The 50,999-nt window shown below is 68.2% G+C and carries 49 protein-coding genes, 1 tRNA gene and 2 pseudogenes; 41 read left to right on the top strand and 11 right to left on the bottom strand.

The window, feature by feature from the left end; translation table 11 throughout:
• Positions 1-91: 91 nt before the first annotated feature.
• The 5 genes from Q1B08_RS16635 to ahcY form a co-directional block, all read right to left on the bottom strand.
• The gene (locus tag Q1B08_RS16635; RefSeq protein WP_299821401.1) at positions 92-706 is read right to left on the bottom strand and encodes a protein-methionine-sulfoxide reductase heme-binding subunit MsrQ; all 615 of its coding nucleotides are present in this window, start codon (positions 704-706) and stop codon (positions 92-94) included.
• Positions 707-710: 4 nt separating this feature from the next.
• Positions 711-1,607, bottom strand: a complete 897-nt coding sequence (gene msrP / locus Q1B08_RS16630; RefSeq protein WP_299821399.1) for a protein-methionine-sulfoxide reductase catalytic subunit MsrP — start codon at positions 1,605-1,607, stop codon at positions 711-713.
• Between the two features lie 266 nt (positions 1,608-1,873).
• Positions 1,874-4,489, bottom strand: a complete 2,616-nt coding sequence (clpB, locus tag Q1B08_RS16625; RefSeq protein WP_299821397.1) for an ATP-dependent chaperone ClpB — start codon at positions 4,487-4,489, stop codon at positions 1,874-1,876.
• 163 nt (positions 4,490-4,652) lie between these two features.
• Complete coding sequence (locus tag Q1B08_RS16620) at positions 4,653-4,994, bottom strand: DUF2853 family protein (RefSeq protein ID WP_299821395.1); 342 nt, start codon at positions 4,992-4,994, stop codon at positions 4,653-4,655.
• An 87-nt stretch (positions 4,995-5,081) separates the two neighbouring features.
• Positions 5,082-6,479, bottom strand: a complete 1,398-nt coding sequence (gene ahcY, locus Q1B08_RS16615) for an adenosylhomocysteinase (protein ID WP_299821393.1) — start codon at positions 6,477-6,479, stop codon at positions 5,082-5,084.
• Positions 6,480-6,606: 127 nt separating this feature from the next.
• Between ahcY and Q1B08_RS16610 the strand changes: the two genes are divergently transcribed.
• Both Q1B08_RS16610 and Q1B08_RS16605 read left to right on the top strand, forming a co-directional pair.
• On the top strand, positions 6,607-7,203 hold the full coding sequence (locus Q1B08_RS16610) for an HD domain-containing protein (RefSeq protein ID WP_299821391.1): 597 nt from the start codon (positions 6,607-6,609) through the stop codon (positions 7,201-7,203).
• Between the two features lie 6 nt (positions 7,204-7,209).
• Entirely contained in the window at positions 7,210-7,647 is a 438-nt protein-coding gene (locus Q1B08_RS16605) for a GNAT family N-acetyltransferase (RefSeq protein ID WP_299821389.1), read from the top strand.
• Positions 7,648-7,649: 2 nt separating this feature from the next.
• Here Q1B08_RS16605 and Q1B08_RS16600 read toward each other — a convergent pair whose 3' ends face one another.
• Both Q1B08_RS16600 and Q1B08_RS16595 read right to left on the bottom strand, forming a co-directional pair.
• A complete protein-coding gene (locus Q1B08_RS16600; RefSeq protein WP_299821387.1) occupies positions 7,650-7,982 on the bottom strand; it encodes a hypothetical protein in 333 nt (110 codons plus the stop codon).
• Positions 7,979-8,530, bottom strand: coding sequence for an ActR/PrrA/RegA family redox response regulator transcription factor (locus Q1B08_RS16595; RefSeq protein ID WP_299821386.1), 552 nt, complete (start codon positions 8,528-8,530; stop codon positions 7,979-7,981). The genes Q1B08_RS16600 and Q1B08_RS16595 overlap by 4 nt, the downstream gene beginning before the upstream one ends.
• Before the next feature lie 79 nt (positions 8,531-8,609).
• Here Q1B08_RS16595 and regB point away from each other — a divergent pair, with 79 nt between their 5' ends.
• The 8 genes from regB (at position 8,610) to trxA (ending at position 20,521) form a co-directional block, all read left to right on the top strand.
• Entirely contained in the window at positions 8,610-9,974 is a 1,365-nt protein-coding gene (gene regB, locus Q1B08_RS16590; protein ID WP_299821383.1) for a sensor histidine kinase RegB, read from the top strand.
• Positions 9,975-10,053: 79 nt separating this feature from the next.
• Positions 10,054-11,634 (top strand): PAS domain-containing protein, encoded by a 1,581-nt coding sequence (locus tag Q1B08_RS16585; protein ID WP_299821381.1) that lies wholly within the window; start codon positions 10,054-10,056, stop codon positions 11,632-11,634.
• A 44-nt stretch (positions 11,635-11,678) separates the two neighbouring features.
• Positions 11,679-12,167, top strand: coding sequence for a tRNA (adenosine(37)-N6)-threonylcarbamoyltransferase complex ATPase subunit type 1 TsaE (tsaE, locus tag Q1B08_RS16580; protein ID WP_299821379.1), 489 nt, complete (start codon positions 11,679-11,681; stop codon positions 12,165-12,167).
• Entirely contained in the window at positions 12,164-13,186 is a 1,023-nt protein-coding gene (locus Q1B08_RS16575) for a phosphotransferase (RefSeq protein WP_299821377.1), read from the top strand. Before tsaE ends, Q1B08_RS16575 begins: the two co-directional genes overlap by 4 nt.
• A complete protein-coding gene (locus Q1B08_RS16570; RefSeq protein WP_299821375.1) occupies positions 13,183-13,854 on the top strand; it encodes a nucleotidyltransferase family protein in 672 nt (223 codons plus the stop codon). The genes Q1B08_RS16575 and Q1B08_RS16570 overlap by 4 nt, the downstream gene beginning before the upstream one ends.
• On the top strand, positions 13,854-16,796 hold the full coding sequence (addB, locus tag Q1B08_RS16565; protein ID WP_299821373.1) for a double-strand break repair protein AddB: 2,943 nt from the start codon (positions 13,854-13,856) through the stop codon (positions 16,794-16,796). Before Q1B08_RS16570 ends, addB begins: the two co-directional genes overlap by 1 nt.
• On the top strand, positions 16,793-20,158 hold the full coding sequence (gene addA / locus Q1B08_RS16560) for a double-strand break repair helicase AddA (RefSeq protein ID WP_366140039.1): 3,366 nt from the start codon (positions 16,793-16,795) through the stop codon (positions 20,156-20,158). The genes addB and addA overlap by 4 nt, the downstream gene beginning before the upstream one ends.
• A gap of 42 nt (positions 20,159-20,200) precedes the next feature.
• A complete protein-coding gene (trxA, locus tag Q1B08_RS16555) occupies positions 20,201-20,521 on the top strand; it encodes a thioredoxin (RefSeq protein WP_299821371.1) in 321 nt (106 codons plus the stop codon).
• A 573-nt stretch (positions 20,522-21,094) separates the two neighbouring features.
• Here the strand turns inward: trxA and Q1B08_RS16550 are convergent.
• Entirely contained in the window at positions 21,095-21,433 is a 339-nt protein-coding gene (locus Q1B08_RS16550) for a P-II family nitrogen regulator (RefSeq protein WP_299821369.1), read from the bottom strand.
• Between the two features lie 265 nt (positions 21,434-21,698).
• Between Q1B08_RS16550 and Q1B08_RS16545 the strand changes: the two genes are divergently transcribed.
• The 8 genes from Q1B08_RS16545 to Q1B08_RS16510 all read left to right on the top strand — a co-directional run bounded on the left by Q1B08_RS16545 (position 21,699) and on the right by Q1B08_RS16510 (position 30,656).
• Positions 21,699-23,846 carry a PBP1A family penicillin-binding protein gene (locus tag Q1B08_RS16545; RefSeq protein ID WP_299821367.1) on the top strand — a complete coding sequence of 716 codons (2,148 nt, stop codon included), beginning with the start codon at positions 21,699-21,701 and terminating at the stop codon, positions 23,844-23,846.
• Between the two features lie 145 nt (positions 23,847-23,991).
• Positions 23,992-25,671 carry a type I secretion system permease/ATPase gene (locus Q1B08_RS16540; RefSeq protein ID WP_299821404.1) on the top strand — a complete coding sequence of 560 codons (1,680 nt, stop codon included), beginning with the start codon at positions 23,992-23,994 and terminating at the stop codon, positions 25,669-25,671.
• Complete coding sequence (locus tag Q1B08_RS16535) at positions 25,668-27,044, top strand: HlyD family type I secretion periplasmic adaptor subunit (protein WP_299821365.1); 1,377 nt, start codon at positions 25,668-25,670, stop codon at positions 27,042-27,044. The genes Q1B08_RS16540 and Q1B08_RS16535 overlap by 4 nt, the downstream gene beginning before the upstream one ends.
• Before the next feature lie 75 nt (positions 27,045-27,119).
• Positions 27,120-27,575, top strand: coding sequence for a RidA family protein (locus tag Q1B08_RS16530; RefSeq protein ID WP_299821363.1), 456 nt, complete (start codon positions 27,120-27,122; stop codon positions 27,573-27,575).
• On the top strand, positions 27,572-28,357 hold the full coding sequence (locus Q1B08_RS16525; protein ID WP_299821361.1) for a glycerophosphodiester phosphodiesterase family protein: 786 nt from the start codon (positions 27,572-27,574) through the stop codon (positions 28,355-28,357). Before Q1B08_RS16530 ends, Q1B08_RS16525 begins: the two co-directional genes overlap by 4 nt.
• Positions 28,350-29,561, top strand: coding sequence for a GNAT family N-acetyltransferase (locus Q1B08_RS16520; protein WP_299821359.1), 1,212 nt, complete (start codon positions 28,350-28,352; stop codon positions 29,559-29,561). Before Q1B08_RS16525 ends, Q1B08_RS16520 begins: the two co-directional genes overlap by 8 nt.
• Positions 29,558-29,800: a 4a-hydroxytetrahydrobiopterin dehydratase gene (locus Q1B08_RS16515; RefSeq protein ID WP_299821357.1), complete on the top strand. Its 243-nt coding sequence runs from the start codon at positions 29,558-29,560 to the stop codon at positions 29,798-29,800. The genes Q1B08_RS16520 and Q1B08_RS16515 overlap by 4 nt, the downstream gene beginning before the upstream one ends.
• Before the next feature lie 7 nt (positions 29,801-29,807).
• Positions 29,808-30,656: a mechanosensitive ion channel domain-containing protein gene (locus Q1B08_RS16510; RefSeq protein ID WP_299821355.1), complete on the top strand. Its 849-nt coding sequence runs from the start codon at positions 29,808-29,810 to the stop codon at positions 30,654-30,656.
• A gap of 113 nt (positions 30,657-30,769) precedes the next feature.
• Here Q1B08_RS16510 and Q1B08_RS16505 read toward each other — a convergent pair.
• Positions 30,770-30,883 (bottom strand): annotated as a pseudogene (locus Q1B08_RS16505) (IS5/IS1182 family transposase); the annotation flags it as partial.
• A gap of 796 nt (positions 30,884-31,679) precedes the next feature.
• Between Q1B08_RS16505 and Q1B08_RS16500 the strand changes: the two are divergent.
• The 5 genes from Q1B08_RS16500 (at position 31,680) to Q1B08_RS16480 (ending at position 35,977) form a co-directional block, all read left to right on the top strand.
• Positions 31,680-32,696, top strand: coding sequence for a fatty acid desaturase (locus Q1B08_RS16500; RefSeq protein WP_299821353.1), 1,017 nt, complete (start codon positions 31,680-31,682; stop codon positions 32,694-32,696).
• A 312-nt stretch (positions 32,697-33,008) separates the two neighbouring features.
• Entirely contained in the window at positions 33,009-33,758 is a 750-nt protein-coding gene (locus tag Q1B08_RS16495) for a hypothetical protein (protein ID WP_299821351.1), read from the top strand.
• On the top strand, positions 33,745-33,915 hold the full coding sequence (locus Q1B08_RS16490) for a hypothetical protein (RefSeq protein ID WP_299821349.1): 171 nt from the start codon (positions 33,745-33,747) through the stop codon (positions 33,913-33,915). The genes Q1B08_RS16495 and Q1B08_RS16490 overlap by 14 nt, the downstream gene beginning before the upstream one ends.
• Positions 33,915-34,238 carry an HNH endonuclease signature motif containing protein gene (locus Q1B08_RS16485; protein WP_299821346.1) on the top strand — a complete coding sequence of 108 codons (324 nt, stop codon included), beginning with the start codon at positions 33,915-33,917 and terminating at the stop codon, positions 34,236-34,238. The genes Q1B08_RS16490 and Q1B08_RS16485 overlap by 1 nt, the downstream gene beginning before the upstream one ends.
• A gap of 71 nt (positions 34,239-34,309) precedes the next feature.
• Entirely contained in the window at positions 34,310-35,977 is a 1,668-nt protein-coding gene (locus Q1B08_RS16480; protein ID WP_299821344.1) for a terminase TerL endonuclease subunit, read from the top strand.
• Positions 35,978-36,036: 59 nt separating this feature from the next.
• On the opposite strand, the gene Q1B08_RS16475 is transcribed toward Q1B08_RS16480, so the two are convergent.
• Positions 36,037-36,240, bottom strand: coding sequence for a hypothetical protein (locus Q1B08_RS16475; RefSeq protein WP_299821342.1), 204 nt, complete (start codon positions 36,238-36,240; stop codon positions 36,037-36,039).
• Positions 36,241-36,804: 564 nt separating this feature from the next.
• Between Q1B08_RS16475 and Q1B08_RS16470 the strand changes: the two genes are divergently transcribed.
• From Q1B08_RS16470 to Q1B08_RS16440, 7 genes are all read left to right on the top strand, one after another.
• Complete coding sequence (locus tag Q1B08_RS16470; protein WP_299821340.1) at positions 36,805-37,227, top strand: hypothetical protein; 423 nt, start codon at positions 36,805-36,807, stop codon at positions 37,225-37,227.
• 67 nt (positions 37,228-37,294) lie between these two features.
• A complete protein-coding gene (locus Q1B08_RS16465) occupies positions 37,295-37,948 on the top strand; it encodes a hypothetical protein (RefSeq protein ID WP_299821338.1) in 654 nt (217 codons plus the stop codon).
• A gap of 354 nt (positions 37,949-38,302) precedes the next feature.
• Positions 38,303-39,550, top strand: a complete 1,248-nt coding sequence (locus Q1B08_RS16460) for a phage major capsid protein (protein WP_299821336.1) — start codon at positions 38,303-38,305, stop codon at positions 39,548-39,550.
• Positions 39,550-40,086, top strand: a complete 537-nt coding sequence (locus tag Q1B08_RS16455; protein ID WP_299821334.1) for an HK97 family phage prohead protease — start codon at positions 39,550-39,552, stop codon at positions 40,084-40,086. The genes Q1B08_RS16460 and Q1B08_RS16455 overlap by 1 nt, the downstream gene beginning before the upstream one ends.
• Entirely contained in the window at positions 40,083-41,312 is a 1,230-nt protein-coding gene (locus tag Q1B08_RS16450; protein WP_299821332.1) for a phage portal protein, read from the top strand. Before Q1B08_RS16455 ends, Q1B08_RS16450 begins: the two co-directional genes overlap by 4 nt.
• Positions 41,299-41,469 (top strand): hypothetical protein, encoded by a 171-nt coding sequence (locus Q1B08_RS16445; protein ID WP_299821330.1) that lies wholly within the window; start codon positions 41,299-41,301, stop codon positions 41,467-41,469. Before Q1B08_RS16450 ends, Q1B08_RS16445 begins: the two co-directional genes overlap by 14 nt.
• A gap of 2 nt (positions 41,470-41,471) precedes the next feature.
• A complete protein-coding gene (locus tag Q1B08_RS16440) occupies positions 41,472-42,575 on the top strand; it encodes a tyrosine-type recombinase/integrase (RefSeq protein ID WP_299821328.1) in 1,104 nt (367 codons plus the stop codon).
• Positions 42,576-42,597: 22 nt separating this feature from the next.
• Here the strand turns inward: Q1B08_RS16440 and Q1B08_RS16435 are convergent.
• A tRNA-Arg gene (locus Q1B08_RS16435) sits at positions 42,598-42,671 on the bottom strand.
• Positions 42,672-42,772: 101 nt separating this feature from the next.
• Between Q1B08_RS16435 and Q1B08_RS16430 the strand changes: the two genes are divergently transcribed.
• The 11 genes and pseudogenes from Q1B08_RS16430 to Q1B08_RS16380 all read left to right on the top strand — a co-directional run.
• Positions 42,773-43,207 (top strand): YeeE/YedE thiosulfate transporter family protein, encoded by a 435-nt coding sequence (locus Q1B08_RS16430; protein ID WP_299821326.1) that lies wholly within the window; start codon positions 42,773-42,775, stop codon positions 43,205-43,207.
• Entirely contained in the window at positions 43,207-43,635 is a 429-nt protein-coding gene (locus tag Q1B08_RS16425; protein WP_299821324.1) for a DUF6691 family protein, read from the top strand. The genes Q1B08_RS16430 and Q1B08_RS16425 overlap by 1 nt, the downstream gene beginning before the upstream one ends.
• Before the next feature lie 3 nt (positions 43,636-43,638).
• Positions 43,639-44,541, top strand: a complete 903-nt coding sequence (locus tag Q1B08_RS16420; protein WP_299821322.1) for an MBL fold metallo-hydrolase — start codon at positions 43,639-43,641, stop codon at positions 44,539-44,541.
• Positions 44,542-44,575: 34 nt separating this feature from the next.
• Positions 44,576-45,634, top strand: a complete 1,059-nt coding sequence (locus Q1B08_RS16415) for an endonuclease/exonuclease/phosphatase family protein (RefSeq protein WP_299821320.1) — start codon at positions 44,576-44,578, stop codon at positions 45,632-45,634.
• A 159-nt stretch (positions 45,635-45,793) separates the two neighbouring features.
• Entirely contained in the window at positions 45,794-45,889 is a 96-nt protein-coding gene (gene pqqA, locus Q1B08_RS16410) for a pyrroloquinoline quinone precursor peptide PqqA (RefSeq protein WP_299821318.1), read from the top strand.
• A 21-nt stretch (positions 45,890-45,910) separates the two neighbouring features.
• A complete protein-coding gene (pqqB, locus tag Q1B08_RS16405; protein WP_299821316.1) occupies positions 45,911-46,807 on the top strand; it encodes a pyrroloquinoline quinone biosynthesis protein PqqB in 897 nt (298 codons plus the stop codon).
• On the top strand, positions 46,804-47,553 hold the full coding sequence (pqqC, locus tag Q1B08_RS16400; RefSeq protein WP_299821314.1) for a pyrroloquinoline-quinone synthase PqqC: 750 nt from the start codon (positions 46,804-46,806) through the stop codon (positions 47,551-47,553). The genes pqqB and pqqC overlap by 4 nt, the downstream gene beginning before the upstream one ends.
• Positions 47,553-47,828: a pyrroloquinoline quinone biosynthesis peptide chaperone PqqD gene (pqqD, locus tag Q1B08_RS16395; protein WP_299821312.1), complete on the top strand. Its 276-nt coding sequence runs from the start codon at positions 47,553-47,555 to the stop codon at positions 47,826-47,828. The genes pqqC and pqqD overlap by 1 nt, the downstream gene beginning before the upstream one ends.
• On the top strand, positions 47,825-48,946 hold the full coding sequence (gene pqqE, locus Q1B08_RS16390) for a pyrroloquinoline quinone biosynthesis protein PqqE (RefSeq protein ID WP_299821310.1): 1,122 nt from the start codon (positions 47,825-47,827) through the stop codon (positions 48,944-48,946). Before pqqD ends, pqqE begins: the two co-directional genes overlap by 4 nt.
• 127 nt (positions 48,947-49,073) lie before the next feature.
• On the top strand, positions 49,074-50,168 hold the full coding sequence (locus Q1B08_RS16385) for a YihY/virulence factor BrkB family protein (RefSeq protein WP_299821308.1): 1,095 nt from the start codon (positions 49,074-49,076) through the stop codon (positions 50,166-50,168).
• A gap of 274 nt (positions 50,169-50,442) precedes the next feature.
• Positions 50,443-50,931 (top strand): annotated as a pseudogene (locus Q1B08_RS16380) (transposase); the annotation flags it as partial.
• Positions 50,932-50,999 lie beyond the last annotated feature (68 nt).

Genomic DNA, 50,999 nt, shown 5'->3' with positions numbered 1-50,999 from the left:
CCACAGACCGAACCTCCCGCGCAAGTTTGTACCGGAACAGGACGCGCGATCGTGGCAAACATTTCGTGGAACCGACGAACGCCTGATCAGGCTACCAGGCGCGAAGCCAGAACGCCCTGATTCCCACGAGCAAGATCGCCGCGCCGAGGTAGATGAGCGGCTCGGTCGCCCATACCTTCTCCTGCATGATGTAATGCACTCCCCCGAGGATGGTCGCGATGTAGACCGACCTGTGCAGCCGCACCCAATTCTTCGCCCCCATGCGGCGGACCGCGCCCGACCATGACGTCACCGCCAGCGGAACGAGCAACAGGAAAGCCAGCAGCCCGATGATGAGATAGCGTCGCTTCGAAAGCTCCTCCGCAATCAGTTCCAGCCTCAACTGCTGATCCAGAAGCAACCAGACCAGCAGATGCAGCACGAGATATCCGAACGACAGCAATCCAAGAGCCCGCCGGAACTTCAGCAGGTTGATCCTGGCAAACCGGAGAATCGGAGTGATCGTCAGGGATCCGAGAAGGAACTGGAACGCCAGCATACCGAACTCGTGCTCGAGCGTTTCGACCGGGTCGATCCCGAGCTGTCCCGCCATGCCCCTTTGCAGGAGCAGCAGGCCCGGGATGCAACCGAGCGCATAGACGATCCAGGAAGGAACCCGCCGCGCCAACCCCGAAATGCGGGGACCGTATGCGGTAATCGCGTTCAAAGCGTCAGAAGTTCTCCCGGAGGTCCAAGCCCTCGTAAAGCGAAGCGACCTCGTCCGCATAGCCGTTGAACGGGAGAGTATCGACGCGGCCACCGAAGAATCCCGCGCCGATCACGCGTTCCGTCGCCTGCGACCATCGCGGGTGATCGACCTCCGGATTCACGTTGGCATAGAACCCGTATTCGCTCGGCGCCGATTTCTGCCACGTGTTGACCGGCTGTTCCGCGACGAGGCTGATCCGCACAATCGACTTGATGCTCTTGAAGCCGTATTTCCACGGCACCACCAGACGCATGGGCGCGCCATTCTGGTTCGGGATCTGCCGCCCGTAGATCCCGGTCGCCATGATCGTGAGGGGATGCATGGCTTCGTCCAATCGCAGCCCTTCGGTATAGGGCCAGTCGAGGACCGGGAACTGCACGCCTTCCATGACGTCGGGCAGCACGGCCGTCTCGAAAGCGATGTATTTCGCGTCCGGCCGAACGCCGACCTTCGCAAGTAGCCTGTTCAACTCGAATCCGTTCCACGGAATGACCATCGACCAGCCTTCGACGCAGCGGAACCGGTAGATCCGCTCCTCCGACGGGATGTCGCCGATCAGCTCCTCGAGCGCATAATCGCCCGGATTATCGACCAGGCCGTCCACGGTCACGCGCCAGGGATCGACGGACATGTCGCCGGCATTTTGCGCCGGATCCTCCTTGTCGAGGCCGAACTCGTAGAAGTTGTTGTAATTGGTGATCTGCTCCCAGCTGTTCGGCTCCAGCGCCTCCTGTGCGGCGGCCTGAAACCCGAGCCCCCCGGCGATCGATCCCGCGCCGAGCGCAGCGATCAGCTTCCTGCGGTTCAGCCAGACACCTTCCGGTGTTACGTCGGCACGGGTCAGGTCGGGCTTGAACATCTCGGTTCCTCGTCTGGTTCATCGGATTGAGGCGCGCCCCGTTCCGCTTCAGCTCGGTCACGAAACAGACGCGCATCACCCGGCGTCCGGTTCCACTCCATACGGCGCCACTCAACCTTCCGCGTTCGTCACCGCCTACGCCACCAGCACCGTGCCCGGCCTCCTCCCGCATCGCAAGCGTCCCTCACCGGAACGTCAATGGCGACGAATTCGTCCCTAGCGAAAAGGGGCGGCCGGCCGGCCGCCCCCCGCAAGGCGAGACGTGATCAGTGCACCACGGCATGCTCCGGTGGCCGTCGCTCGGACGTGGCTACCCGGTCCCCGATCACGAGACCGTCCGTTCCGGCGGTCACCGGCAGGACGCTGTCATCCCCGATCTCGCCGGCCAGCAGCATCTCCGCCAGCGGGTTCTGAAGCGCGCGCTGTATCACGCGCTTGAGCGGACGGGCGCCGAAGACCGGGTCGTAGCCTTCCTCCGCCAGCCACCTCCGCGCCCCCTCGTCGAGCTCCAGCCGGATTTTCCGTCCGACCAGACGATTGGCCAACCGCGCGATCTGGATGTCGACGATCCCGTCCATATCGCGGCGGGCGAGCCGGTCGAAGATGATCGTCTCATCCAACCGGTTCAGGAATTCCGGCCGGAAATGCGCCCGGACCGCGTCCATGACGTCGCGCTTGGCCGCGCTCGCATCCGCCCCGTGCGGCAGTTGGCTCAACGCCTGCGCGCCGAGGTTCGACGTGAGGATGATGAGCGTCTGCTTGAAATCGACCCGGCGCCCCTGCCCGTCGGTGAGGACACCGTCGTCCAGAACCTGGAGTAGCACGTTGAACACGTCCGGATGCGCCTTCTCGACCTCGTCGAACAGCACGACCTGATAAGGCCTGCGCCGAACCGCCTCGGTCAGGACGCCCCCCTCGTCGTAGCCGACATAACCCGGGGGCGCGCCGATCAGGCGAGCCACGGAATGCTTTTCCATGAACTCGCTCATGTCGATCCGCACCATCGCCCCGTCGTCGTCGAACAGGAACTCCGCCAGCGTTTTGGTCAGCTCCGTCTTGCCGACGCCAGTCGGGCCGAGGAACAGGAAGCTTCCGAGCGGCCGCGCCTCGTCGTTCAAGCCGGCCCGGGCCCGGCGGACGGCGTTCGACACGGCCGTGACGGCCTGTCGCTGACCGACGACGCGGCGGCCGAGCTCCTCCTCCATGCGCAGGAGTTTCTCACGCTCGCCCTCGAGCATCCGGGCAACCGGGATGCCGGTCCAGCGTTCGACGACACTGGCGATCTGCTCGGGCCGAACGGCTTCCTCGACCATGACGTCGCCGTCCTCGGCTTCGGCTTCCGCGAGCTGCGCCTCGAGGCCCGGGATGGTGCCGTATTGAAGCTCGCCCGCGCGGGCGAAGTTGCCGTCGCGCTTGGCCTGGTCGAGCTCGATTCGGAGCGCGTCCAGACGCTCCTTCAGGCTCCGCGCGCTGTCCAGCTTGTCGCGCTCGGCCTGCCAGCGCGCCGTCAGCTCGGCGCTCCGCTGCTGCACCTCGGAGAGCTCCTTCTCCAGCCGCTCCAGCCGGTCCCGCGAAGCCTCGTCGTCCTCGCGACGCAACGCCTCCGCCTCGATCTGCTTCTGCAGGATGTCGCGGTCGAGCGCGTCCAGCTCCTCGGGCTTCGAATCGACCTCCATGCGCAGCCGCGACGCGGCTTCGTCGACGAGGTCGATGGCCTTGTCCGGAAGAAAACGGTCGGTGATGTAACGGTTCGACAGGCTAGCCGCCGCGACAAGGGCGGAATCGCTGATCCGCACGCCGTGATGCAGCTCGTACTTCTCCTTGATGCCCCGCAGGATCGAGATCGTATCCTCGACCGTCGGCTCCGCCACCATCAGCGGCTGGAAGCGCCGGGCGAGGGCCGCGTCCTTCTCGACATACTTGCGGTACTCGTCGAGCGTCGTCGCGCCCACGCAATGCAGTTCGCCGCGCGCCAATGCCGGCTTGATCAGATTCGCCGCGTCCATCGCGCCCTCGGATTTGCCGGCGCCGACGAGCGTGTGCATCTCGTCGATGAACAGGACGATCTCCCCCGCGGCCGCGGTGACCTCGTTCAGGACGGCTTTCAGCCGCTCCTCGAACTCGCCGCGATACTTCGCGCCGGCGATCAATGCGCCCATATCAAGCGCCATCAGCCGCTTGCTACGCAAACTCTCCGGCACGTCGCCATCGACGATCCGAAGAGCGAGGCCTTCCGCGATTGCGGTCTTGCCGGTGCCCGGCTCGCCGATCAGGACGGGGTTGTTCTTGGTGCGCCGCGACAGGATCTGCATGGCGCGTCGGATTTCCTCGTCGCGCCCGATGATCGGGTCGATCTTGCCGTCCCGTGCCGCCTCGGTCAGGTCACGGGCGTATTTCTTGAGCGCTTCGTAGCCTTCCTCCGCATTGGCCGAATCCGCCGTCCGCCCCTTGCGGACCTCGTTGATCGCCGCGTTGAGCGATTGCGCGTTGACCGCGCCCGCGTCGAGCGCGTCCTTGGCCTTGGACTTCACCATCGCGAGCGCCATCAGCACCCGCTCCACCGGCACGAAGCTGTCACCGGCCTTCTTCGCGACCGTCTCGGCCTCGTCCAGCACGCGGGTCATCTCGCGCGACAGGTAGACCTGCCCGGCATCGCCCGACACCTTCGGCAGCTTCGCGACCGCCACGTCGACGGCCTGCTTCACCCGCTCGGGCGCACCGCCGGTGGCCGCGATCAGGTTTGCGGCCATGCCCTCTTCGTCATCCATGATCGCCTTGAGCAGATGCTCCGGAACCAGCTGCTGGTTCCCCTCGCGCGCCGCGATCGTCTGGGCGGCCTGCAAGAAGCCGCGCGCGCGTTCCGTGAATTTTTCCAGGTTCATGTACCCGTCTCCTCTCAAGCGCCCGGCATTCGGACCGCCCGGATCGGCACGGTCCCTCGATGGGCCTACGGATCCGCAGATGGGCGGCCTGTTGCTTATATGCAACCCTTGGGCGGACACGAAAAAGGCGCCCGAAGGCGCCTTTTTCCCCGGTCTGTCCGCGTCATCCGTAGACGCTTTCCTTTCCGAAATGCTTCACAAGGAGATAGTAGAAAACGGCGCGGTACTTCGTCGTGTTCGAACGCCCGTACTTCTCGATCGCCGCATTGATCCCCTCGTCCAGCTTCGGGCCGTCCGACAGGCCCAGCTTGCGGATGAGGAAGTTGTTCTTGACGGCCTCCATCTCCTTCGGCTGGCTCGTCGCGACGGTGGCGCTGTCGCGGCTGTAGATGGAGGGGCCGCACCCGATCGTCACCTTGCGCAGGAGATCCATGTCGGGCTCGTCGCCCAGCTTGCCCCGGATCTCGTGGGCGTAATGCCCGATCAATTCGTCGCGCTTGCTCATCCTCGTCCCTTTTTCCGTTCCGTCGCCGGATACCGGCGCCGAATGTTCACCGGCACGCGTCCGATACAGCGAAAGCCCTCGCGCCGCTCAGTAGCGATAGTGTTCGGGCTTGAACGGGCCGTCCACGGTCACGCCGATATAGTCGGCCTGCTCCTTGCGAAGCTCGGTCAGCTTCACGCCGACCCGTCCGAGATGCAGCCGCGCCACCTTCTCGTCGAGATGCTTGGGCAGGATGTAGACGCCCGGCGCGTAGTCCCCGCCCTTCGTCCAGAGCTCGATCTGCGCCAGGACCTGATTGGTGAAGGACGCGCTCATCACGAAGGACGGATGGCCGGTGGCGTTGCCGAGATTCAGAAGACGCCCCTCGGACAGGAGGATGATACGGTTGCCCGAAGGCATCTCGATCATGTCCACCTGATCCTTGATGTTCGTCCACTTGTGGTTCTTGAGGTTGGCGACCTGGATCTCGTTGTCGAAATGGCCGATGTTCCCGACGATCGCCATGTTCTTCATCTCGCGCATGTGCTCGATGCGGATGACGTCGCGATTGCCGGTCGTGGTGATGAAGATGTCGGCGCTGTCGACCACGTCCTCGAGAACGACGACCTCGAACCCGTCCATCGCCGCCTGCAGCGCGCAGATCGGGTCGACCTCCGTCACCTTCACGCGCGCGCCGGCGCCGCGCAGGGACGCGGCGGAGCCCTTGCCCACGTCGCCGTAGCCGCAAACGACGGCGACCTTGCCCGCCATCATCGTGTCGGTCGCGCGGCGGATGCCATCCACCAGCGATTCCTTGCAGCCGTACTTGTTGTCGAACTTCGACTTGGTGACGCTGTCGTTGACGTTGATCGCCGGAAACGGCAGCAGACCGCGCTTGTGCAGGTCGTAGAGGCGATGGACGCCCGTCGTCGTCTCCTCCGAAACACCACGGATCGCGTCGCGCTGCTTCGTGAACCAGCCGGGCGACGCCTCGAGCCGCCTGCGGATCTGCGCGAAGAGCGCCGTCTCCTCGTCCGAGGTCGGCAGATCGAGGATGTCGGTCTCGCCCGCCTCCGCCCGGGCGCCAAGGAGGATGTACATCGTCGCGTCGCCCCCGTCGTCGAGGATCATGTTCGCGGTGCCGTCCTCGCCGCCGAAGAAGAAGATGCGGTCGGCGTAGTCCCAGTATTCCTCCAGCGTCTCGCCCTTGACCGCAAAGACCGGAGTGCCGCCCTCGGCGATGGCCGCCGCCGCGTGGTCCTGGGTGGAGAAGATGTTGCAGGACGCCCAGCGCACTTCGGCCCCGAGCGCGACCAGCGTCTCGATCAGGACGGCGGTCTGGATCGTCATGTGCAGCGAGCCGGCGATCCGCGCGCCCTTCAAGGGCTGCCTCTCGCCGTATTCCTCACGAAGCGCCATCAGGCCCGGCATCTCCGTTTCGGCGACGTCCAGTTCCTTGCGCCCGTAGGCCGCGAGCGAAATGTCCCTGACGACGTAGTCCTTCATTCCGGCATCTCCTGATCGTGTATCCGGCCGAAGCCCGTTGCGGCGCTCTAGCAGCCGCCACCTGCCCGCACAACGGCGCGGGTCCGTGCGGCTTGCATCGTCGCGCCGGCCCGCTAGGACAACCGGCATGAGGCAGGCGCGCGCATGGCAACGGATGCTTTCGGGCCGCAGGCTGGACCTGCTGGACCCCACCCCGGTGGACATCGAGATCGAGGATATCGCCCACGGCCTCGCCTTCGTGGCACGCTGGAACGGACAGACGCACGGCGACTGGCCCTATTCCGTGGCCGAGCATTCGCTGCTGGTCGAGCATCTGCTGGGTCGTCTCGATCCGGCTGCACCGCCCGCCGCGCGGCTCGCCGCGCTGCTGCACGACGCGCCCGAATACGTGATCGGGGACATGATCTCGCCGGTCAAGGCGGCGGTCGGGCCGTCCTACGGGGAACTGGACGAACGCCTCCAGACGGCGATCAATCTCCGCTTCGGCCTGCGGGCAAAGACGCCGGAGGCGCTGAAGCGGCAGATCAAACGCGCGGACCGTCTTTCCGCCTGGCTGGAGGCGACGCGGATCGCCGGCTTCTCGACGGCGGAGGCGAACCGCTTCTTCGGTCGGCCCGCGGCCGGCCTTCTCGACGGCCTCGACCTGACCCTCCGTCCCCCGGCGACGGTCCGGGCCGCCTTTCTCGCGCGGCACCGCGAGCTGATGTCCGCGCGGGACGTCTGAGCGCGCGTGATCCGCATCGAAACCCGGCCGGCCCGACCCTTCGATGCGGGCGCGATGGCGGCCATCGTGGAACGCCTCGCCCGCCCCGCCCTGTCCGTCGCGCCGTACCTGCGCAACTGGCTCGCGGAGGGGGATCTGTGGTTCTTGGCCGAAATCGGAACCGAGATCGTAGGCTTCCAGTGGGCCGGGCGGGCGGCATCACGACCGGACACCTGCGAGATCGCCACCTTCGTTCCGACCGGACGGAACGATCTGGCGATCGGCTCGTCCCTCTTTCAAGCGACCCTCGAGGCTGCGCGGAACCGGGGGTTCCGCTGGATCGAAGCGCGGCTTCCGGCCGCGAATGGCGGCGCGTTCATCTATTACAGGTCACGAGGGTTCGAGGAACGGCCGGGCCATAGGACGTCCGCGACCGACCAGACGATCCTGTTCTACCGACTGTGACCTCAGCCGCAGCCGCGTCCGGCCGCGCCTTGCGGGCCTTCCCAGCCCACGAAGGTGTCGCCCTCGAATACGAGGCGCAGACCCCCCCGCGTCGCGTAGGCTTCCCGTCCCGAACCGCAGGCCGCCGGCCGCGACTCCCGCCCCTCGACACGCGCGACGCTTTCGAGCACGCCGGACCGGTCCCGCCCGAACCCGATCTCGAGCCCGCCCGATCCGACGACGTCGAGCCCGTTCGGTCCGGGAACGAGCAGGAGCCCGCGCTCGGGCGGATCAGGGGCGAGCGAAGCCTGACACGCGGTCAGCGACAGCGCGAGCGGGACCCAGGTTCCCTTCAACGCGGAGAGCGTTTCGCGAGGATCCGCTGCAACGTGCGCCGATGCATGCTGAGCCGTCGCGCCGTCTCGGACACGTTGCGGTCGCAAAGCTCGAAGACCCGCTGGATGTGCTCCCAGCGGACCCGGTCGGCCGACATCGGATTCTCCGGCGGCGGCGGTAGTCGCTCCTCGCGGTTCAGCAGCGCCGTGGTGATGTCGTTGGCGTCGGCGGGCTTCGACAGGTAGTCGGTCGCCCCGATCTTGACCGCGGCCACCGCGGTCGCGATCGCACCGTAGCCGGTCAGCACCACGATCCGCGCATCCGGGCGCTTCTCGCGCAGGCGTTCCACCACGTCGAGGCCATTGCCGTCCTGCAAACGAAGGTCGATCACCGCATAGGCCGGGGGTCGCGCCGTGGCCTTCGCGATGCCCTCCGCGACCGATTGCGCGCCTTCGACGGCGAACCCGCGCTTCTGCATCGCGCGCTCCAGCCGCCGCAGGAACGCCTCGTCGTCGTCGACGAGGAGAAGGGAAGGATCGGATCCGATTTCGACTTCGTTATCCAACATCCACGCTCTCCGGGTCATGCTTGCCTGGATGAACATAAGTCGCCACCCTGTCCCGTCAAATGCGCGGAGACGCCCCCGAATGCCGACCCAGACGACGCGAACCCTGCTGCCACCCGAGACGTCCGGCCCCCGCGTGCGGATCGTGACCTTGGTGAACCTTCGCTGGCTGGCGCTGCTCGGTCAGGCCGTCGCGGTGATCGTGGTCGGGGTGGCTCTGGCACTGTCGCTGGAGCTCGGCCTGTGCTTGCTGGTGATCGGCGCCGGCATGGTCGCGAACCTTCTCACCATGGTCGCCTATCCGGCCACCGCGCGCCTTACCGAACGCGCGGCGTTCGGGATCATCGCCTTCGATCTCGTCCAGCTCGGCGCGCTCCTGTTCCTCACCGGTGGGCTGCACAATCCGTTCGCACTTCTCATTCTCGCCCCGGTGACGATCTCGGCCACCGCGCTGTCGCTCCGCTCCACCCTGCTCCACGCGGCGCTCGCTGCCGGCCTGGTCAGCCTGCTCGCCCTGCATCACCTGCCGCTCCGCCTCGCGGACGGGACGACGCTCCTTCTGTCCGACCTTCAGATGCTCGGATTCTGGCTCGCCATCCTGTTCGGCATGTTGTTCCTGTCGAGCTTCGCCTTCCGCCTGCGGCGCGAGACGCAGCGCATGTCCGACGCGCTCTTCGCGACGCAGACGGCGCTGGCACGTGAGCAGAAGCTCCACGATCTGGGCGGCGTCGTCGCCGCCACCGCACACGAGCTCGGCACGCCGCTCGCCACGATCAAGCTCGTCTCCTCGGAACTCACTGAGGAATTGCAGGACAATCCCGACCTGCTCGACGACGTGAAGCTGATCGGGGAGCAGGCAGACCGGTGCCGCGACATCCTGCGGTCGATGGGCCGGGCCGGAAAATCGGACCAGCATCTCCGGGCAGCCCCGCTCGAGGCCGTCCTGCGCGAGGCGGCCGAACCGCACGAGGGGCGCGGCACGACGATCCACTACGACCTCGCCTCGCTCGATGGCGGCATCTCCCGGCATCCCTTCGTGCGCCGGTCGCCCGAGATCATCCACGGCCTGCGCAACCTGATCCAGAATGCCGTCGACTTCGCCACGAGCGAGGTCTGGATCGACCTGCGATGGTCCGAAGGCGAGATCGTCGTGCGCATCCTCGATGACGGGCCCGGCTACCCGGCGGATGTGCTCCACCGACTCGGCAGCCCCTTCGTCCGGACGCGGCGGCGTCAGGGCTACGACGGCATGGGACTCGGCCTTTTCATTGCGAAGACGCTCCTCGAGCGGACGGGCGCAAGCATCGATTTCCGCAACGGATCGCAATCCGGCCGACACCGACCGCGCACGCGCGGGGGGGCGATCGCCGAGGTGGCCTGGCCCCGCGCCGCGATCTCGGCACCCGGAACGGGATCGCTCGGCGAAAACGTACCGATCACCCCCTGAGACGACGGAGCCATATGACGACGTTAAGGCCAACTTAACGATACTGCGACACTCTGCGATGAATCCTAGAGAGGTCGCCATGCTCGCGATGTTATCGGCCGCCATGCCATTCTTCGTCGGACTCGCCTCCGGCATCGCAGCCTTGATCGCCGTCCTCTTCCTCGGCCCCCGCCCCCGCGCGCAACAGCATGCTCCGACTGCGGAAATACTTTCCGAACCGCGTGTCTTCCAGTTCCGCAACGGATACCTGACGGAACACTCGGACAACGTCTCGTTCCTGTTGCCCTCCCCGATCGACAACCTGACGGCGTGGAACGACCTCCGCGACTCGCTCAGCGACATCCACAGGGACGCGTCGGCGGCGCTGCGAACGCTCGACGAGACGGGGCGACCGTTCAAGCTGACCGGAACCTTCGGCCCGGACGAAGTGGTGATCCTCGGCTGCCGCGACGGCCTCGACCTGCGTGTCACGGTATCGGCCGCCGGCGAGCAGCGGAGCGCCGTTCGCATCGACCTGTCCAGCCTGCAGGCGATGGAGGACGAGATCGCGATGCTCTCGCGCGCCAACGAGACGAGCCCCGTCCTGAGCTGGGCCGTCGATGCCGAAGGCCGGATCGTGTGGTGCAACGCCGCCTATATCGCGGTCGTGAAGCGCTTCGTCGGCTCCGACGCAGCGCATGGCTGGCCGTTGCACCCGCTCTTCGCGGAGGACGACGGCCTGGGGCCCGTCCGGACGCGCCGCAAGGTGCGCGATGGCGCCGGCCACGAGCACTGGTTCGAGGTCACGTCCCCGTCGGTCGCCGACAACAAGCTGCGCCTGATGCATGCGTTGTCCCTCGACGTCGTCATCAAGGCGGAGGAATCGCTGCGCGGCTTCATCTCGACCCTGACCACGAGCCTCGGCTTCCTGCCGACCGGCATCGCAATCTTCGATCGGAACGGGCATCTCGCCGTGTTCAACCCGGCGCTGCTGGACATGACCGGGCTCGACGGAGCGTGGCTGTCCCGGCGCCCGAGGCTCGAGGAGTTCCTCGACACGCTTCGCGATTCGGGCCGGATGCCGGAACCACGGGACTACAAGGCCTGGCGCGATGCGATAACGAAGCTCGGGCAAGCGGAAAAATCCGTGACCTTCGCGGAAACATGGACGATGCCCGGAAACGCGGCCTATCGGTTGACGGGCCGGTCGCAGGGCGACGGCGCGATCACGCTCATGCTCGAGGACATGACCAGCGATCTGGCCACCGCGCGCACGGATCGCGACCGGCAGAACGTGCTGCTCGGGCTATTCGAGGATATGAGTTCCGCCATGACCATCTTCGACACGGGCGGCAGCCTTCTGCTCGCGAACGCCGCGGCGAAGTCGCTGTGGCTGGACGACGAATCCGGAGAGCTGCCCGACACGCTCGAGCGCTGCATCCGGCTCTGGTCCGCCGGCACGGCGCCGAACGCGGCATGGGCCGATCTGCGGAGCGAGGCGCGTGCGCGCGGCGTGCGCGCCGAATGGTCGGTGGTGCTCGACCTGCGCGACGGACGGGAGGTCGAGAGGGCCGTGAAGCCGATGCAGAAGCGCCGCTTCTCGGTGACCTTTCACGGCATCGAGGGAAGCGGTCCCGCGACGTTAAGCCCTGCGCAGGCACGCCACGCTCTGCTGGCCTGACCCGCCTCTTGCACGCGCGCGACCGGCATGGCTAACGTCCGCCGATGCCGACCGAGCCGTTCGCCCTGACCCTTCCCGCGCCGGAAGCGACCGAAGCCTTTGCGGCCCGGCTTGCCCCATGCCTGGGGCCGGGCGACGTGCTCCTGCTCGATGGCGCGGTCGGCGCGGGCAAAACGACTCTTGCCCGTGCCTTGATCGGCGCCCTTCGGGCGCGGGCCGGCCTGTCGCCGGAAGACGTGCCCTCCCCGACCTTTACCCTCGTGCAGACCTACGAGACCGGGTCGTTCCAGACCTGGCATGCCGATCTTTATCGCTTGTCCGACCCGGCCGAGGTGCTCGAGCTCGGGCTAGACGAGGCCTTCCGCGAGGCGCTCTGCCTCGTCGAATGGCCCGACCGGCTGGGGCGGGACCGTCCGCCCCGTGCCGCGACGCTGACCTTCACGGCGGGCGACGGGGACATGCGGCGCATCACGGTCGACGCGCCGTCCGCGATGGCCGCGCGGCTCGCGCCCGCATTCGAGGCAACGACATGACGGATCGCGAGACGGAAACGTCGGCGTTCCTGCGAAGTGCGGGATGGAGCGAGGCGACCCGCATGCCGCTCGCCGGCGATGCCTCGCTGCGGCGCTACGTCCGGCTCCGTCGGGACAGCGGGGGGGCGATCCTGATGGACGCGCCACCGGGCACCGGAGAAGACGTACGTCCGTTCGTGGAGATCGCCCGATGGCTGGCCCGGCACGGCACCTCGGCGCCGGCGATCCTGGCCGAGGATGCCGGAGCCGGGTTCCTCCTGCTGGAGGATCTGGGCGACGACCTGCTCGTCCGGCGCGCGGCGCGGTACCCCGACACGGAGGCGGACCTCTACGCCGAGGCGGCGCGGCTTCTGGTCGGGTTGCACCGCCCCGAGCCGCCGGACCGGCCCTCCTATCCCGACCAGATGCCCGACCTCGCCGCGACCGTGGTGGACTGGTACGCGCCCGCGGCACGAGCCCGGAAAAAGGACGTCCGCGACGCGATGGCGGAGGTGATCGCGCGGCACCTGACCGGACGCCAGGTCTTCGTGCATCGCGACTACCACGCCGAAAACCTGCTCTGGTTGCCCGGACGGACGGGCACGGCCCGGATCGGCGTGCTCGACTTCCAGGACGCGATGCGGGGACCGGCCGAATACGACCTCGCCTCCCTCCTCCACGATCCCCGCCGGGCCGTTTCCCCAGGGGCCGTCGAGGCGGCGACACGCGCTTATCTCGAGGCGAGCGGCGCCGACGCGGCCACGACTGCCACGCGGGTCGCGGTTTGCTCGGTGCAGCGCTCGCTCCGGATCATCGGACGCGTGTTCACCCGGCTCTGCCTCCATTCGGGGCGCACGTCCTACCTGCGCTTCATTCCGCCCACCTGGACCGCATTGCAGCGGGAGCTGCGCCATCCCGCGCTCGCCCCGGTCCGAGCTGTCCTGAACGGTGTGCTGCCGGAGCCGGACGCGCGCTGGCTCGCCGATGTCGAGGCCCGGGCGGGGACGTTCCAGGGCCGCGACCACGCGGGGGCCGAATGATCGGCGCGATGGTCTTCGCCGCCGGGCTCGGCACGCGGATGCGGCCGCTCACCGACGACCGGCCGAAGGGTCTGGTCGAGGTGGCGGGGCGTGCGCTCGTCGATCATGCGCTCGAACAGGTCGCGGGCGCCCGGCCGGTGGTCGTCAACGCCCACCATCACGCCGACAAGCTCATCGATCACCTCGCCTCGCAGGACGTCACCGTCCTGCACGAGACGCCGAGGCTCCTCGACACCGGCGGCGGGCTCCGAAACGCGCTGCCGTATCTGGGCACCGGCCCAGTATTTACCATGAACGCCGATGCCGTCTGGACGGGACCGACCGCCTTTGCCACCCTCGCAGCCGCCTGGGCGCCCGAGCGGATGGACGGACTCCTCCTCCTCGTGCCCCTGTCCCGCGCCGTGGGACCGGTGAGGGGCAGTTTTCGGATGCGGACGGACGGGTCTCTCCTGCGCGACCCGGACGGGCACGCCTATACGGGGGCGGGACTCATGAAGACGGATGAACTGGCCGACGCGCCGCGCGAGGTCTTCTCCCTGCGCGACCTCTGGTTCGACATGGCCGCCCGGGGGCGCCTGCACGGCGTGCTGCATCGGGGACGCTGGGCCGATGTCGGGACGCCGGACGGGATTGCCGCGGCGGAGGCCATGCTGGCGGCGCAGGTCTGATGCACGGCCTCTATTACGAGCCCCTCGGCGTCGATTTCAGCGTCGCCCTCGCCCGCGGTCTGCGCGCGCGCCTGTCGGATGAGCCGCCCGAAGCGCTGGCGCGCGCCACCGTGCTGGTCAACACCTCGCGCATGGCCCGCCGGCTGGAGGCCGCGCTCATGGAGGACGGGGCGACGCTCCTGCCCCGGATCGGCCTCGTCACCGATTTCGCGCCGCTGCTGCCCCCGGGGGACATGCCGGTCGCGAGCGTCTCCAAGCTGGCCATCCGCCTGCGGCTGACGCAACTGGTCGAGAACCTCCTGCGGGTCCGGCCCGACCTGTCGCCGCGCGCCGCCGCCTTCGACCTCGCCTGCGGCCTCGAGACCCTGCTCTCGGAGATGCAGGAGGAGGAGATGCTGCCCGATGCGCTCGACTGCATGGAAACGGGCGACCTGTCGGAGCATTGGCAGCGCAATCTCGAATTCCTGCGCATCGCGACGGACTGGCTCGAGCGCATCGCCGAGCTCACGCCCGTGGGCGCGCAGATTCGCGGCCTCGATCGGCTCTGCGCCCTATGGGCCGCCGCGCCGCCCGCCGACCCGATCATCGTCGCAGGCTCCACCGCCTCGCGCGCGCCGACGCGGCGGCTGATCCGGGAGGTGCTCGCATTGCCGCGGGGGGTCGTCGTCCTGCCGGGGCTCGACGCCGACATGCCGCACGACGCCTGGGCGGACCTCGCGCCCGGCGCGGCGCATCACGACCACCCGCAATACCGGCACGCCGCGCTTCTCGAGATGCTGGACGTGCCACGGGGCGCGATCCGCCGCTGGGACAACAACGCGCAACCGGCCGTGCCCGCGCGCAACGCGCTCGTCTCGCTGGCGCTGCGCCCCGCGCCCGCGACCGATGCCTGGCTCGCCGAGGGGCCGGAGCTCGCCGATGTCGCCGGCGCCTGCCGCGACATCACGCTTCTGACCGCGCCGTCCCCGGGGGCAGAGGCCGCCGCCATCGCCTGCGGCCTCCGCGACGCGCTGGCACAGAACAAGCGGGCCGCGCTCATCACGCCGGATCGGACGCTCGCACGGGAGGTGCGCGCCCAGCTCGAGCGCTGGGACATCTTGCCCGACGAATCCGCGGGCCAGCCGCTCAACCAGACCGCGCCGGGGCGGTTGCTGCTGCATCTCGCGGGGATGCGCGGACGGCCGGTGGAGGCGGAAGCGCTGGCGATCCTCCTCAACCACCCGCTCACGCAGGCCGGCGGCGACCGGGCCGGCCACCTCCGGCAGGCACGGCTGCTGGAGGTCGCGCTGCTGCGCCACGATCCTCTGCCCTTCCCGACACGCGACGCGATCGAGGTCTGGTGCGAGGATCCGAGCACGCCGGAGACGGACGGGGCCTGGAGCCAGTGGCTTTGCGGCCTCGTCGACGACCTTCTCGCGCAGCCGCGAATGGCGCCGCTGGCCGAGCATGCGCGAGACCACCTGTCCCTCGTGGAGCGCACCGCGCGGGGCACCGGCGGTTCGGCCGACGCGATCTGGGAGGGGCCTGCCGGGCAGGCTGCGCTCCGCGTGATCGAGCAGCTGCAGGCCGGGGCCGCCGAACGGGGCGACGATCCGGTTCCGGCGCAGGAATTCGCCCGTATCCTGCAGACCATGCTGTCCGGCGAGGAAGTGCGCGACACCTACGGCACGTCCGACCGGATCATGATCTGGGGGGCGCTCGAGGCACGGGTGCGCCATGCCGGTCTCGTGATCCTCGGCGGGCTGAACGAGGACGTGTGGCCCGCTCAGCCAGGCCCCGACCCGTGGCTCAACCGCGCGATGCGCCGCTCCTGCGGCCTGCGCCCGCCGGAGCGGACGGTCGGCCTGTCGGCGCACGACTTCCAGCAGGCCGCCGCCGCGCCCGAAATCTGGCTCAGCCGCGCCGCGCGCACGGCGGAAACGGAGACCGTTCCCTCGCGCTGGCTCAACCGGATCGTGGGCCTGCTCGGCGGGATCGGCGCGGAGGGGCGGGACGCGCTCGAAGGGATGCGGGCGCGTGGCGCGCATTGGCTCCGCGTCGCGACGCTGCTCGACGAATCGTCGGGCCTTCCGACCGCGCCGGCGCCGCGGCCCGCGCCGAAGCTTCCCGCGGGGGTGCGCCTCGACCGTATCTCCGTCACCGCGGTCGAGACGCTGATCCGCGACCCCTACCATATCTATGCGCGCGACATGCTGCGCCTGCGCCCGATGCCCGCGCTGCGTCAGGGGCCGGACGCCGCCCTGCGCGGCTCGGCCGTGCACGACGCGATGGAACGCTTCACCCGCCGAGCCTCGGGCGACGTCCTGCCGCCGGACGCCGCCGGGATGCTCCGCCGCGCCTTCGAGACGACGCTGGAGGAAACGGCGCCTTGGCCCGCCATGCGTCGAATCTGGCTCGGCAAGCTCGAGCGCGTCATTCCGGCCTTCCTCGAAGCGGAGACGATGCGTCGCGCGCTCGGCACGCCCCTCCTCGTGGAGGGAAAGGGCCGGCGCCGGTTCGAGGGGGCGGGGTTCACCCTGACGGCACGGGCTGACCGGATCGACCTGCGCGACGGGGCGGTGGCGATCTTCGACTACAAGACCGGCACGCCGCCTTCCCCTAAGCAGCAGAACGCCTATGCCAAGCAGCTTCTGCTCGAGGCGATGATGGTGGCCGACGGCGCCTTCGAGGGCGTGCCCGATCTGCCGGTCGAGGAGGCCGCCTATCTGCGCGTCGGCAACGCCTACGGCGAGGTCGCGCCGGCGGCCCTCGATGCGGACATCATCGACGCGACCCGCGACCAGCTCGTCCGCCTGATGCAGGGCTACGCGTCCGGCACGCCCTTCATCGCGCGGCTCGCGCCGGATCTGCTGGCCTATGACGGGGATTACGACCACCTTGCCCGCTACGGCGAATGGGACGACACGCAGCCCGCGACGGTGATCGCGGTGGGCCGGCCGTGACCCGTATCGTGCGCCCCGACCCGGCCAGCGCCGCGCAGATCGCCGCCGCCGACCCGTCGGGCTCGGTCTGGCTGGCCGCCAACGCGGGATCCGGCAAGACGCGGGTCCTGACCGACCGCGTCGCCTGGCTCCTGCTCGAGGGAACGTCGCCCGAGCGCATCCTCTGTCTCACCTACACCAAGGCCGCGGCGGGCGAGATGCAGAACCGCCTGTTCAAACGGCTGTCGGGCTGGGCGATGCTGCCCGACGACGAGCTCCGCGCGGCGATCACCAAGCTCGGCGCGGCGCGGGGGACGATCTCGCCCGAGCGGCTGCGCCACGCGCGCACGCTCTTCGCCCGCGCCATCGAGACGCCGGGCGGGCTGAAAATCCAGACGATCCATGCCTTCTGCGCCTCGCTCCTGCGGCGCTTCCCGCTCGAGGCGGGCGTGTCGCCGAACTTCGCGGAGATGGACGAGATCGCCGCCGCGCGCCTCCATGCGGAGGTGTTCGACGCGATGGCGGCCGACCCGGAGACGCAGCCCCTCGTCGACGGAATCGCCCGCCGTCTTTCGGACACCGAGCCGGCGGCCTTTCTTGCCGCGGTCGCCCGGCTCGGGTCCCGGTTCGCCGCCATGCCGGTCGAGGCGCTGCGCCCCGCGCTCGGCATCGCCGACCTTTGCGCCGAGGACATCCTGGCCGAGATCGCCGGCCCCTCGACGCGCGAGCTTATGGTCGATTTCCTCGACGGCGCGCGCACGGCCCCCGGCAAATCTCTGGCCGGGATCGTCGAGGTGTTCGACAGCGCCCTCGACAGCGCATCGCGGGACCGGTTCGAACTGCTCCGCGGCGCGTGCCTGACGGGCACGGGCGCCCCCCGCTCCACCGGCAAGTGGCCGAAGGCTGTGAAGGAGGGCGAGCACGGGGAGCTTGTCGAGATCTACTGCGAACTCGCCGCGCGCATCGCGGACGGCGTGGCACGCATCGCCGCGCTGGAGGCGCTGACGCAGACCGAGGCGCTCCACGCCTTCGCGCCCGCCTTCATCGCGCGGGTCGCGGCGGAAAAGGCGGCGCGCGGCTGGCTGGACTTCGACGACCAGATCGCCCGCGCGCGGCACCTGCTCTCGACCTCCTCGATGGCGCAATGGGTGCTCTTCAAGCTCGACGGCGGGATCGACCATATCCTTGTGGACGAGGCGCAGGACACCTCGCCCGATCAATGGGAGGTGATCACCCGACTTGCCGCCGAGTTCGGCGCGGGTCAGGGCGCGCGGCCGGACGCGCACCGCACCATCTTCGTGGTCGGCGACCGCAAGCAGTCGATCTATGCCTTCCAAGGCGCCGATCTCGACGCCTATGGACGTATCCGCAGCACCTTCGCGGACATGCATCCGCCGGGCGGCGTGCCGTTCAAGGATCACGCGCTCCTCTTCTCGTTCCGCTCATCGCCCGTCATCCTCGACCTCGTGGACGCGGTCTTCGCCGAGGGCGGGGGTCTGGGCGAGGCGCCCCGGCACATTGCCTTCCACCCCGACATGCCGGGCCGCGTCGATCTGTGGCCCGTGATCCCCAAGCAGACGGAGGACCGCGCCGACCGCGAATGGTTCGAGCCCATCGACCGCCCCGCGCCCAACGACGCGGAGGTCGTGCTGGCCGAGCGGGTGGCCGAGGGGATCGCGACGATGATCGCGGAGCGCGTGCCGGTCGGGCGCGGCGCCGCGCGGCGTCCGGTCGAGGCGGGCGACATCCTCGTCCTGGTGCAGCGACGGAACACGTTGTTCCACCATCTGATCCGGGCCTGCAAACGGCGCGACCTCGACCTCGCGGGGGCCGACCGGCTCGTGGTCACCGAGGATCTGGCCGTGCGCGACCTGATCGCGCTCCTGAAATGGGTGGCCCTGCCCGAGGACGACCTATCGCTCGCCACCGTGCTGCGCTCGCCGCTGGGCAATCTGGACGAGGCCGGTCTCTTCACGCTGGCGCACGGGCGGGAGGGCGGCCGTCTCTGGCCGCGGCTCCGCGCGACGGGGATCGATCGGGAGGCGGAGACGATGCTATCCGACCTTCTGGGCGCGTCCGGCTACGAGCGGCCCTACGAACTTCTCCAGCGCATCCTGATCCGCCATGACGGACGCCGCCGCCTGCTGGCGCGGCTCGGCACGGAACGGGCGGAGGCGATCGACGCGCTTCTGCGGCAGGCGCTGGACTACGAGCAGCTGGAGGTGCCGAGCCTGACCGGGTTCCTGTGCTGGATCGAGGCCGCCGCCGTGGAGCTGAAGCGTCAGGGCGGCCAGGGCTCGATCCGGGTGATGACGGTGCACGGCGCGAAGGGGCTGGAGGCGCCGGTCGTCATCCTGCCGGAGACCGCGACGCGCAAGGCGCGCACGCTTTCGGGCGTGGAGCGGCTGCCGGGGGGCGTGCCGGTCTGGATGCCGGTCAAGGCGAACTGGTCGCCCGCGATGCACGAGGCGAACGAACGCGCCGTGGCCGCCACCCGCGCGGAGCGCGACCGCCTGCTCTACGTCGCGCTGACGCGGGCGGAAAGCTGGCTGATCGTCGCGGCGGCGGGCGAGGTCGGGGAAACGCCGGAGGCGAGCTGGTTCCGGGCGGTCGAGGCGGGCATGACGGCGCGCGGCGCGGAGGCGCACGACTTCGCCTGCGGCCGGGGGCTGCGGCTCGAGCAGGGCGACTGGTCCGCGGCCGAGGCGCTGCCGATCCACGCGCCCGTGCGGGCCGAGACGCCCGACTGGCTCGGACGGGCCGCCCCGAAGCCCGAACGCGCGATCGGCCGCATCGCCCCCTCGCAGCTGCCCGGGGCGAAGGCCCTGCCCGGGGAAAGCGGCCTCGACACGGAACGCGCAATGCGGCTCGGGACGGCCGTCCATGCGCTGCTGGAGCATCTGCCCGGCCTTCCCGCCGCCGAACGGCGGGCCCGCGCCCCGGCGATCCTCGCCGCCCACGCCGACCTGCCGCCCGGTTTCGACCCGGAGGCGCAGATCGACGAGGCGCTGGCCGTACTGGATGCCCCGGAGCTCGCCTCCGTCTTCGCGCCCGGCACGCTGGCCGAGGTGCCCTTCGCCCTGCCGGCGACGGCGACGCGACCGGCGATCGTGGGTACGATGGACCGTCTTCTCGTCGCGCCGGACCGGGTCACGGTGGTCGATTTCAAGACCAATGCGACGCTGCCCGCGACGCCGGAGCGGATCCCCGAGGGTCTGCTGCGCCAGCTCGCGGCCTATGGCGAGGCGGCGGCGACGATCTGGCCCGGCCGGGCCGTCACGCTCGCCATCCTCTGGACCAAGGGCCCTGCCCTGATGGAGGTGCCGGAGGCGGTGATCGCGGCGCTGCCGCCGGCCATTGACCCGGTCGGGCCGGGTACCTAGCTTCGAGTGCTCGCGTTCGACGCAAAACGACAGGAGTTCCCCATGGCCACCATCGCCGCCACCGACGCCACCTTCGACGAGGTCGTCAAGCAGTCCGACATCCCCGTCGTCGTCGATTTCTGGGCCGAATGGTGCGGTCCCTGCAAGCAGATCGGCCCGGCGCTCGAAGAGCTCTCGACCGAGTACGAGGGCCGCGTGAAGATCGTGAAGGTCAACGTGGACGAAAACCCGCAGAGCCCCGCGCAGATGGGCGTCCGCGGCATCCCGGCGCTGTTCCTGTTCAAGGGCGGCGAGGCCGTGGACCAGAAGATCGGCGCCGCGCCCAAGGCCGCGCTGAAGGACTGGATCGAGAGCGCCGCCTGAGGGCAGCCCGTGGACGAGACGTGAAGGAGGCGGGGTTCGCCGGAACTCCGCCTCCTTTTCTTTCGCGGCCCCGGAACGATACGGCCTTGAGGGAAGAGGTCGGTTTCGCGCGAACTCCGGAAGGAGAAGTCGGAAGCGACCGACACGTCGCCAGATCGGTATTCGCCGCGGCATGGCCCACCGGCTCACGCGAGCTGAACGAAAAGAGCGGCCCGAGATAGCCGGTCGCGCGATCCAGCCATTGCCCGGATAGATCAGGTTAAGGCCCATGAGCCGAACCATGATCGCCGCAACCGGGAGGAGCGCGGCGTTCTTCGTCAGCCGCTTCGTCACGTTCCCGCAGCGGACGAGCCCGGCCTTCAGCATGGCCAATCCCATCGCTATACACACAAAGAGGCCGCCGATGAGGAACAGCTCCGCCGTCCTGATGCAGGGGCCGATCCCGTCGAAGCGCAGCGTCACCTCAACGACCTCCGTCGCCTCCTATGCGAAGCAAGCGACCCGGCGTACGGCGAGCGCGGTCCCCTTGGACGGGAATGTCGTGCGATTTCGTCCGCTCCGCCCCCTCGTCGATTAGATCGCGTCGTCGTTGCGTTCGCCGGTGCGGACCCGGACGGCCTCCTGAACGTCGAGCACGAAGATCTTGCCGTCGCCGATCTTGCCGGTCCTGGCGGCTGCGGCGATCGTTTCGACGACACGGTCGGCCATGGCGGCGGGCACCACGACCTCGAGCTTGACCTTCGACACGAGGTTCACCGCGTATTCGGCGCCGCGATAAATCTCGGTATGCCCCGACTGGCTGCCGAAGCCCTTGATCTCCGTCACCATCATGCCGCGCACGCCGAGTGCGGTGAGCGCCTCGCGCACCTCCTCGAGCTTGAACGGCTTGATCGCAGCAATAATCAGTTTCATCGGATTTTCCTCATGGTAGCGGTCTTTGATCTTCCAATGCCGGGCTTCGCCTTGTGACACTACCGGAAGGGCGCCGGCAGCGAGGCTTTCCGCAGGGTTGGAAAACGCTCCTGCCGCGTATGCTGCCCGATGTGCAGAGATTGCTCGTAAAATGAGCGGCACATGAAACGGGACCTAGGCGGCGCTTTCCGCGGGCGGGGGTCCACAAGCGAGCCGGCAGCGCTTATCGTGCCGGCCAAAACATCCCAGGACGGGACGGGCAGTCATGGCAAGACCTACGAAGACGCGGCTGGTGGCCGACAAGCGGCGTGCGTCCGCCCCCCGGGCGAAGGCCAGGGCGAAGACCCTGCGCAGGGCCGTGCCGCGCCGTCGCGGGCTCGGCGGCTGGTTCCTGTGGCCGCTCCGCCTGGCCGTGCGCATCCTCTGGGCCGTGGCCTGGCGCGGCGCGGCGGCGGTCGCGGTGATCCTCGTCGCGGCGACGTTGTACAACTACGCGGGCCTGCCCGACATGGCGTCGCTCTCGGACGGGCGGGCGCGCGGCTCGGTCACGCTGCAGGACCGGGATGGACGGACCTTTGCCTGGCGGGGCGACAATTTCGGGGGCCTCGTCACGGCCGACGGCGTGTCGCCGCATCTCGAGAACGCGGTGGTGGCCTCCGAGGACAAGCGCTTCTACAGCCATCTGGGCGTCAGCCCGCGCGGCATCCTCGGCGCGATGCGCAACAACGTGCAGGCCGGGCGCTCGCCGTTTTCCGGCTCCGGCGGCTCCACGATCACGCAGCAGGTCGCGAAGCTCCTCTGCCTCGGGACCGACTGGGACCCCTCGACCGGCATCTCCGAAGCGGCGTTCGAGGCGGATTGCCGGGCCGGATCGGTCTGGCGGAAGGTCAAGGAGATCCCCTATGCCTTCGCGCTGGAGATGAAGTTCACCAAGGCGGAGATCCTGTCGATCTATCTGAACCGCGCCTATCTCGGCGCGGGCGCGCGCGGCTTCGCGGCCGCGAGTCAGCGGTACTTCGGCAAGCCGGTCGCGAACCTGAACCCGCAGGAGGCGGCGATGCTGTCGGGCCTCCTGCCCGCGCCGAGCTACTACGCGCCCACGAGCAATCTCGAACGCGCGCAGGACCGCGCGAAGACCGTGCTCACGCTGATGCGCGATCAGGGCATGCTGAGCGACACCGACTACGCCGCCGCGATGGCCGCCCCCGCGACGCTGTCGCCCGCCGCGCGTGAGGATACCGGCGGCTACTTCGCCGATTGGGTCATGTCGGACGGGCCGGACTTCCTGACCGGAGACACGACCGAGGACGTGATCGTGCGCACCACGCTGGACCAGCGCATCCAGAAGGCCGCCGAAAGCGCGCTGCGGGAGGTGTTCGAGACCAAGGTCAGCGCCGGTTCGGAGGCGCAAGCGGGGATCGTGGTGATGTCGGCGGACGGCGCGGTGCGCGCGATGGTGGGCGGCCGCAACACGCGCGGCGGCGGCCAGTTCAACCGCGCGGTCCAGGCCGTCCGGCAGACCGGATCGAGCTTCAAGCCCTTCGTCTACGCCGCCGCGCTCGACCTCGGCTGGCGGTTCGACTCGCTCGTCCTCGACTCGGAACTCGCCATCGACGTGCCGGGCTCGGGCATCTACTCGCCCAGCAACTACACCGACCGGTTCTACGGCGAGGTGACGCTGACCGACGCGCTGGCACAATCGCTTAATGCCGCGACCGTACGCCTGTCGGAGAATGTGGGCCGCGACGTTGTGCGCAACGTGGCGCAGCAATTCGGCATCGAGAGCGACCTGGCGGAGGGACCCGCGCTCGCGCTCGGCGTGTCGGAAAGCACGCTTCTGGAGATGACGGGCGCCTATGCCGGTATCCTGAACGGCGGGACGAGCGTCACGCCCTACGGCCTGTCGTCGCTGGCGCTCCGGGGGGACGACCGGGCGCTTCTCGACCACGACGGCGGGCTGGGCGAGCGGGTCATCACCGACGGCGCCGCGCGGCAGCTCGTCTACATGATGTCCCAGGTGATCGAGCGCGGCACCGGCACGCGCGCGCAATTGCCGGGCGGGCGTCCCGCCGCCGGCAAGACCGGCACCACGCAGGCGGCGCGCGACGCCTGGTTCGTGGGCTTCACCGGCGACTACGTGGCCGGCGTCTGGATGGGCTACGACGACAACACGCCGCTCACCGGCGTGACGGGCGGCGGCCTGCCGGCCGAGATCTGGCGCGAGACCATGGCGCGGGTGCACGAGGGCCTGCCGGTCACGCCGCTGCCGATGATCGACCCGGCCCGCGAAACGCGCACCGCTCCGCGCGTCGCCGAGCGCGAGATCGCCCCCCAACAGCCGCGTGAGGACGAACCCAACATCGCCGAGCGCGTGTTGATGGATGTGCTGGGGGGGATTTTCCGCCGGAATTGAGACGTGATCGCGTCGTGATTGACGCAATCTTCATGTTCTGTATGCCACGCGGACGCATCCAAGAGGCCAGCTCCGCGACATGAGACTTCCCCGCCCCATGAATCGACCCTCCGGCAAGCAGGAGGTGGCGCAGGTGCGCAGTCGGATGAACGGCCTTCTCACGATGGCCTTCGTCTTCTCGGTTTTCGTGAACATGCTGATGCTGACCGGCCCGCTCTACATGCTGCAGGTCTACGATCGCGTGCTGGGCTCGCGCTCGGAGGAGACGCTGATCGCGCTCTCGGTGCTCGTCACTTTCCTGTTCCTGATGATGGGCGTGCTCGACCACGCGCGCGGACGCGTGATGGCGCGGGTCGGCGCGCGGTTCCAGTCGGCGCTCGACGGGCGGGTCTTCTCCGCGCATCTTCGCCGCGCGGCCGCCACGCCCGGCGGCGCGGGCGGGCGCAACCCCCTGCGCGACGTGGAGGCGGTGCAGCGGCTCCTGTCCTCGCCCGTCTTCCTTGCGCTCTTCGACGTGCCCTGGACGCCCTTCTTCATCGCCGCGATCTTCATCTTCCACCCGTTCCTCGGCCTTCTCGCCGTGGGCGGCGGGACAATCCTCATCTGTATCGCGCTTCTCAACCAGTGGACGACCTCCGGACCGATGGCGCAGGCCAACCAGGCCGCCGCGCAGTCCGAGGTGACGGCGCAGCAGCTCGCCGACGAGGCGGAGCTCGTGCAGTCGCTTGGCATGCGCGGCGCGGCCTTCGCGCGCTGGATGAAGGCGCGCAGCGTTTCGCTGGCGCAGTCGATGTCCTTTTCGGACCGCTCGGGCTTCTACACGGTCACGACCAAGACGCTGCGGCTGTTCCTGCAATCGGCGATGCTGGGTCTCGGGGCCTGGCTCGTGCTTCAGAACGAGCTCACGGCCGGCGCGATGATCGCGGGTTCGATCCTTCTCGGCCGCGCGCTCGCGCCGATCGAGATGGTGATCGGCCAGTGGCAGCTCGTGGTCGCTGCGACGCGCGGCCGCACCGCCGTCGTGAACCTTCTGGACCAGGTCCCCCCGGACGCGGAGCGGACGCCGCTGCCGCGGCCTCAGGCGCTTCTGGTGGCCGAGAACGTCACCATCGTGCCGCCGGGCGCGCAGCAGGCCTCGCTCCGCGCGGTGTCCTTCGTGCTGAAGCCCGGCCACGCGATGGGCGTGATCGGCCCGTCGGGCGCCGGCAAGACCTCGCTCGCCAAGGCGGTGACGGGGGCCTGGATGCCCGCCGGCGGCCGCCTGCGCCTCGACAGCGCGACGCTCGACCAGTACGATCCGGACGTGCTCGGTTCCTACATCGGCTACCTGCCGCAAACGGTGACGCTGTTCGACGGCACCATCGCCGAGAACATCGCCCGCCTGCAGGAAGACGCGGATCCCGCCAAGATCGTCGATGCCGCGAAGAAGGCCGCCGCCCACGAGATGATCCTCGAGCAGCCGCAGGGCTACGACACCCGGGTGTCCGCCGTGGGCGGGCGACTGTCCGGCGGACAGATTCAGCGGATCGGCCTCGCCCGCGCGATGTTCGGCGGCCCGGTGATCCTCGTCCTCGACGAACCCAATTCGAACCTCGACAATCTCGGCACGCAGGCGCTCAATCAGGCGATCCGCACGATGAAGGAGGAGGGCCGCTCGGTCATCATCATCGCGCACCGGCCGGCGGCGATCCAGGAATGCGACACCCTGCTGATGCTCGAGGGCGGCGCCCGCGTCGCCTTCGGTCCCCGCGAGGAGGTTCTCAAGAAGATGGTCCGCAACCATTCCGAAATCACGCGTGACCCCGCACCCGGAGGCGTGACATGAACAAGCAGACCAACTCCTCCCTTCCCGGCAAGGCCCGCACCGCCAAGGTTCCCGCCAAGACGGCCGGGCCCGCCGCGTCGCCCGCCCAAGGCCGCGGCTGGTCGGCGCGCAAACCGATCCTGATCGGGCTGGTCGGCCTCGCGCTCCTCGTCGGCGGTTTCGGCTCCTGGGCCGTGCTCGCCAACATTTCCGGCGCGATCATCTCCTCCGGCCGTGTGGCGGTGGAGAGCAACCGGCAGGTCGTGCAGCACCCCGACGGCGGCGTCGTGACCGAGATCCTCGTGCGCGAGGGCGACGAGGTGGAGGCGGGCGAGACGCTGATCCGCTTCGATCCGACGGACCTGCGCTCGGAGGCCGAGATCCTCCGCGGCCAGCTGCAGGAGATTGCCGCCCGCTCCGCCCGCCTGGCCGCCGAGCGCGACGATGCCGACGAGATCACGTTCCCGGAGGAGCTGATGCGCTCCGATTCGGCGGACGTGACCGACATGCTCGAGGGGCAGCGCAACCTGTTCGACGCCCGGCGCGAATCCCGCGCCCGGGAGGTCGACCAGCTCGAACGGCGCAAGGACCAGATCGCCTCTCAGGTCGACGGAATCGGCGCGCAGTCCGACGCGCTCGACCAGCAGCTGACCTTCATCCGCGAGGAGATGGGCGCACAGCAGAGCCTGCTCGACCGTGGTCTGGCGCAGGCCCCGCGCGTGCTCGCCCTTCAGCGCGACGAGGCGGGGCTTTTGGGCCAGGTCGGCGAATTCACCGCCACCGTGGCCGAACTCGAGGGCCGGGCGACCGAGATCGACCTGCAGATCCTGAACCTGCGCAACCGTGCGCGGGAGGAAGCCATTTCCGAACTTCGCGACCTGCGCTTCCGGGAGCTGGAACTGGCCGAGCAGTACCGTGCCATCACCGGCCGGATGGGCCGCCTCGACGTGACCGCGCCCGTCGCGGGCGTCGTCTACGACATGCAGGTCTTCGCCAACCGCGCGGTCATCCGCGCCGCCGAACCCGTGCTCTACATCGTTCCGCAGGACCAGCCGCTGGTGATCCAGACGCGCGTCGATCCGATCCATATCGACACGGTCTATCCCGGACAGCCGGCGACGCTTCGCCTGCCGACCTTCGACGCGCGCACGACGCCCGAACTCTTCGGGGAGATCGCGCGCGTCTCGCCCGACGCGTTCACCGACGAGGCGACCGGCCAGACCTACTACCAGGCCGAGATCCTGCTCAACGAGGGTGAGGTGGACCGGCTCGAGGGCCAGAACATGCTGCCCGGCATGCCGGTCGAGGCGTTCCTGCGGACCGACGACCGCACGCCGCTCGCCTACCTGACCAAGCCGCTGACGGATTACTTCACCCGCGCGTTCCGCGAATAGGTCGGGATCGCCCGCCTTGGCACCGGCGGGCGGGCATGGCAGCAAGGTCCGGACACGAACCGGAGGCCTTACCCCATGTCGATCGCCGAAAACCTGTCCCGGATGGGCATCACCCTGCCGGACGCGCCCGCGCCCGCCGCGAACTATGTGCCGAGCGTGCGCTCGGGCGACCTGCTCTTCGTTTCGGGACAGGTCTCGAACGGGCCGGACGGCCTGATCAAGGGGCGGCTGGGCCATGACATGAGCGTCGAGGACGGTGCCGCCGCGGCGCGCGCCTGCGCCATCTCGCTGCTCGCGCAGGTCCGCGCGGCCTGCGACGGCGACATCGACCGGCTCGACCGTGTCGTGAAGCTGACCGGGTTCGTGAACTGCACGCCGGAATTCGGCGACATGCCCAAGGTCGTGAACGGCGCATCCGATTTCCTCGTGGAGGCGCTGGGCGAGGCCGGACGGCATTCCCGCTCTGCCGTGGGCGCCAACCTGCCCTTCGGCGTCGCGGTCGAGATCGAAGGCATCTTCCGGCTGAAATGACGCTGCCGCAGGCGTTTCTGTCCGCACCCATCGCCCACCGGGGCCTGCACGACCGGAACGCGGGCCGGCCCGAGAACTCCATGGCCGCGTTCGGAGCGGCCATGGCGCGGGGCTACGCGATCGAGCTCGACGTGCAGCCCTCCGCCGACGGCGTGGCGATGGCGTTCCACGACGATCGGCTCGACCGCCTGACCGGCGCGACCGGGACGATCGACAGCCTTCCGGCCGAGGCGTTGTCCCGCCTGCCCCTGCGCGGCGGGACGGAATGCGTTCCGCGGCTGGCGGAGGTGCTCGACCACGTGGCGGGGCGCGTGCCGCTGCTCATCGAGATCAAGGACCGGGACGGCGACATGGGGCCGAATGTCGGCTCGTTGGAGCGGGCCGTGATCGCCACGCTCGACGGCTATGCGGGCGCGGTGGCGGTGATGTCGTTCAACCCCCATTCCGTGGCGTGGTTCAAAGCACAGGCGCCTCACCTGCCGCGCGGCCTCGTCACCTCCGCCTTTCACGCCCGGGACTGGCCGGACCTGTCGCCGGCGACGCGCGAGCGCCTCGCCCGCATGCCCGACCTCGACCGCGTCGGCGCGAGCTTCGTGAGCCACGAGGCCGAGGCGCTCGACATGCCCCGGATCGCCGAGATCAAGGCCGCCGGCCTGCCGGTCCTGTGCTGGACCATCCGCTCCCCCGCGCAAGAGGCGGAGGTGCGGCGGATTGCCGACAACGTGACTTTCGAGGGCTACTTGCCCGAGCCGGAGGCGGCCCCACCTGTCCCCCATGAATGAGCGCATCACCCCCGACCGCGACACCACCGAGATCGAGATCAGCGTCCTGCCGAGCCTGTCGGGCCTCGACGCCGCGACCTGGGACGCCTGCGCCTGCCCCGAAGCTGCCGATGGCGGGCCGCCGAACGATCCGTTCACGACCCACCGCTTCCTTCACGCGCTGGAGACGAGCGGGAGTGTCGGAGCACGCTCCGGCTGGCAACCGCAATACCTGATCGCGCGGGCCGGGGGCGAGGCCATCGCCTGCGCGCCGCTCTACGCGAAGGGTCACAGCCAGGGCGAATACATCTTCGACCACAACTGGGCCCATGCCTGGGAGCGTGCAGGCGGCGATTACTACCCGAAGCTGCAGATCGCCGTGCCCTTCACCCCCGCCACCGGGCGGCGCTTCCTCGTCCGCCCGGGCTTCGAGGAAGTGGGCGTCTCCGCGCTGGTGCAAGGCGCGGTCAGCGTGACGGAGAGCAACGACCTCTCCTCCCTCCACGTCACCTTCTGCACCGAGGCCGAGCGCGAGGCCGGCGCGGCGATGGGCCTGATGCCCCGGTCGAGCCAGCAATTCCACTGGGTCAACGACGGCTACGGCAGCTTCGAGGATTTCCTCGCCGCGCTGTCGAGCCGCAAGCGCAAAACCATCCGCCGGGAGCGCAAGGTCGCGCAGGAGTTCGGCGGCACGATCCGCGCTTATACCGGCGACGCGATCCGGCCGGAGCACTGGGATGCGTTCTGGCGCTTCTACCAAGACACGGGCGCGCGCAAATGGGGCCGCCCCTACCTGACCCGCGCCTTCTTCGACGCGGTGCAGGAAACGATGCGCGACGACGTGCTTCTGGTGTTGGCCGAGCGTGACGGGCGCGCGGTGGCGGGGGCGCTCAACTTCATCGGGCGCGACACGCTGTACGGGCGCTACTGGGGCGCGGTGGAGCATCATCCGATGCTGCATTTCGAGGTCTGCTACTATCAGGCCATCGACCACGCCATCGCCCGCGGGCTGGGCCGGGTCGAGGCGGGCGCGCAGGGCGAGCACAAACTCGCGCGCGGCTACCTGCCGGTGACCTGCCACAGCCTGCACTACATCCCGAACGAGGGGTTCCGCCGCGCCGTGGCGCAGTTCCTCGAGGCGGAGGCGCGCGCGGTCGAGGAGGATATCGAGGTTCTGACCGCGTTCGGCCCGTTCCGGCGCGTCGAGATGGAGGAGCAGGAATGACCGTTCCCGACAGCTGGACCGAGCGCGACGGCGGCATCGAACGCAGCTTCAAGTTCCGCGACTTCTCCGAGGCTTGGGCCTTCATGTCGCGCGTGGCCCTGCTCGCGGAGGCGGCGAACCATCATCCGGACTGGTCCAACCGCTGGAACCGGGTGGACATCCGGCTGACCTCGCATGATGCAGGTGGCTTGACGCAGCGGGACACCGACCTCGCACGTCGCATCGACGACCTGAGCTGAGGCGACCATGGAAGACCTGCTGACGACCGAGATCTACAACGGGCGCAGACTGGACGACTTCGTGTCGCTCGAATTCCTCGTGGCGGTGTTCGGCAGCTTGCTTTCCGCGATTCTCGTGATCCTTGCGGGGTTCATGATCTCCGGTTGGGTCGCCCGCCGGATCGAGGCGCTGTCGAAGCGCCATGCGCGCCTCGACGATACGCTGTTCGACTTCCTCGCCAACCTCGCGCGCTACGCGATCCTGGGCCTGTGCTTCCTGATCGTGCTCAACACCTTCGGCATCCAGACGACCTCGCTCGTCGCGGTCATCGGTGCCGCCGGCCTCGCCATCGGCCTGGCGTTGCAGGGGACGCTGTCGAACGTGGCGGCGGGCGTGATGCTGATCTTCTTCCGGCCGCTCAAGGTCGGCGATTACGTGACGATCAACGGCGAGAGCGGGACGGTGAAGGCGATCAACCTGAACTTCACCGAACTCGCCAGCATCGGCAACTACCAGATCATCATCCCGAACTCCGAGGTCTGGGGAAATACGATCACCAACTACTCCGCCTACGACACGCGGCAGGCGGAATGGATCTTCGGCGTGGGCTACGGCGCCGATCTGGGCCGGGTGGAGGAGGTGATCCGCGAGACGATCACCGCCGATCCGCGCTTCCTCTCTGACACCGAGCCGACCATCAAGGTCGACGCGCTCAATGCCTCCAGCGTCGACTTCCTCGTTCGCGCCTGGGTGCCGCGACTCGAGTTCTTCGGCTACTGGAAGGACATGAACCGCGAGGTGAAGCAGGCCCTCGACGCCGCCGACATCGAGATCCCCTTCCCGCAACGCTCGGTCCACGTGATCCGCGAGGACTGACGCCGAGACGAAGGGCCATCGCCGATAACGCGACCGGGAATGTTTTGTGACCCGGTCGCGGCCCTGTTGCACGAAACGCCTGAAGGCCGAGCTTCCCCTTTCCCCCGTGGGGGTCAGCCGACGGGTTCCGTGACGGGGATGCCGCGGTTGAGGATGACGATGCGGGTCTGATGTTTGGCGGTTTGTCTGTCGAAGTCTCGTGCGGTGAGCTCATGGCCGAGCAGCTTTGCCGCCACCCCGGCGGGGCAGTCGAACCGCCAGGGTCTTCCGCCGCCGGCACAGCCTCGGGACCGAGGAGGATCGGCGAGCCTTCCGGAAGGATCGTCCGACGAAGGGCACCGGCCGGTCGAGCCCCGCGAGCCTCGGTCGGCTGGCGACGACGCCGGTGGTCCGCCGCAGCGGCGATCCGAACAGCACCTCGATCCCTTCGGACATCGTCGTGGGAGGCCCTGCCGGGCAGTGCTCAGACACGCCTGACCGGCGGCGGCGTCGTATATCGGTTGGCCGCCGCGCGGATCCGAAGGCACCGCGTGCCAAGGCGTCGATGGCGGACCCGTTCAGGGTGCCGGCGCGGGTCGGACCAGGCCTGGACAGGCCACCCGGCTCCGCCGCTCGACCCGCTAAGGGAACCCAAGGCAGGCTCTGGGCAACAAGGTCGCCGGCCGCAGTAGAATATCGAAGCGCGACCTCTATGTTGCGCCGGACGGCACGTACAAATGTCAGCCGGAGTATTCGAGCCATATCTTCGAAGCTATTCGACAATATGCAGGTGAGCGTCGCAGGAAACGCTTGTATATCTGCAAGCTGTGCGCAATGCGTCCGCCGGGAGCGAGGGGTACCAATCCACGGCAACGTTACCTTGCTCTTGCCGATTCGGCCTTGCGTCGCTGATGCGTTCCGGATGGACGGTATCTAGATCGATGAGGCCCGAAATGCGCACGACCGTCCATGCGCCAGCCAATCTGCCTTTACTTACCGCGCTTCAGGCCCCGCAGCCTTGGGGCCCCGCCGGAGACCCATTCAATGACCACCTCACCTGACAGCGTTGCCGCCGCGGAAGCGCGGCGCTGGGTTCCCATCCTGGCGCGCTACCGCGAGCCCTCCGATCGCCGCAGCCTGATAGAGATCGCGGTAACGCTCGGACCGTTCCTGCTGCTGTGGGCCCTGGGCTGGTGGGCCATCTCCGTGAGCCCATGGCTTGCCGTGGCCATCGCGCTCCTCAACGGCGCGTTCCTCGTGCGGATCTTCGTGATCCAGCATGATTGCGGGCACGGTTCCCTGTTCCGCAACAAGACCCTGGGCGACTGGGTCGGCCGTGCGCTCGGGGTGCTGACGGTGACGCCCTACGATGTCTGGCGTCGCATCCACGCGGCGCATCACGGGGCGGCGGGCAATCTCGACCGGCGAGGCCCGGGCGAGGTCTACACGATGACGGCGGCCGAGTATCGGGCGCAGTCCCCGCTCGGTCGCCTGCGCTATCGGCTTTACCGGCATCCGATCGTTCTTTTTGGCCTTGCGCCGGCATGGGTGTTCCTCTTCGAGAACCGCTTGCCCCTGGGGCTGATGGGGGCTGGCGCCCGCTACTGGGTAAGCGCGATGGGCACGAATCTCGCCGTGGCAATCGTCCTTGGGCTCATCATCGCCTTCGGCGGTCTCGAGCCGGTCCTCCTGCTGTTTCTTCCGACGACCCTGTTCGCCGCGACGGTGGGCGTGTGGCTGTTCTACGTCCAGCACCAGTTCGAGGAGACGCTCTATGAACACGAGCCGGACTGGGACCTGCACGAAGTGGCGTTGCATGGCAGCTCGCATTACGACCTTCCGGCGCCGCTTCACTGGCTGACGGCCAATATCGGACTGCATCATGTGCATCACCTCAACAGCCGGATCCCGTTCTATCGTCTTCCCGCCGTATTGCGCGACCATCCCGGTCTCGACGGGGCACAGCGGCTGACGCTGGTCGAAAGCCTGCGCTGCGTCCGCCTGAAGCTTTGGGATGAGGACCGCCGTCGCCTCGTGTCTCTGGACGACGCGCTCGCCTAGGCAGGCAACGCCAATCGCGGAATCCGCCCGCGGCGCGAACCGGCAAATGGGGAAGGCGCGGGCCCAGAAGGCAAGAATACATCGCGACGGATCAAAGGCTTGGCTTGGCGAACCGCGTCGAAGCCCCCTTTGATACCATTGACGAAATCCCGAGCTTGGCGAACCGGCTTGAACGCTCCGCAACAACGGAAAACGCCGCCTCGACTGCAATCGAGAGCGGCGTCCAACGTGATAGCTTTGACGGGCTGATCGAGCGAGACGATAGCCCCGCCGCGCGCCTTTCGCAACCCGTCCGGGCTGGCGAGGTGCGTCATGGATAACTGGAACCGCGACCGCTGGGATTGGAAGCGCGCCCTTCGCAAGTCCCGCGACCTGTCGGACGCCGCGAAGGTTCTCGCGGCAGCGTTCTGTGACGATCTGTCGGACCGAGACTCGCCATGCTGTAGCCACACGATTGAGGATATCGCGCTCGACGTCGGGAAGTCCGAACGCTCCGTCCAGCGGGCGATCCGCGAGCTGGAAGCGGGCGGATGGATCGAGGTCCATCGAGCGCGCGGCAAGAGTCGAAAGTCCGAGTTCAGGTGCAAGATGCCCGCCACTTTGGCGACGGAAACCGGCCGTCCAAGGGTGACAAATCTGTCGTCTTACGCCCGTCCGAAAGACGAGCCAGCGGTGACAACCGTGACGCCAAAAGGTGACAACCGTGTCACCCCCTATAATAAAGAACCAAAGAGTCACCAAAGCGCGCGCGCGAGCGACGCACCCGACCCGATCCCCATCCGCTACCGCGATCACCGCTTCCTCGGCTCGATCACGCACGGTCCGCGCATCGTGCCTTCGACGGACTTCGGCTCGCTGAACCGCTGGGCCGCTTGGCTTGCTGACGAAGGCTTACCGAAGCTCTGCAACACGCCGCTGGGTCGGAAGGCGAAGAAGGGCGATACCGTCTTCTTCGCCCTTCCGACCAAAGCGCCGCCAACGTGCGCGGCAGGCCGAGCGGAGGCGCGAGCGTTCTTCGCGGCGGTGCTCGATGGGGAGGCGAGCCGACATGCAGCGCAATGAACGCCCCGCGCCCGTCGAGCGTCCGTCCGACCTGCTGGCCGAGCTGGCAAGCCGCCTGCGCCGCCTGTCGCCCGATCATCGGAACCCGCACCGGTTCCACGAGGAAAAGTCGGAGATTGCCCACGAGCTGGCCCGCCTTGCCCGGAAGGTTGCCTGATGGCAGCGTGGCCGTATTGCACTTCCAACTGGAAGCGGCTCCGACTGGTCAAGCTGGCCGCGTGCCCCCTGTGCTTCATCTGCGAGCGTCGGGGCAGGCTTGTTGAGGCGACCGTCGTGGACCATATCACCCCGATCCGCCAGGGCGGGCCTGCGTTCCCCGAACTGGCCGGGCTGATGTCCCTGTGCAAGCGCTGCCACGACGAGAAAACCGCGAGCTTTGACAGGGCGCGCGGCAACGCGACGGGCCGTCGCTTCAAAGGCTGCGGCGCGGACGGCAACCCCGTCGACCCCAGCGACGGCTGGTGGGGTGGGGGGCCATGAGATCACGGGAGACTGCCGAGCTGGAGACCGACACCCACCAAGCGCGCACACTTAGTTAGGGTACTGATTTTATGGGACTTAGAGGACCGGGAGCGAAGCCGCGGATCGCGCTCGCCTACGAGCGCCCTGCGGACCTTTTCGGCCCGGCCGAGACGGTCCATTCGTCTGGCCGGGCCGTCCTACCGTGGGACGAACCCGGTCTGTCCCGTGTCGATCGCGTGGTGGCCTTCCTCGAGGACCTGCCGATCACCCAGGGCTCGCTCGCCGGGACAAAGCTGAAGGTCCGGCCTTGGCAGCGCGACTTCCTCGAGGCGATCTACGCGACGGACGACGCGGGCTTCCGCCCGGTGCGCACAGCGGTCCTGTCGATGGCCCGGAAGAACGGGAAGACGCAGCTCGTCGCCGGTCTGGGCCTGTGCCACCTGCTGGGACCGGAGGCGGAGGGTCGGGGCGAGGTCTATGCGGCCGCGAACGACAAGGCCCAAAGCGGTAAGACCTTCTCGGAGATGGTCGCGATCCTCGACGCGCATGTCGAGTTGGACGCGCGCGTGAACGTCATTCGCCATAGCAAGCGGATCGAAGTGACGACCGGGCACGGCAAGGGCTCGATCTTCGCCGCGCTGTCGGCCGACGCTTCGACCAAACAGGGCCTTTCGCCGTCATTCACCATCTACGACGAGCTGGGCACCGCCCCCAAGCGCGACCTATACGACGCCCTCGACACCGCTATGGGCGCGCGGGACAATCCGTTGCTTTGCGTTATCAGCACCCAGGCGGCCAACGATACGGCGGTGATGTCCGAGCTGGTGGACTACGGCCTGAAGATCGAGGCGGGCGAGGTCGAAGACCCGTCGTTCCATCTGACCTTCTACGGCGCGGACGAGGACGATGATCCTTGGTCCGAGGCGACTTGGCACAAAGCGAACCCTGCCCTCGGCGACTTCCGGTCCCTGGGCGACGTGCGCCGCCTCGCGTCCCAGGCGAAGCGGATGCCCGCCGCCGAGCAGTCGTTCCGAAACCTGATCTTGAACCAGCGCGTCGAAGCGCATGTCCGCTTCATCGCCAAGGCCGAGTGGACGGCGAACGGCGGGGCGGTCGACTTCGCGGCGCTGGAAGGGCGGAAGTGCTGGGGCGGGCTCGACCTGTCGCAGTCGCGCGACCTGACGGCCCTGGTCTTCGTCTTCCCCGACGACGCCGGGGGCTTCGACGTGTTGCCGCGCTTCTTTCTGCCTGCACAGGGCATCGAGGATAAATCCGACCAGGACCGGGTACCCTATGACCTCTGGGCACGGCAGGGCCTGCTGACGCTCATTCCGGGCGCGGTGGTCGACCCGGGCGTGATCGCGGAGACCATCGCGGAGGCCTGCGAGACTTACGACGTGCAACGCATCGCTTACGACCGGTGGCGGATCGAGGATCTGAAGCGCGAACTTGGCCGGATCGGGGCGGAGCCGCCCATCGAGCCGTTCGGCCAGGGCTTCCGGGACATGGCCCCTGCCCTCGACAAGATGGAGCGCCTGGTTGCGGAGGCGCGCCTGCGGCACGGCGGGAACCCGGTGCTGCAATTCTGCGCCTCGAACGCCGTGGTGGAGATGGACCCGGCGGGGAACCGCAAGCTGGCAAAGAACAAGAGCAGCGGCCGGATTGACGGCCTGGTGGCGCTGGCGATGGCGCTGGCAGCAGTCGACCGCGAAGAGGCGGAGGAAATCCCCGCGTGGCTGGCGGAGCTGATGGAATAGGCCCGGTTGGGCTTGGCAAAGTACTCGGAAAAAGGGGCGGCTTAGGCCGCCCCTCCTCTTCAGGTCATTCGGCCTGCCGCGTCTTCGCTACCGGGGAAGCGCTTACCCTTCAGCACCTCGTTGACCCGTGCCGGGTTCACATCGAAGTCAGCAGCGATCCGGTTTTGAAACTCACCTTTCCTGTACCGACCCCAAATTACGAGGGCATCAGAGTAGGTTAGGCGATAGCTAGGCTTTCTTGAGTAGTCGTCGTCGTAAGCCATTGAAGGCTCCTATTGTGGAGCCGTCAGCTGGACGCTTGACCTCAGATTCCCCTCATGCGATTGCACATGAGTGAATTCACAAATCATCCGCCAGCTAACGGCGGGTTGCTTCAACCGCAGGGTGCGTCAACACCCTGCGGTTTTCCTATTAACGGATATAAAGAACTTTGCAAGAACCCGTCGCGTAAGCGGTTGTCCGGGTTGATTTTGCTGCTGTATCGAAGAGCCCAGATTGCCGTCGGACGCCTACAGGCCCCTGGAAGGGGCTTGATCGGCGTCGTGGTGACGGGCATGGTGCCGGTGGGCGTCGAAACCCGGACTGTGATCGACCGCATGACCTTTGGCGAGGTTCCTTCCGTTCTGGAAGGGCGGTCTAAACGACGAGCGGCTTGGCGGCCGCTGCATCTCCGACAGAGTATGTCGGGGCGGAGCCGTCATACAAGACCCCTTGGGGGAAATCGGCTCGCGTGTCTCACAGCACGTTTCGAACGCCCCGGCGCCCGGCCGCCCCGGGCAACGGCCTTCGAAAGCCGTCTATCTGTGAGACCGAAGATGACCCATCACATGACCCGTCGCGCCGTTTGCGCCACCCTTCCCGCCCTGGCGGTTCCTGCCGCCCTGCCCCTTGCGGCGAACGCGACGCCGACCGGCGACGAACGCTTCATGGCGCTCTATCACGCCTGGCTTGCCATCCATGAGGAATGGAATACCCCCAATGGCCATCTGACCATGGACGAAGAGACCCGCTGGTCGCGCGAGCTGGGCTCCCGCCAGTACGCGATCCTCGCCCAGATGGAGATACACCGCCCGAAGACCCGTGAGGGCATCCTCGCGCTTCTTTGGGTCCAGTGGCGCGAGTCGGGGCCGGTGTCGACCGTGGGAAGCGATGCGTGGCGCGAGGAGCTCGAAGAAGGTGACTTCCGAATGATGATCGCGGTCTGGCGTTCCATCACGGGGCTCGACGGTTTGCCCCGGCGGCTCGTCTAGTCATTGGTGTTTGGGATTGCAAACCGCAATCACACGGGTCATGGTGGCAAAAAGATCGGATGCCAGCATGACCCATAAGAACGATTCGCTGCTCGACGCAGCCAAGAAGACCGCCACGGCCCTCGGCCTTGGCTGGTCGGACCTTCAGCAAGTGTACCGGAGCTTGCAACAGGAAGACGCGGACGGAACGGGATGGCTGCCCAAGAGCGTGGGGCGAAAAATCTGGACCGCCAAGCCTTCATTCGTCGCGAAACTTGTGACGGGATACGGGTTCAACAGCTCCGCTTTTACACCGCATGAGGGTCTTTACCTTCTTCACGGTCTGACTCGGAACGGTGGTTCCATGCCGATAGAGGATTGGCCGTCCGCAGGGGTTAAGCCGCCCGCGGAGAAACGTCTCGCGCAGATCGTCAGCGATCCCGACGAGGCCGCGAAGATCGCGGAGCTTCGGTTCGACGCCGGGGCAAAGTCGATCACGATCAAGTATGTCGACGGTTCCGAGGAGGTCTTCGCCCCGATGAGCGACGATCCCTGGGACGCCGATGACGTGGTTCATCGACGCCGCATCATCGACGTTCTCCGCAAAGAGACCGGCCCGCTTTCGACCGTGTTGAGGATTCAGGGATCGGCCATTGCCGAGATTGCCGAGTCCGTCGTGTGGGATTTCAGTGGCTCGCCCATGCGCGCCGGGGAAGTGTCCGAGGAGGACACGGACGAATGAAGATCGCCTTGCCCTTGCTTACGGCGACGATCCTTGCGGGGTCGGCTGGTCGGATCGTTGGGGCGAGGTTCGCGCGGCTATCCGCAGCCGCAGACGACGGCCGACCCCGCACCCCCTTTCAGGCGAGGGCAGCATGAGTCCCGCCGAACGCTTCGAGTTCAACGCGCTGATCGACGCGGCGGAGCGCGAAGCCGCCCGACAGGAACGCGCCTTTCGCACCAAGCTGCCCGCGATCCGAGCGTTGCTCGCACAAGTTTCCCGCAGAGATGCGGCATGGCCCCGTGCCGGTTTCCGGCCTGATGGACCCTTAGCCCCCCGTCGCGATGACGGCATGATCCCGGAGATGGACAGACAATGAAGACGCAGGAAATCAAGGAAAAGCGGGCCGCGAAGATCGCGGAGCTCAAGACCATCTCGACCAAGGCCGAGACCGAAAACCGAGACCTGTCGGGCGAGGAGCGGACTCGCTTTGACGCTCTGACGGGCGAGGTCGAAGGATTGAACCGTCGACTGACCGATGCCGAGCGCCTGGCCGAATTCGAACGCCTTGAAGGGCGCGCCGATACCGTCACCGGAAGCGTCGAGCGCCGGGGTCTGGAAGGCTACAGCGTAGCGAAGGCGCTATCCGAAAGCCGTTCCGGCGTCCTGACCGGGATGGAATCCGAATGGCACCAGGAGCTGTCCCGCGACCGGGGCGAGGTCCGTGGCGTGATGATCCCGACCGAGGTCATTCTCGGCGGCGAGTCGCGCGTCCTCAAGACGACGACGCCGGGCGCGGGGCCGGGCAGCAACCTGATCGCAACCGACCTCGCCGCCATGACGGATCGCCGCCGTGCCGCCTTGCGGATCGAGGGCCTTGGCGCGACCGTGCTGCGCGGCCTGACCGGAAACCTTGACCTGCCCCGCCTTACAGAGTCCGGCACGGCCGGGTGGATCGCGGAGCATACCGACGCGCCCCGTTCGGACCCGAAGTTCAAGAAGACACGGATGGACCCGAAGACCGTCGCGGCGGAATACGAGGTATCGCGGAAGATGCTTCTTCAGTCCAGCGCGGCGTTGGAACCGATCCTGCGCGCGGACCTCGCCTATCTCCTGTCGCAACGTCTCGACGCGGCGGCAATCCGGGGCGGTGGAGCGAACGAACCGACCGGCATCCTTGCCGACTCGAATGTGGCAGAGCTGCCCGGCATCGCGGGGGCGCAACTCCTGTCCGACCTGACGGCCGACCTGATCGCGGCGCTCGAAACCGACGACGTGACAGGCACCCGCGCGTTCCTGACGAACCCCTCGCTTATGGCGAAGGCACGGAAGGTGCGCGACACGGACGGGCACGTGATCACCACGGCGGAACAGTTCCACGGCGAGCGCGTCGAGACCTCCACCCAAGTTCCCGGCAACATAGGAGCTGCGCTCGACGCCGATGCGCTGGTCTATGGAGAATGGGCGAGCTTGTACCTGGGCTATTGGTCGGGCATCGACATTCTTGTGAACCCCTATCACGCCGACGTGGCGTCGAAGGGCGGCGCGCTGATCCATGCCTTCCTCGATTGCGACGTGGCCGTTCGGCACCCGGAAGGGTTCCGGTGGGCGGCGGTGTCCTGATGGCCGTCGAGCGCCGCTTCCTGACCGACGAGCTGCGCGCCAAGGGCCGCCGCCTCGAAGGCTACGCGGCGGTCTTCGGCGCGGAAGCCAGGATCGGGGGCGGTGTCGTGGAGACCATCGCCCCCGGCGCGTTCCGGGCGACCCTGACGGCGAACCCCGACATTCTCGCCCTGGTCGACCACGATGCCGCCCGCGTCCTCGCCCGCACCCGTTCCGGGACGCTGCGCCTGTCCGAAGACACGAGGGGGCTCGCGTTCGACCTCGACGTACCTGACACCCAGGCGGGCCGCGACGTGCTGGCACTGGCCGAGCGTGGCGACCTGGGCGGCATGAGCTTTGGGTTCACGGCCCGCGACGAAGCCCGCGACGGCGATCGCCGCGAGCTGCGCGCGGTCGACCTCTTCGAGGTGTCCGTCGTCGCCGCCTTCCCGGCCTATGCCTCGACCGTCGTCACGGCCCGGTCCCAGGCGAAGCCCCTGCCCCCCGGCCTCGCCCACGCGGCGCGCGTTCTTCAGATCTTGGAGCTGACCCGGTGAGCTTTCTATCCCGCCTTTTCGGCCGCGAGCATCGTCGGGACATGACCGTTGGCCTGTCCGACCCGTCGCTGACCACCTTCTTGGGCCAGCGCAGCACGGGCGGGACTTTCGTGGACGCCGACCGGGCGTCGAGCCTTGCGGTCGCGAACGCCTGCATGAGCGTCATCTCGCAGAACCTCGCCGCCATGCCGCTCAACCTTTACGCGCGGACGGAAGACGGTGGCCGCGAGCTGGCGACGGGGCATCCGCTGCACGAGGTCCTTCACGACAGGTTCAACGAGACGATGACGGCCTTTGAAGGGCGGGAGTTCCTTGTGGTGTCGCTCCTCACGCACGGAAACGCCTTCGCGCGGATCGAGTGGAACGGGCGCGGCCAAGTCGACGCCCTGCACCCGCTGCACCCGCGCTTGGTCGGAGTGGAGCGGCTGGAATCGGGGCGGCTGCGCTACCGCGTGTCGCCCGCGCGCAGCGGCGCATCGCGGACCCACGTGCAGGAAGAAATCCTGCACCTGCGCTACCGGCTCGACCGCGACGGAGTGATGGGCGTGTCCCCGATCCAGCACAGCCGCGAGACCTTCGCGCTTGCCCTCACCCAACAGGAGCAAACCGCCAAACAGACGACCAGGGCCTTCCGTTCAAGGGGCGTCCTGTCGACGCCGCACACCATGTCGCCGGAGCTTCGAGACCGCTTGCTCGACTCGTGGCGTCAGAAGATCGAGACCGAGGACGACGGGTCTGGCCTGATCTTGATGGACGGCGGGGCCGACTTCAAAACCATGTCACCGCCTGCAAAGGATGCCGAGTTCCTGGAAAGCCGGAAGCTCACGAACATGGACGTGGCGCGGATTTTCAGCGTCCCGCCGACCGTCGTCGGTATCACCGACAACGCGACCTATTCGAACGTCGACGGCGAAAGCCGGGCGCTTGTGCAACGATGCCTCGCCCCGATGGCCCGACGCATCGAGCAGGCCATGACGGCCGCCCTGCTGACCGCTGAGGGCCGTAGGCGGTACTTCGTGGAGCACGACCTCCTAGGCCTCCTGCGAGGCGACCAGAAGGCCCGTTTCGAGGCCTACCGGATTGCTCGTGAGTGGGGGTGGATGTCGCCCAACGAAATCCGGCGGCTTGAGAACATGCGCAAAATCGAGGGCGGCGACGAGTACCTGTCGCCGCTGAACATGACGCGCCAGGGCGAGCAGGAGGGGTCGAACGATGGCCAATCGTAAGGCGAGCCCCACCCAAGCCGCGCTTGCTCGCGTCCTGAAAGCCTTTCGGGACGCGGATACCCCGATCACACGAACCGACGTGCTGCCCGATGGCACTATCCGCATCTACACGATCAACAGCACCGCGACCGAGAGCGGCCCGAGCGACTGGGACTGACCATGAAGCGCCGCCGCCAGTTCCCGGGGGCTACCCCCTACACGGATCGCCACGGCACGCGCCGCTGGCGCTTCCGCAAGGGTGGCTTCAGTGCCGAGCTGGGGAAGGACTACGGGTCCGACGACTTTGCAGCGCGTTACGAGGCGGCCATGCAGGGCGAGAAGACGCGCGGGCTGATCGGTGCGGAACGGACAGTCCCCCTGTCCTTCGACGCTCTGGTGGCGTCCTACTACCAGTCAAAGGAGTGGCTTGGCCTGGGCGACACCACCAGGCGGAGTTATCGCGGCGTGATCGAGGCCATGCGCGTCGAACACGGTCGGAAGCGGATCGCCGGCCTGAAGCGCCGGCACGTCAAGGCATTGATGGCGGAAAAGGCCGAGACGCCCGCCGCCGCGAACAACCGGCTGAAGCGCCTTCGCCAGCTCCTCGACCACGCGCTCGACCTTGAATGGATTGAGACGAACCCGGCGCGAGGCGTGAAGATGTACGAGCTGCCCCAAGGGGGCTTCCACACGTGGGACGAAGGCGAGATTGTCCGCTTCCTCGACGTTCACGCACCCGGCACCCTCGCACACCGCGCCATGATGCTGATGCTCTACACGGGGGCCAGCCGGAAGGACGCTTGCGCCCTGGGCTGGGGGAACATCCGCGGCCACCGCCTGATCTACCGACGCGGAAAGACCGTGAAGCGCACGGGTATCGTCATCGACATACCGTTGCACCCGGACTTGGTGCCGGTCCTCGACGCCTGCCCCTCGGATGCCTTCACGTTCCTTCAGACTCGCCAGGGGGCGTCACGCTCGCCCGGCGGGCTCGGAAAGGAGATGCGAAAGTGGTGCGATGCCGCCGATCTGCCCGACTGTGCCTCGCACGGCCTCCGCAAGGGCATTGCCAGGCGCATGGCGGAGCTGGGCCTAAGCGGCCCGCAGATAATCGCCGTGACAGGGCACAAGACCATTTCCGAGGTCCAACCGTACATCGACAAGGCCGACCGTCGCCTCGGCGGAGAGCAGGCGATGAAGGCCCTCGCCGGGACAAAACCGGCACAGACCTTGGCGAACCACCCCGAAAGGTTCGCCAAAATATCCCCCAAGAACCTGAAATAGAAGGACAAATGAAAATGGTAAGCGGGCCCAGAAGGATTCGAACCCTCGACCTGCCGATTAGAAGTCGGCTGCTCTATCCAGCTGAGCTATGGGCCCCCGATGAGGTTTGACTAGGCGGCCCGGGTCGCCGAGTAAAGCATCGAGAGGTCGAGGACTCCCGTCGACCGTTCCTGCGCGCCGCCAGCCGAGAGGATCAGATGCCGCCCATCGTGCCGACCGACTTCACGCCCTGGGCCTCCCTCGCCGGAGGAATCCTGATCGGGCTTTCCGCCGTGTTCGTGATGGCCGCGCTGGGGCGGATCACCGGGATTCTCGGGATCACCGCCGGCACCGTCGCGGGGCCTGACCGGGATTGGCGCGTTGCCTTCATCGGCGGCCTCCTCGCCGCGCCGCTTCTTTGGGCGCTCGTCGCCGGCGGCTTTCCGGCACAGGTCGTGAGCGGCGACCTTCCGTGGATGGCCGTGTCCGGGCTGCTGGTCGGGATCGGCACCTCGCTCGGTTCGGGTTGCACCTCGGGGCACGGCGTCTGCGGTCTGGCGCGGCTTTCGGGGCGCTCGCTCGCCGCGGTGGCGACGTTCATGGCTTTCGCCGCGCTCACGGTCTACGTCCTGCGCCATGCGGGGGGCGCGTGATGCGGGCGGCGGCGGGGTTCGCGGCCGGGCTCCTCTTCGGGATCGGGCTTCTGCTTTCGGGCATGGCCAACCCCGCGAAGGTTCTCAACTTCCTCGACGTGGCCGGCGCGTGGGATCCGAGTCTCGCCATCGTGATGGGCGGCGCGACGGTGACGGCCTTTCTGGGCTACCGTCTGGCCTGGCGGCGGTCGCGCCCGGTGTTGATGCCGTCCTTCGATCTGCCGACGCGGCGCGACATCGACCGACCGCTCCTTGCCGGCGCGGCGCTGTTTGGGATCGGCTGGGGGATCGGCGGCTTCTGCCCCGGACCCGCCTGGACGGCGCTGCCGATGGCGGCGCCGGGCACGCTCGTCTTCGTGCCGGCGATGCTCGTGGGGATCTGGCTCGGCCGGCTTGCGAAGGCCGGGCCGCTGATGCAGGGAACCTGAACCATGACCGACGCCGACATCCGCCATTCACCTTCGACCGGACCGGGAAGCCCCGACGTCTGGGGCTGCTACGAGCCGGATACGGGCTCGATCCAGTATGTCTGCGCCTGCCCGACGACGAAGAAGGCCGCGCTTATCGACGTGGTCTGGGGGTTCGACCCGAAGAGCTTCCGCTTCGACACGACCGCGATGGACCGGGTGCTCGGGCTTTGCGCGCGCGAGGGGCTGGAGGCCGCATGGATCCTCGACACCCATCCCCATGCCGACCACGTGATGGCGTCGGCGCTGCTGAAGGCGCGCACGGGCGCGCCGAACGCGATCGGCGCGAAGGTCCGCGACATCGCCGTGCTCTGGCGGGAACTCTACAACCTCGCCGACGAGCTCGACCCCGAGCGGGACTTCGACCGGCTTTTCGCGGATGGCGACACGTTCACGCTGGGCGATCTGACCGTGGAGGTGGAGCTTACGCCCGGGCATACGCTGGGCTCGATCGCCTTCCATGCGGGCGACGCCTCCTTCGTGCACGATACGCTGATGATGCCGGACATGGGCTCGTCCCGCGCCGACTTCCCCGGCGGCTCCGCGGCCGAGCTCTGGGATTCGCTCCAGTCGATCCTGCGCCGTCCGCCCGCGACGCGGCTTTTCGTCGGCCACGATTACGGCGCCGAGGGCCGCGACGAACCCGCCTGGGAGGCGAGCGTGGCCGAGCACCTGGAGCAGAACAAGCACGTCCGCGCCGGAACGTCGCGCGCGGACTTCGTCGCCACGCGCGAGGCGCGGGACGCCGCCCTGCCCCTCCCGAACCGGATGCTGGCCGCGCTGCAGATCAACCTGCGCGGGGGGCGCCTGCCGGAGGCGGAGGCGGACGGGCATCACTACCTCAAGATCCCGGTCGGACGGTTCTGACGCCCGCCCCCGATCTCCGACAGGAAAGCCGACGATGCGAACGATCCTGAAACTGGCGCTCTGCGGGGCGACCCTCTTCCTCGTCGGCGTGAGCTTCCTCGCGCTGATCGAGACGAATGCATGGTGGGTGCGGATGACGGACTTCCCGCGCCTGCAATACCTGATCGCGCTGATCCTCCTCCTCGGGACTCTCGCCGTCAGCGTCCCGGTCAGCCGCAGGCTGCGGCTCGGGCTCGGCGCGTTGGTGCTCGCGGCGATCGCCTACAATGCCGTGAAGATCGCTCCCTACCTGCCGACGCAGGACGGCGTGGCCGAGTCCTGTTCGCCCGAGGACCGTATCTCCATTCTCGTCGCCAACGTGAAGCTCGGGAACCGCGAGTCCGGTGCGCTCCTCGAAATGGTACGGGCACGGGAGCCTGACCTGCTCCTCGCGCTGGAGACCAACGAATGGTGGGAGGCGGAGCTCGCCAACCTCGCCGACGGCTGGCCCAACGAAGTCTCGGAGATCACCGGCAGCTATTTCGGCATGCACCTGCGCTCCCGCCTCCCGCTGCGGGAGACGGCGGCGGTCTACCCCGTGGAGCAGGATGCGCCAGCCATCTTCGCGACGGTGGAGCTGCCCTCCGGCGACACCGTCCGCGTCTTCGGCATTCACCCCCGCCCGCCGCATCCCGACCAATCCTCCACCGGCCGCGACGCGGAGCTCATGTGGGCAGCCCTTGAGGCGCGCGAGGCCGAAAGCCCCGTCCTCCTGGCCGGAGATCTGAACGCGGTCCCGTGGGAGCGGACCATCGAGCGGATGCAGCGGATCGGCGGATTCATCGACCCGCGGGAATCGCTGGGGTTCATGCCGTCCTACGATGCGCATTCGTGGTGGATGTCCTGGCCGCTCGATCAGGTCCTGCACCAGCGCGGCCTCAGCGTCCTGTCGATGGAGGTCCTGCCCGGCTTCGGCTCCGACCATTACCCGGTGGAAGCGGTGCTCTGCCACAGCCCGACCCCGTTCGACCCGCCCGAGCTGCGCGACGACGATCTCGCCGAGGCGCGAACCACCATCGCCGCCGCACTGGAAGGCCAGCCGGATGATCGGTAGGGGCGCGGCGGTTCGGCCGTATGTGGCGCCGGACGGGCCCGGGACCGATACCAAAGATTTAGTCCGGCAGGCCCGATACCCTTTGAATCGCCCCCCATCGACAGTCATATTACCGGAACCCTGCCGGGTCCGGCGGGGCCATGAGTGGAGGAAACGACTATGGCGTGGACCAAGCCCATCATCCGCGAGATCGAGTGCGGAATGGAAATCAACATGTACGGCCCGGACGGCGACGAAGGTCCGATCCTGTTCTGAGCCGGAGGCGCGCGGAGGGACATGACGCTCCGCGCGCGCATATTGGGGGCGGCCGCCGGAGGCGGTCTGCCGCAATGGAACTGCGGCTGCGAGAATTGCCGGCTGGCCCGCGCGGGGCGCATTCCGGCTCAAACGCAATCGTCGCTGGCCGTTAGCGCCGACGGGACGAACTGGGCGATCCTGAACGCCTCGCCCGACATCCGACAACAGCTGGCGGACACGCCCGCGCTGCATCCGACCGGCCTTCGCGACGTGCCGCTCCGCTCCGTTCTCGTCACCAACGGGGACATCGACCATGTGGCGGGCCTTCTGGTGCTACGGGAGATGCAGGGCTTCACCCTGTTCGCCACGTCCGGCATCCATGCCGTGCTCCGGACCAACCCGGTCTTCGATGCGCTGAACCCGACGGTCGTGACGCGGACGGACATCGCGCTGGAGACGCCGTTCGAGCTGGCGGCCGGACTCGAGGCGACGCTGTTCCCGGTGCCCGGCAAGGTACCGCTCTACATGGAGGGCGAGACGGTGGAGACGGACCTGATCGGTGAGCAGACCGTGGGCGTCCATCTGCGCGCCGGGGGACGCGACGCTTTCTACGTCCCCGGCTGCGCGACCATGACGGACGATCTTCGCGCCAGGCTCCGCGGCGCCGACCTCGTATTCTTCGACGGCACCCTTTGGCGGGACGACGAGATGGTGCGCGCAGGGCTTGGGCAAAAGACCGGCAAGCGCATGGGACACATGTCGATGAGCGGCCCCGACGGATCCATCGCCGCGTTCGAGGGAATGGACGTCGGCACCCGCGTCTTCGTCCACATGAACAATACCAACCCCGTCCTGCGCCCCGACAGCGCGGAACGCCGGGAGGCCGAGGCCGCCGGCTGGACCATCGGACGGGACGGAATGGAGATCGTGCCATGACCCCTTCCCGCGACGCGTTCGAGGCCCGGCTGCGACAGATCGGGGCGGACCGCTACCATGACCGCCACCCGTTCCACACGCTTCTGCACGGCGGCGGCTGCACCCCGGATCAGGTCCGCGCCTGGGTTATCAACCGCTATTACTACCAGCATTCCATCCCCATGAAGGACGCGGCCTTCATGTCTCGCGTGGAGGATCCCGGGTTGCGTCGCCGCTGGCGCTCGCGGATCGAGGATCACGACGGCACCGACACCAACGAGGGCGGCATCCGCCGCTGGCTGCGTCTGGCCGAAGCGGTGGGGCTCGACCCCGACTACGTGGCCTCCACCCGTGGCGTGCTGCCCGCCACGAAGTTCGCCGTGGACGCCTATGTGCGCTTCGTGCGCGAGAAGACGCTTCTGGAGGCCGTCGCCGCCTCCCTGACCGAACTCTTCGCGCCCAAGATCCACAAGGACCGCATTGCCGGCCTGCTGCAGAACTACGATTTCGCCGATGACAGCTCGCTTTCCTACTTCCAGAACCGGTTGAAGGAGGCGCCGAAGGACGTGGCCTTCGGTCTGGGCTGGGTTCTCGACCATGCGGACACGCAGGAAAAGCAGGACGCCGCCGCCGCCGCGCTGGTGTTCAAGACCGACGTGCTCTGGTCACAGCTCGACGCCCTCCACGCCGCCTATGTGGAGCCGGCCCGCATCCCGCCGGGCGGCTGGCAGCCGGGCGAGGGCCTCCTGAACCGGCAGGCCGCGTGATGGAACCCGGCCAGATCCCCTATTTGCCCCGCGGGGTCCGACTCCACCGCGACCGGGTCCGCGACGCCTGGGTCCTCCTCGCGCCCGAGCGCGCCGTGTCGCTCGACATGGTGGGCCATGCCGTCCTTTCGGAGATCGACGGCATCCGCTCCTTCGGCGAGATCACCGCGGCGCTCGCCGCCCGATACGATGCCAGCCCCGCGCAGATCGCCTCGGACGCCTCGGGCTTCCTCCGCGCGCTTCGCGATCGACGTTTTCTGGAGGTTCACCCATGACCGCCGATCCCGCGACCGTCCGCCCGCCCATCGCCATGCTGGCGGAGCTCACGCATCGCTGCCCCCTCTCCTGCCCCTATTGCTCCAACCCCTTGGAGCTGGCGCGGCAGGAAAACGAGCTCGACACCGAGGCCTGGGTCGACGTGTTCCGGCAGGCCGCCGATCTCGGCGTGTTGCAGCTCCACCTTTCCGGCGGCGAGCCCGCGTCCCGCCGCGACCTCGAACCGCTGATCACGGCGGCGCGGGAGGCCGGTCTCTACACCAATCTCATCACCTCCGGCATCGGCCTGACGGCACGCCGCCTCCATGCCCTCGACGAGGCCGGGCTCGACCACATCCAGCTTTCGCTGCAGGGCACCACGGCGGAGATGGCCGACAGGATCGGCGGCTATCGCGGCGGATTCGACCGCAAGATGAAGGTCGCTGAATGGATCGGGGAGATCGGCTTCCCGCTGACCCTGAACGCGGTCCTCCACCGCCAGAACCTGCATCAGCTTCCCCGTGCCATAGAGATGGCGGTCGAGATGGGCGCCCGCCGGATCGAGGTCGCCACCGTGCAGTTCCACGGCTGGGCGCTCCGGAACCGCGACGCCATGATGCCCACCCGGGAGCAGGCGCGCGAGGCCGACGCCATCGTGGCCGAAGCCCGCGCGCGGCTGAAGGGCGTCCTCGTCATCGACTACGTGCCCGCCGACTACCATTCGAACTATCCCAAGCGCTGCATGGGCGGCTGGGGCTCCACCGGCCTCGTGGTGGCGCCCGACGGACAGGTCATGCCCTGCCACGCCGCCGCCTCGATCCCGCATCTGGTCTTCGACAACGTCCGCGACACGACGCTGGCGCAGACGTGGTATCACGGCGGTGCGTTCGAGGCCTATCGCGGCACCGGCTGGATGCAGGAGCCCTGCGCCTCCTGCGAGCGCAAGCGGGTGGATTTCGGCGGCTGCCGCTGTCAGGCGATGGCGATCGTGGGCGATCCGGATGCGACCGACCCCGTCTGCATCAAGTCACCCCACCGCGCGGCGCTCACCCGGCAGGCCGACGCACATGCCGCCGCCGAAGCCGACCTCGTCTACCGCGCAATGCCGCACAGGCAGGTCACCGAACCCGCGGATTGAACACAAGGCGTCGAACCGGATCGTAAAAGCGGCGACAGGCGCCCCCGCGCGATGCGCCTGTCACACCAACCGGTCAAAACCTGCGATCCCGGCGGAACGCTCGGGATCGTGAAGCGTTGCAGAGATCATGCGCACAACATCCAAATCCCGTGGCCTGAAGGCCTTTGCCATGCTCGCGGTCGCGGGCGGGCTCAACGCGATGCGCCAGCGGCGCCGCGACCATGAACACGACGCCGCCGCGCGGGGCGATGCTCGGTCGCCGCACCACGCCGAGGCTCCGTCGGAGCTGCCGCGGCGCGGCTGGATGGACGTGCTCAAGCGGACCTACGCGGAGATCACCAACGACCACGTCATGCTGGTGGCCGCGGGCGTGACCTTCTACGCGCTGCTCGCCCTGTTCCCGGCGCTCGCCGCGCTGGTCTCGATCTACGGGCTCTTCGCCGATCCCGCGACGATCGAGGGGCACATCACGGCGCTCGAGGGCGTCCTGCCCGGCGGCGCGATGGAAATCATCAGCGGTCAGCTCGAGTCCCTGGCCGCGCAGGGCTCGGCCGGGTTGGGGCTCGCGTTCGCTGCGGGGCTCGGCACCTCGCTCTGGTCGGCCAATGCCGGGGTGAAGTCGATCTTCGAGGCGCTCAACATCGCCTACGAGGAACACGAGACGCGCGGCTTCGTACGGCTGACGTTGACCTCGCTCGCCTTCACGCTGGGCGGGCTCGTCTTCGTGATCGTGGCCATGGGCGCGGTGCTCGCGGTGCCGGCGATCTTGCAGAATATGGCGTTCGGCGCGCAGCTCGAGTCGCTGGTGAACTGGTTGCGCTGGCCTCTCCTCCTCGTGGTGGTGACCGGGCTGATCGCGCTCCTCTACCGTTACGGGCCGGCGCGGGAGCCACCCGAATGGCGATGGGTGAGCTGGGGCAGCGGGATCGCGGCGGTACTCTGGCTCGCCTTCTCCGGACTGTTCTCGTGGTACGCCGCGAATTTCGGCTCCTACGACGCGACCTATGGCTCGCTCGGCGCTGCGATCGGCTTCATGACCTGGATCTGGATCAGCACGATCGTCGTCGTGACCGGGGCAGAGCTGAACTCCGAGCTCGAGCACGAGACCGCCGCCGACACGACGACCGGCGCCGAGAGGCCGATGGGCGCGCGCGGCGCCGTCATGGCCGACCGCGCCGCTGGCGGACCGAAACGGGCAGGACGGCGCGGCGACACCCTCTGACGTTGCAGAATTCGTCATCGCGACGAAGACGGGCCAGCGCCGGGTGCGAGGTAAGATGCTTCCGCCCGGCCGTGCTGCGAAGCGGAGCTACGCTCCTGTCAGGGTGTCGAAAGACCTAATCTACGGAAGACTGTCCAGCCGTTTCGCTGCAATGCTCCGAACGCCGCTGATATCCCGCGTCTAACAATCTGACCAAGGTTACGGCCGAACCTGGCGTTGTTGTACGAAGTCTGTTGGGGTTCACATCGCGACTCCGGCACCATAGCTGGACGGCATGTCCAGGCCTGCCCCGACCCGCTACCGCACCCTGAACTGGTCTATCTACAACGCGTCGCTGCGAGAGCGTGGGTCGCTTACCGTCTGCTGACCGGCAGTGCATTGCGCAGCAATGTCGCGAGAGGTTGGTTCGATCCGTCAACGCCTTGGCACGCCAGGCCATCAGGCAAGCGCGGCGGCCAGCTGGTCTACAGCGACGCCGCGAGCCAGGCCTGCCTGACCACTGTCCGATAGGGCATCACGCAGTGATGTCCCGAAAGGGATCAAGGTCCTGTTCGGCCTGCCGCTTCGTCAGACGACAGGCTTGGTCACGAGCCTTCTGAAGCTGGCAGGACTCCATTGGCCGGTGCCCTTCGTCGGGCGATCCTTCCACAGGAAGGCTCGCCGATCCTCCTCGGTCTCGACGCTGTGTCGACGGCAGAAGACGCTGGCCGTGCAACTCCCCTGCCGGGGGAGCGGCGGCCCGCTGCATCTGCTGGTCCCCTCTTGTCTTATGCATTTCCCAGCTCCCGGTTTATTTTGGGAGCGGCCACGCGGATTGCGCATGTTCGCGCG

The sequence above is a fragment of the uncultured Jannaschia sp. genome, assembly GCF_947494025.1.
In the GTDB taxonomy this organism is placed as follows: Bacteria; Pseudomonadota; Alphaproteobacteria; order Rhodobacterales; family Rhodobacteraceae; genus Jannaschia.
Note: the sequence above shows the minus strand (reverse complement) of the source record. Positions and strands in the feature narration are given on the sequence as shown.

Coding starts and splice junctions, on each gene's coding strand:
- msrP (WP_299821399.1), bottom strand. CDS start 1,607: ATGTTCAAGCCCGACCTGACCCGTGCCGACGTAACACCGGAAGGTGTC.
- clpB (WP_299821397.1), bottom strand. CDS start 4,489: ATGAACCTGGAAAAATTCACGGAACGCGCGCGCGGCTTCTTGCAGGCC.
- Q1B08_RS16620 (WP_299821395.1), bottom strand. CDS start 4,994: ATGAGCAAGCGCGACGAATTGATCGGGCATTACGCCCACGAGATCCGG.
- ahcY (WP_299821393.1), bottom strand. CDS start 6,479: ATGAAGGACTACGTCGTCAGGGACATTTCGCTCGCGGCCTACGGGCGC.
- Q1B08_RS16610 (WP_299821391.1), top strand. CDS start 6,607: ATGAGGCAGGCGCGCGCATGGCAACGGATGCTTTCGGGCCGCAGGCTG.
- Q1B08_RS16595 (WP_299821386.1), bottom strand. CDS start 8,530: ATGTTGGATAACGAAGTCGAAATCGGATCCGATCCTTCCCTTCTCCTC.
- regB (WP_299821383.1), top strand. CDS start 8,610: ATGCCGACCCAGACGACGCGAACCCTGCTGCCACCCGAGACGTCCGGC.
- Q1B08_RS16585 (WP_299821381.1), top strand. CDS start 10,054: ATGCTCGCGATGTTATCGGCCGCCATGCCATTCTTCGTCGGACTCGCC.
- tsaE (WP_299821379.1), top strand. CDS start 11,679: ATGCCGACCGAGCCGTTCGCCCTGACCCTTCCCGCGCCGGAAGCGACC.
- Q1B08_RS16575 (WP_299821377.1), top strand. CDS start 12,164: ATGACGGATCGCGAGACGGAAACGTCGGCGTTCCTGCGAAGTGCGGGA.
- Q1B08_RS16570 (WP_299821375.1), top strand. CDS start 13,183: ATGATCGGCGCGATGGTCTTCGCCGCCGGGCTCGGCACGCGGATGCGG.
- addB (WP_299821373.1), top strand. CDS start 13,854: ATGCACGGCCTCTATTACGAGCCCCTCGGCGTCGATTTCAGCGTCGCC.
- trxA (WP_299821371.1), top strand. CDS start 20,201: ATGGCCACCATCGCCGCCACCGACGCCACCTTCGACGAGGTCGTCAAG.
- Q1B08_RS16550 (WP_299821369.1), bottom strand. CDS start 21,433: ATGAAACTGATTATTGCTGCGATCAAGCCGTTCAAGCTCGAGGAGGTG.
- Q1B08_RS16545 (WP_299821367.1), top strand. CDS start 21,699: ATGGCAAGACCTACGAAGACGCGGCTGGTGGCCGACAAGCGGCGTGCG.
- Q1B08_RS16540 (WP_299821404.1), top strand. CDS start 23,992: ATGAACGGCCTTCTCACGATGGCCTTCGTCTTCTCGGTTTTCGTGAAC.
- Q1B08_RS16535 (WP_299821365.1), top strand. CDS start 25,668: ATGAACAAGCAGACCAACTCCTCCCTTCCCGGCAAGGCCCGCACCGCC.
- Q1B08_RS16530 (WP_299821363.1), top strand. CDS start 27,120: ATGTCGATCGCCGAAAACCTGTCCCGGATGGGCATCACCCTGCCGGAC.
- Q1B08_RS16525 (WP_299821361.1), top strand. CDS start 27,572: ATGACGCTGCCGCAGGCGTTTCTGTCCGCACCCATCGCCCACCGGGGC.
- Q1B08_RS16520 (WP_299821359.1), top strand. CDS start 28,350: ATGAATGAGCGCATCACCCCCGACCGCGACACCACCGAGATCGAGATC.
- Q1B08_RS16515 (WP_299821357.1), top strand. CDS start 29,558: ATGACCGTTCCCGACAGCTGGACCGAGCGCGACGGCGGCATCGAACGC.
- Q1B08_RS16510 (WP_299821355.1), top strand. CDS start 29,808: ATGGAAGACCTGCTGACGACCGAGATCTACAACGGGCGCAGACTGGAC.
- Q1B08_RS16500 (WP_299821353.1), top strand. CDS start 31,680: ATGACCACCTCACCTGACAGCGTTGCCGCCGCGGAAGCGCGGCGCTGG.
- Q1B08_RS16495 (WP_299821351.1), top strand. CDS start 33,009: ATGGATAACTGGAACCGCGACCGCTGGGATTGGAAGCGCGCCCTTCGC.
- Q1B08_RS16490 (WP_299821349.1), top strand. CDS start 33,745: ATGCAGCGCAATGAACGCCCCGCGCCCGTCGAGCGTCCGTCCGACCTG.
- Q1B08_RS16485 (WP_299821346.1), top strand. CDS start 33,915: ATGGCAGCGTGGCCGTATTGCACTTCCAACTGGAAGCGGCTCCGACTG.
- Q1B08_RS16480 (WP_299821344.1), top strand. CDS start 34,310: ATGGGACTTAGAGGACCGGGAGCGAAGCCGCGGATCGCGCTCGCCTAC.
- Q1B08_RS16475 (WP_299821342.1), bottom strand. CDS start 36,240: ATGGCTTACGACGACGACTACTCAAGAAAGCCTAGCTATCGCCTAACC.
- Q1B08_RS16470 (WP_299821340.1), top strand. CDS start 36,805: ATGACCCGTCGCGCCGTTTGCGCCACCCTTCCCGCCCTGGCGGTTCCT.
- Q1B08_RS16465 (WP_299821338.1), top strand. CDS start 37,295: ATGACCCATAAGAACGATTCGCTGCTCGACGCAGCCAAGAAGACCGCC.
- Q1B08_RS16460 (WP_299821336.1), top strand. CDS start 38,303: ATGAAGACGCAGGAAATCAAGGAAAAGCGGGCCGCGAAGATCGCGGAG.
- Q1B08_RS16455 (WP_299821334.1), top strand. CDS start 39,550: ATGGCCGTCGAGCGCCGCTTCCTGACCGACGAGCTGCGCGCCAAGGGC.
- Q1B08_RS16445 (WP_299821330.1), top strand. CDS start 41,299: ATGGCCAATCGTAAGGCGAGCCCCACCCAAGCCGCGCTTGCTCGCGTC.
- Q1B08_RS16440 (WP_299821328.1), top strand. CDS start 41,472: ATGAAGCGCCGCCGCCAGTTCCCGGGGGCTACCCCCTACACGGATCGC.
- Q1B08_RS16430 (WP_299821326.1), top strand. CDS start 42,773: ATGCCGCCCATCGTGCCGACCGACTTCACGCCCTGGGCCTCCCTCGCC.
- Q1B08_RS16425 (WP_299821324.1), top strand. CDS start 43,207: ATGCGGGCGGCGGCGGGGTTCGCGGCCGGGCTCCTCTTCGGGATCGGG.
- Q1B08_RS16420 (WP_299821322.1), top strand. CDS start 43,639: ATGACCGACGCCGACATCCGCCATTCACCTTCGACCGGACCGGGAAGC.
- Q1B08_RS16415 (WP_299821320.1), top strand. CDS start 44,576: ATGCGAACGATCCTGAAACTGGCGCTCTGCGGGGCGACCCTCTTCCTC.
- pqqA (WP_299821318.1), top strand. CDS start 45,794: ATGGCGTGGACCAAGCCCATCATCCGCGAGATCGAGTGCGGAATGGAA.
- pqqB (WP_299821316.1), top strand. CDS start 45,911: ATGACGCTCCGCGCGCGCATATTGGGGGCGGCCGCCGGAGGCGGTCTG.
- pqqC (WP_299821314.1), top strand. CDS start 46,804: ATGACCCCTTCCCGCGACGCGTTCGAGGCCCGGCTGCGACAGATCGGG.
- pqqD (WP_299821312.1), top strand. CDS start 47,553: ATGGAACCCGGCCAGATCCCCTATTTGCCCCGCGGGGTCCGACTCCAC.
- pqqE (WP_299821310.1), top strand. CDS start 47,825: ATGACCGCCGATCCCGCGACCGTCCGCCCGCCCATCGCCATGCTGGCG.
- Q1B08_RS16385 (WP_299821308.1), top strand. CDS start 49,074: ATGCGCACAACATCCAAATCCCGTGGCCTGAAGGCCTTTGCCATGCTC.